This window comes from Corynebacterium sp. AOP36-E1-14, assembly GCF_052377495.1.
Classification (GTDB): Bacteria; Actinomycetota; Actinomycetes; order Mycobacteriales; family Mycobacteriaceae; genus Corynebacterium.
Window position 1 is genome coordinate 1 of the sequence record NZ_JBQSWV010000001.1, and the last position, 57,671, is coordinate 57,671.

Here is a 57,671-nt window from a genome sequence, read left to right on the forward strand (position 1 = left end):
TACCGACCATCGCCCGGTAGTTGGAGTCCTTGAACCTACCGGCGGAGAACAGTCCCTTGACCCCCGACTGGTTCACCGCGTACGTCAGCTCACGGGCACGGTACGTGGGGTTGATGCAGACCAGGATCGCACCGATCTCCGCGGTGGCGAACTGCAGGATGACCCACTCCCACCGGTTCGGTGACCACACCCCGATGCGGTCGCCCCTCCGGTATCCGGCGTTGTGCAGTCCTGACGCCAGCTTGAGCACCTTGCGGTGCAGTTCCTGGTAGCTGAGGTGGATGTCGCCGTAGAGGTCGATGAGTGCGTCTTTGTCCGGGAAGGCGGCGACCGTCCGGGCCAGGTTCTGGCCGATGGTCTCGTCGAGCAGGTGTGTGTCCGTCGGCCCCAGCGCGTGGGACAACGACGGGTCGATGTCGCCGGGGGAGGAAAGGAAAACGGGTGCCATGGGTTTCAGCTCCTGTGCTCGTGTGGTGGCTCGTGTGGTGGTTGTGTTGTGGTGGACGTACGGTTCAGGATCTCCTCTGCCTGGCGGAGCAGCGGTGCGTCGATCATCCTGCCGTCGACGGCGAAGGCACCGGAGTTGGCGGCGGCCCCGGCGACCACCCGGCGGGCCCACTCCTGTTGCTCCCGGGTGGGCCGGTACGCCTCCCGGATGACGGGGACGAGACCGGGGTGGATGGCGACGGTCGCCGAGAAACCGCTGGCCGCCGCGTCGACGGCCTCGGCCCCCGCACCGGTGGTGTCCGAGGTGTCGGCGTGGATCGAGTCGAGGGCGACGATGTTCGCCGCCGCTGCGTGCAGCAGGACCATCGAGCGGACGAGCCGCGGTACCTCCCGGTACCCTCCGGGACTTCCGGAGACGCCTCCACCAGTGGTGGGCAGTTCGTCCGCACCGTACCGTGAGGCGGTGCCGCCGAGGGCCGCCGTCAGGTCCTCGGCACCCCACATCAGGGCGTCCACCTGCGGATGGTCGGCGACGGAGGCCAGGGACAAGGCGCCTCTCGGCGTCTCGACGAGGGCGATGACCCGCCAAGCCTCCGCCTCGGGGAGGACGTCACGCAATGCCTCCACCGAGTCGGCGCCCTCGGTCTTCGGCAGCATCACCGTCCGGAAACCGGACGCGGCGACCGCGCGCACGTCCTCCCCGAAGTCGCCGGTGCCCGGCGGGTTGACCCGCACGACCGTGCGTGCCGGATCCAGTGTGCCCTCACGTCCGGCGGAGACGACGTTCCGTCGGGCGGTGGCACGGTTCTCCCTCCTGCACCCGTCCTCCAGGTCGAGGATGACGGCGTCCGACCGCTCGGCCGCGGTGGTGAAACGCTCCGGGCGGTCGGCCGGGGCGAAGAGCAGGGCCGGGCCGGGCGGGGCCCAGCGATCTACCGATTGCGTCATGACCCGGCCCCCTGCTCCCCTGGCTGTTCCGGCCGACGTCGCACCAGCGTGGATCGCACTGCGGTACACACGACGTCGCCGTGCTGGTTGCGCCCCACGTGCCGGAGTTCCACCACACCCTGGCCAGGTCGTGACTCCGAGACCCTGGTGGACATGCACGTGGTCTCGGCGTACAGGGTGTCTCCGTGGAACATGGGGGCCGGGAACGCCACGTCGGAGAAACCGAGGTTGGCCACGATCGTGCCGAGCGTCAGCTGGTTCACCGACAGGCCCACCACCGTGGACAGGGTGAACATCGAGTTCACCAGGCGCTCACCGCGGAAACCGTGCTGGGTCGACGCCCACGCCGCGTCGAGGTGGAGTGGCTGGGTGTTCATCGTCTGCGTGGTGAAGAAGGTGTTGTCCGCCTCCGTCACCGTCCGCCCCGGACGGTGCAGGTAGGTCGTGCCCTCACTGAACTCCTCCAGCCACAGGCCACGTTGTTCGACCGCGTTCATGACCTCCCCTTCCCGCTCTCCGGGCCCTCCAGGCCGAGCGACCGGGCGATGAGCATGAGCTGGACCTCCGTGGTGCCCTCACCGATCTCGAGGATCTTGGAGTCACGGTAGTGACGGGCCACGCGGGTCTCGTTCATGTAGCCGGCACCGCCGAACACCTGTGTCGCGTCGCGTGCATTGTCCATCGCCGCCTCAGCGGAGAGCATCTTCGCGATGGACGCCTCCCTGCTGAAGTCGGCACCGGTGAGCATCTTCCTCGCCGCAGACCTCCACGCCTGCCTCGCGGACCAGGCGCGTGCCTCCATCCGGGCGATCTTGAAGGAAATCCCCTGGTACTCCGCGATCGGCCGGCCGAAGGACGTCCGCTGCCTCGCATAGGACACGGCCTCGTCCACGCATCCCTGGGCCACGCCGGTCGCCAGTGCCGCGATCGCCACCCGCCCCTCGGCGAGGATGGAGAGGAACTGCGCGAATCCCCTGCCCCGGGTGCCGAGAAGATTGGCTTCCGGGACCCGGACGTCGTCGTAGCTCAGCGGGTGGGTGTCCGAACTGTTCCAACCAACCTTGTCGTAGGCGGGTTCCGCGGTGAACCCGGGTGTATCCGTGGGCACGATGATCGCCGAGAGTTCCTTCCTCCCGTCCTCGCGGGTGCCGGTCACCGCGGTCGTGGTGACCAGCGAGGTGATGTCAGTCCCGGAATTGGTGATGAACTGTTTCGACCCGTTGACCACCCAGTGACCGTCGTCGAGTTTCGCGGTGGTCGCCGTCCCGCCGGCATCCGATCCGGCACCCGGTTCGGTGAGACCGAATCCGGCGAGTGCCCGGCCCGCGACGAGGTCGGGAAGCCACCTCTCCTTCTGCGCCTCATCACCGAAGCGGTAGATCGGCATGGCTCCGAGAGAGCATCCGCCTTCAAGGGTGATGGCCACGGACTGGTCGACGCGGGCCAGCTCCTCGAGGGCGACTCCGAGCGCGAAGTAGTCGCCGCCCATGCCGCCGTACTCCTCGGAGAACGGCAGGCCGAAGAGTCCGAGGTCCCCCATCTGGGCGACGATGTCGTAGTCGAAGGTGTGGTTCCGGTAGTTGTCGGCGGACTTCGGGTCGACGACCTCGTTGGCGAACTCCTCGACCGTGCGACGCAGGTCAGCGAGTTCCGTGGAGAGTCCATCATCGGCGATGGAGGAACGTGTGGAAGATACAGACTGAGGAGACATGGTGCGTCCTTTCACGAGTGGTGTGGTTGTTCTGGTTCGGTGTCGGCGACGGCGGCCACAGTCGCCAGGACCGTGCCGGCGCCGACCTTGTCGCCCACGGCGCAACCGAGGCTCACGGTTCCGTCATGCGCTGCGGTCAGGCAGTGCTCCATCTTCATGGCCTCGAGCACGATCAGCGGTTGGCCCCCGGTCACCGTCGCGCCGTCCTGCACGGGCACGGCGACGACGGTGCCGGGCATGGGGCTGAGGACGTCGTCCTCCCCGCCTTGGAGGTCCACGGCGGAACTGGACAGGCCGAGGGGTTCGAAAACCCAGGTCCCCTCACTGCCGGAGACGGCGACCGACCGCCCACCCGCCGCGTCCAGCGGGACAGCCAGGTTCCTGCTCAACCAGCGACGGCCCGGCGCGATCTCCCCTCGCGGGGTCAGCACACGGTTCGTCTCGTCCTTCCCGGAACCCGGGTAGGTGGTGAGTGTGGCCTGCACCGGCCCATCTGCGGTCTGCTCCGGATCCACCGGGGTCTGCGTACAGGTCACCCGGTCGCCGTCCACGTCCAGGCGGACGTCGACGGGACCGGTACCGGGCACGGCGAGTCTGGTCCGGAAGGGTGCCGGTACCCCACCCAGCCTCCAGCCGTCGGCTTGTGCCCAGGCACGGTGCCGGCCAGACCTACCCTCCTCCTGCCTCGCCGAGTCCCGCAGCGCGAGCGCGGCGACCAGAACGGCCTCCCCGGGTGCCTGGCGTTCCGCAAAGTCGTCTGCGATGCGGTCGAGCAGTCCGGTGTCGAGCTCCCCGGTGCGAACCTTCGGATCCTCGAGGAGGTACCGGTTGAACTCGATGTTGGTGCCGGGCCCCACGATGAGAGTCCGTGCGAGAGCCTCGTCGAGGCGCTGCACCGCCTGGTCCCGGTCGGCACCGTGGGAGATGACCTTGGCGAGCATCGGGTCGTAGTCCGGGCTGACCTCCTGGCCTTCGACGACTCCTGCGTCGACGCGTACGCCGGGGCCGGTGGGCCAACGCAGGGAGGTGATCAGCCCGCCGGTGGGCAGGAAGCCGTTGGCGGGGTCCTCGGCGTACACCCTGGCCTCCACGGCATGTCCGGTCATCGTCACCTGTTCCTGAGTTATGGGCAGGTGCTCGCCCTGGGAAACCTTGATCTGCAGGTCCACCAGGTCGATGCCCGTCACCAGCTCCGTGACCGGGTGTTCCACCTGCAGCCGGGTGTTCATCTCCATGAAGAAGAAGGTGTCCGGCCTCGAGGCGGAGACGATGAACTCCACGGTTCCGGCACCCCGGTAGCCGCACGCCCGGGCGGCGTCGCAGGCCGCCTCGCCGATACGTGTCCGTGTCTGTGCGTCGAGCAACGTCGACGGCGCTTCCTCGATGACCTTCTGGTGGCGCCGTTGCAGCGAACACTCCCTCTCGCCGAGGTGGATCACGTTGCCGTGTGCGTCCGCCATGACCTGCACCTCGATGTGCCGTGGAGTCTCCACGTAGTGCTCGATGAACAGGGTGTCGTCGCCGAAAGTGGACGCCGCCTCCCGACGTGCCGTGGCGATGGCCCCCGGTAGTCCGTCCGGCTCCTCCACGACGTGCATGCCCTTGCCCCCGCCCCCGGCCGAGGGCTTGATGAGTACGGGGAACTCCACCCCGTCGCCTCCGTCGGCGCCGGTCACCCCGTCGACGAGCTGCTCGTCGGTGAGGCCGGGGCGCGAGATGCCGGGCACGGTCGGCACTCCCCTGGACTCGACGGTGGCCCTGGCGGTGATCTTGTCACCCATTTCCTCGATGGCCTCGGCGGACGGCCCGATGAAGACGATGCCGGCGTCCTCGCAGGCACGTGCGAAGTCCGCGTTCTCGGACAGGAACCCGTAACCGGGGTGGACGGCACCGGCGCCGGAGGCGGCGACGGCGGCGAGAACCCGGTCGATGTTGAGGTAAGACTCGGCGGCCGCGGCCGGGCCGAGCCGCACGGCCAGGTCCGCGGCACCCACGTGCGGGGCGGCCGCGTCGGCGTCGGAGTAGACGGCGACGGCGCGTAGCCCCGCGTCCTGGACCGAGCGTATGACCCGGCAGGCGATCTCGCCCCGGTTGGCGACAAGGACGGTGTCGAACATGTTCATTCTGCTTCCTCACATCCGGAATACGCCGAAGCCGGAACCGGCCTGGTCATCACGTGGGACCCGTGCACAGACGTCCAGGGCCATGGACAGGATGCGCCGGGTGTCGGCGGGGTCGATGACGCCGTCGTCCCAGAGGCGGGCGGTGCCGTACCAGCAGCTGGACTTCTCGTCGAACAGGTCCCGGATCGGTTGCTCAAACTCCGCACGGTCCGATTCAGACCATGTGTGTCCCTCGCGCTCCTGTTTCGCGGCACGCACGGTGGACAACGTCATGGCGGCCTGGGCCCCGCCCATCACCGAGACCTTGGCGTTCGGCCACGTCCAGAGGAACCTGGGTGAGTAGGCGCGACCGCACATGGCGTAGTTCCCGGCTCCGAATCCTCCGCCCGTGATCACGGTCAGCTTCGGTACGCTCGCCGTCGCCACGGCGGTGACCATCTTGGCGCCGTTCTTGGCGATGCCTCCCTGTTCATAGTCTTTGCCGACCATGAACCCGGTGGTGTTCTGGAGGAACAGCAGCGGTGTGCCCCGTTGTTCACACAGCTCGATGAAGTGGGCCGCCTTCACCGCCCCGTCTCCGAAGATGACGCCGTTGTTGGCGATGATCCCGACCCTGTGCCCCTCGATCCTGGCGAAGCAGGTGATCACGGAGTCGTCGTACTCTGCCTTGAACTCGTGGACGGAACCCGTGTCCGTCAGGATTTCAATGACCTGACGTGCGTCGTAGGGGGTCTTGAGGTCCGGCGGCACAATGTCGTAGAGGTCGGTCTGTGGCCGGCAGGACGTTGCGGTGCCGCGTTCGTCCGACGTTCCGGCGGGAGCGTCCGGCGGAAGGGTTGCGACGATGTCGCGGATTCGTTGGATGGCGTCCGCGTCGTCCGCGGCGAGATGGTCGGTGACTCCGGAGATCCTGGAGTGCATGGCACCGCCGCCGAGGTCCTCGGCACTCACGTCCTCCCCTGTCGCCGCCTTGACCAGCGGTGGGCCCGCGAGGAAGATCGTCCCCTGACCGTCGACGATGACCGCTTCATCGGAAATCGCCGGAACGTAGGCACCACCTGCAGTGCACGACCCCATCACAGCGGACAGCTGGGGGATCCCGTCAGCGGACATCCGGGCCTGGTTGTAGAAGATGCGTCCGAAGTGGTCCCGGTCCGGAAAGACCTCGTCCTGCTGGAGCAGCATCGCCCCGCCCGAGTCGACCAGGTAGATGCAGGGAAGCCGGTTCGCCTCCGCGATCTCCTGGGCACGTAGGTGCTTCTTGACCGTCACCGGGTAGTAGGTACCCCCTGACACGGTCGCGTCGTTCGCTGCGATGAGGCATAGCCGGCCTTCCACGAGTCCGACCCCGGCGACGATTCCGGCACCCGGCACCTTCCCGTCATACATGTCCTCCGCTGCCAGCGGTGCGATCTCCAGGAAAGGACTGCCGGGGTCCAGCAGGGAGTCGACACGGTCGCGGGGAAGCATCTTTCCCCGGTCCACGTGTCGTTGCCTCGCCCTCTCTCCCCCACCACGCCGAACCCGGGCAAGACGTTCTTCAAGATCGGTGACCATCGAACGGAGGTCAACGGTGTGCTCGGCGCGGTCGGGTGCTCCGGTTGGTGCCGTCATCATGTGGTCCTCTCCTCGCACCACGGAACTACTTCCGTTTTGCAATGCTCAGCATGTGGTTCTGAAGCACGACAGTATGTGATGCAGCACACAAAGTAAAGAGATCACCGACGATTCATTTCAAGGACCACGCCCCCACCGGCTATGTATCCCCAGGTAGAGCCAGGGATAGCGAATCATCAATGATGTGTTTCTGCGTTCCTCCGCACTTGTCCACCACGCCACACTGCTACCCTGTCCAGCAACACCCCAGACGTGGATGGACCAACGGAGGCGACATGTCGCACACCCCACAACAGGCCCGGAGCCGGGAGACACGCCGAAAACTCCTCGACTCCGCAATCTCGACGCTGTCCCACCACGGGGCCGCCGACACGACTGTCAGTGCGGTGGCTGTCGGGGCCGGCGTCTCCCGCGGCGCCGCCCAGCGACACTTCCCGACCCGCGACGTGCTGATCGAGGAAACGGTGGCGGAGTTCTACTCCAGGCTCACCCATCAACTTCGCCGGGCCGTCGCCGATCTCGGGACGCCCCCTGGCGGTTCACCGACCGTCGAGGTGATGGAACTCGTTTTCGACTCCTTCACCAGCGATTCGTTCCGCGCCGCCCTGCACGTGTGGTCCGCAGCAGCCGGATCAGAGGGTGACCTGCGCGAACTGATCGTGTCGGTCGATAGCCGGTATGCACGTGAGGTCCAGCAACTCATGGCCATCGCACTGGACGCCGACCTTCTCGACCCCCCGACCCGCGAGCTCCTGCGCATGACGGTCGACCTGGCGCGCGGCCTCGGCCTGGGCGCGGTCCTGGTCCACAACTCGGATCAGCGGCGCCGGACCGTCGACAGGTGGTCGTCAATCCTCGACGCCGGGCTGGCGCGAAACAACTGACCTGAGCGCTCGTGTCAGTCACCCTGTCGCAGCCCGTAGGTCAACACGGCGTTGCCCACGGAAGTCTTCGTGGCGTCCAGCAGACGTAGCCGGGTGACGGGCATCTCCGCGTCGAAGAGATGGCGACCCGTCCCCGCGAGGACGGGGTGGGTCGTGAGCGTGAGTTCGTCGATGACGCCAGCGAGGAACAACGTGCGTACCGTGGTGATCCCGCCGAGCACTGCGATGCCGCCGCCTTCGGAGTCCCGGAGGTCCTGGAGGTAGTCGACGGGGTCGCCGGTGATCAACGTGCTGTTCCACGGGAGCCCGTCGGGGTGCTCGTCCCCCAACGTCGAGGAGACGACGTGCTTGCGCACCGGGTTCACCCAGGCACCGAAGCCGTCCGTCTCGTCGCCGGCAACCTCCCCGGGCCAGTACTCGGACCACTGCCGCCACAACGTCGCCCCGATCACCACATCGGTGACCGGGGCGAGCAGGCCGTCCATGGCCTCCCCCTCCTCCGGGCCGAAGGCGTCGAACTGCCAGAGGTGGGGGTCCTCGACGACACCGTCGAGGGAATGGAAGAGGTGGGCGGTGGTCCTGCGGCTCATGGTGGGGTCCTCTCGAGGATGGACCCTCATCGTAGCCCCGTAACCGCGGAACCGCCCTGCACTCACTCAGTGCGCGAAGTGGCGCTCCCCGGTGAGGTACATCGTCACGCCTGCGGCGACCGCGGCGTCGATGACCTCCTGGTCACGCACCGACCCACCGGGCTGGACCACGGCACGCACCCCGGCCTCGGCCAGAGTCTCGAAACCGTCGGCGAAGGGGAAGAACGCGTCGGACGCGGCGACAGAGCCCTCGGAGCGACGCTCGTCGCCCGCCAGGGTGTTCGCCCGGTCCACGGCGATCTTCGCCGAATCCACGCGGTTGACCTGGCCCATGCCCACTCCCACGGTGGCACCGTCCTTGGCCAGCAGGATCGCGTTGGACTTCACCGCGCGCACCGCACGCCAGGCGAACTCCAGCTCGGCGAGGGTCGCGGCGTCCGCGGCCCCACCGGCGGCCAGCGTCCAGTTCGCCGGGTCGTCGCCGCGGGCGTCGACGAGGTCGCGCTCCTGCACCAGCACACCGCCGGAGATCTCGCGGTGCTCCACCGCACCCTCACGCACCGGCGGGGTGGTCTGCAGGATACGGATGTTCTTCTTGCGGCTCAGCACGTCCACGGCGCCGTCCTCGTAGCCGGGGGCCACGATGACCTCGGTGAAGATCCCGGCGACCTGCTTGGCCATCTCCACGGAGACCGGGCGGTTCACCGCGATGACTCCGCCGTAGGCCGAGACCGGGTCGCAGGCGTGGGCCGTGCGGTGGGCGGTGGCCACGTCGTCTGCCACGGCGATGCCGCACGGGTTCGCGTGCTTGATGATCGCCACGCAGGGACGCTCGTGGTCCCAGGCCGAACGCCAGGCGGCGTCGGCGTCGGTGTAGTTGTTGTAGCTCATGGCCTTGCCGTGGAACTGCTCGGCGTTGGCGAGCCCACCCTCCTGGCCCGGTGCGGTGTACACCGCGGCGGCCTGGTGCGGGTTCTCCCCGTAACGCAGCGAGTGCACACGCTCGTTGACCTGACCGATCCACTCCGGGAAGCGGGCGTCCTGCTCGTCCTCGGCGTCCTTCTCGACCTGCTCCGTCATCCAGGACGCCACGGCCACGTCGTAGGACGCGGTGTGCCGGAACGCCTCGGTGGCCAGCCGGGTACGGGCCTGGCGGGTGAACCCGCCGGCCTCCACGGCCGACAGCACGTCGCCGTAGGCGGCCGGGTCGACGACCACGGCCACGGACGGGTGGTTCTTCGCCGCGGCACGCACCATCGACGGGCCCCCGATGTCGATCTGCTCCACGCACGCGTCGAAGTCCGCGCCCGAGGCCACCGTGTCGGTGAACGGGTACAGGTTCACCACGACCAGGTCGAAGGGCTCCACACCCAGGTCCTTGAGCTGGGCCAGGTGGTCATCCTTACGGGTGTCGGCGAGGATGCCGGCGTGCACGCGCGGGTGCAGCGTCTTGACCCTGCCCTCGAGACACTCCGGGAACCCGGTGAGCTCCTCGACCCGCACCACGGGCACCCCGGCGTCCGCGATCTTCGCGGCGGTGGACCCGGTCGACACGATCTCCACCCCGGCACGGTGCAGACCCGTGGCGAGGTCCTCCAGCCCGGACTTGTCGTACACGCTGATCAGCGCGCGGCGGATGGGGCGGGTCGTTCCAGTCGTGGTTTCAGTCATTGATGCAGACCTTTCGTCCTTCGATGGTGTAACCGCTCTGCGCGGTCTGGTGGAGCACGTCGACGATCAGCGCCCGTTCGACGGTCTTGATCCGCTCGTGGAGCAACTCCACTGAATCGGCCCGGAGCACCGGCACAGCACGCTGGGCGATGATCGGTCCGGTGTCCACCCCGTCGTCGACGACGTGGACGGTCGATCCGGTGAGTGCGACGCCGTAGGCCAGGGCGTCCTCCACGGCATGGGCGCCGGGGAAGGACGGCAGCAGCGCCGGGTGCGTGTTGATGATCCGCCCCCGGAACCGCTCGACCACCGGCGCGCCGAGGATGCGCATGAACCCCGCGCTGACGACGACGTCCGGCGTGTAGGCGGCGATCTCGGACGCCAGGCGTTCATTCCACCCCGCACGGTCGTAGCCGCTGACCCGCTCCGGGTTGTAGTCCACCCGGAAGGAGGGGACGCCGGCCTGCGCGGCACGCTCCTCGGCGGCGCACGGCCGATCGACCCCCACCGCCACGACCTCGACGCCTTCGCCGAGGTCGTCGAGCATCGACTGCAGCAGTGTCCCGGTTCCCGAGGCCAGGACAACGACGCGCAGGACGTCCCCCGCGCGCTGCACCGTGCGGCGGACCGCTGCCGGGTCTGCCGGGACTGCTGACTCACTCACGATGTGCCAGCTTACTGTGTCCTACCGTCTTCCTCGACGTCGGTGTCCCCGGGGTCCTCCCCTGGGTCCTCTTCAGTGTCCCCTTCGGGCTCTGCTTCGGGCTCGGCTTCCGGCTCGGCTTCCGGCTCGTCGGCGGGCTCATCCGCCTGCTCAGACTCCTCGGCGTCGGCGTCGTCCTCGACGTCTTCAGGCTCGTCGGCGACCCCGTCGGCGACCCCGTCGGCGTCCTCGTCGGCGTCCTCGTCGTCCTGCTCGTCGGCGTCCTCGGGCTCGGACTCGTCGGCCGCTTCCTCAGCCTCGGGCTCCTCCGTCTCGGCCTCTGGCTCGAACTCGGGCTCGTCGTCCTCGCCGGCGGTCTCCATGACCCGCGCGCCCTTCCGCGACACCCAGCCCAGCACCAGCAGTGCCGGAACCAGCAGCCAGCAGGCGAAGACCAGCGGGGTGAGCCACAGCAACGGTCCGGCCGACCCGTAGACACCCAGCGTGCCCCCGGCCGCCAGACTCACCAGCAGACCCAGGACCCCGGCGCAGACACCCGCCCCCACGGCGGTGAACACCGGGGACTCCACGAAGGAGCGCACCGTGAAGAAGCGATAGACGATCACCAGCGCGATCGCCGCGGGCACCACGAGCAGCGCCTCGCCGAACGGCAGGTCGGAGTGGGGCATGGCGGCGAGCACCGGCAGCGGCGGCAGGTTCGCGTTCGTCACCGCGAACAACGACGCCGAGGCGTCGCCGACATGCATCTCGCTGCCCGTCAGCACCGCCGCCCCGCCGACCGCCAGGTTCGGGAGGTAGAGGACGGAGAGCACCGTCAGGCCGATCTTGCCCCAGGCGTCCGGCGCGATCGAGTAGGCGTCGGAGAGCATCGACAGGTTGAACAGGAGCTGGACCAGCGTGGCCACCAGTCCGGCGACCAGGACCCACCGCACGAAACTGCCGGCCAGACGCACCGACTCCACCGGCCACGTCGGCAGACCGCGACGCAGCAGCAGCGCCCGCCAGATCTTCGGCCCCAGCCCCAGGACGAAGATGAAGCCGTTGAGCAGGCCCGTCGACAGCAACGCGACGAAGATATTCGGCGGCGAGATGGCGAACACGTGCGAGGCGTCCCACAGCACCAGCCACGCGAGGCAGGTCAGCACCATCGGCACGACCACCGCGAGGGAGGCGAAGACCCTGATGTTGCGCACCGTGATCTGCGTCCCGCAGGTCGCCCGGATCCGACGGGAGTGCACCAGCACGATCAACGCCGCGGGCAGCAACGGCACGATGCCGAGCTGCGCGCCGGTGAACCCCACCGGCGCCAGGTTGGCGACCATCCAGAACGAACCGACCATCGCGGGCACCGCGGTGAAGGTCTCGCCCACCCCGACCACCACGGCCAGGGCGATGGCGATCGCCAGCGTCACCGCATGGCTTACCAGTACCGTCGGGGCGAAGCGGCGGATGTGCGGGCCCCACAGGGCCCACCACCGTGCCAGCCGGCCGCCGGAGGTGCCCTCCGCGCCGGTCGGCGCCGGGCGTGCGGCGTCCTCACCCGGGCGTTCGGTCGCAGGACGCTGCGAGGCGCCGGTCGAGCGCGACGCGACGCGCCCGTTCTCGCCCGCGACGAACCGCTCCGTCCCCGTTCCGCTCGCGCCACGGGCCGTACCGCGGCGTCGAGCGTCCGGGCCACGTCGTGTGCCACGACGGGGCCCCTGTCGTCTCGACGTCGGTCGCTGGGATTCACTACTCACCCGTCCCATTGTGCACAACGTCGGCGCCCTCCCCCGGGAAGGCACGCCCACCTGCGAGCGTTACATCACACCTACCCCCGTCACACCCGTCACACGGTGGCCGTGACCTGACCGTTACCAAATAACGCCCCGATCAACCCCCCTCAACCCACCTACCCACCGATATAGATTCGTGACCTTTTTGGCGAAGTGGCTTGCCCGAGGAGGTCCATGCCGATAGAGTTGCGACTCGTTGATAACGATCCGGTCACGATTTGGGACCGATCAGATGACGGCAAGGCTATGAAGCCGTAAAGCCCTGAGGCTGCACGACTGCAAGACTACGGAGAGGTACACAGACTGATGACTGACGCACGGCGAGGCGGAGCCCACCGCAAGCTGGACACCGCTGCAAAGCGCCGCATGGCGTTCGTTGCGATCGCCGCCACCGGCGTCGCCGCTGCAGGAGCCACCGGAGCAGGCGCCGCCACCGTGCACCAGTCCGCAGACCAGGACGGCCAGGGTAACGGCGACATCTCGCTCGCCGCCAACACCGAGGTCCTCGCGCAGGGTGCCGACGGAAGCTCCGCCGGTGCCGACGTCGAGACCGCCGCCGCCCAGATCCTCGCACTGCCGCAGAACACGCAGATCGAGAACCTCTCGGCCCAGCTCTCCAGCGCCCTGGAGTTCGACGCCGAGCGCGCCGCCGAGGACCTCCTCTCCCGCGCACCCGAGGTCGTCAAGCCCGCCGAGGGCAGCTACACCTCCCCCTTCGCCATGCGCTGGGGCACCATGCACAAGGGCATCGACATCGCCAACGCCATCGGCACCCCGATCGTCGCCGCCATGGCCGGCACCGTGATCGACGCCGGCCCGGCCTCCGGCTTCGGCAACTGGGTCCGCGTGAAGCACGAGGACGGCACCATCACCGTCTACGGCCACATGTCCACCATCGACGTCACCGTGGGCCAGCAGGTCCAGGCCGGCCAGAAGATCGCCGGCGTCGGCAACGAGGGCTTCTCCACCGGCCCGCACGTGCACTTCGAGGTCTACCCCACCGAGGGCAACGCCGTGGACCCCGTGCCGTGGCTGCGTGAGCGCGGCGTCGAGATCTAGGACCCGCCCACACTTTCACCGGGACACGAAAAACCCGCTGCAGGACCACCCTCTCCGGTCCGGCAGCGGGTTTTCCCGTGCGCTGTCCCCTACAGCTTCTCCATCGGCACCCCGCCGATGAGCATGAGCCGCACCGTGCCGTTGGTGCCGAAGTCGATCGTCACCGTGGCCTTCACACCCTTGCCGTCGACGCTCTTGACCGTGCCGAGACCGTACTTGTCGTGGTTGACCCGGTCACCGACCTCCAGCTCCAGCGGCTTGCCCGCCGGACGCAGCAGCCCGCCGCCACGCGACGGCGACGACGAGGCACCCGACGAACGCTGGGACGACTTCTGGAACGACTTCTGGGAACCGCCCCGGGAACCGGACCAGCCGCCACCGCCGAAGCTCGTGCCGTCGGCGTAGCCACCGGAGGAACCCCAGCCGTCCGACCAGGCCGGTGCGGGCTCCTCACGGATCCAGTCGACGAGTTCGCCGGGGATCTCGGCGAGGAACCGCGACGGCGGATTGTTCTGCGGGGTGCCCCAGCTCGACCGCGTCATCGCACGCGTCAGGTACAGGCGCTGACGGGCACGGGTGATACCGACGTAGGCCAACCGCCGCTCCTCCGACAGTTCCGTCGGGTCACCGAGGGCGCGCATGTGCGGGAACTGGCCGTCCTCCCAGCCGATGAGGAAGACCACCGGGAACTCCAGGCCCTTGGCGGTGTGCAGGGTCATCAGGGTGACCATGTCCTGGTCCTCGGCGGGGATCTGGTCGGCGTCGGCGACCAGGCTGACCCGCTCCAGGAAGGCCTGCAGGCTCCCCGGCTCCGGCTCGCCCTCGGCGAGCACGGCGTCCTCCGCTGCGTTCTCCGCAGCGCCGTCAGCAGCACCCTCCGCCTGCGCGGAAGAAGCCTCCGACGGCATCGCCTCGTAGGCGGCGAGGTTCGCCGCCTCCTGGGAGAACTCGTGGCCCACGGACACCAGCTCGTTGATGTTGTCCAGGCGGGTGCCGTCCTGCGGGTCATTGGAGGACTCCAGCTCGGAGGCGTAGGAGGTGAAGTCCAGCACCGCGCGCACGACTGCGCCGACGTCCGGGATGCCCAACGACTCCCCGTCGGAGGTGCGCATCACCGCCGACTCCGTCTCGGTGCGCAGCCCGTCCATCATCTCCAGGAAGCCGGCGATGGCGTTGCGCCCGCGCGCGCTGAGACCCGGCACCTCGCCACGTCCGGCGGCGGCGAGCCCGGCGGCGAAGCTCAGCCCCATGTTCTCGGCGTGCACCCGGACCTGGGACAGCGCCCGGTCACCGATACCCCGGCGCGGGGTGTTGATGATGCGGCGCAGGCCCATCGTGTCGTCCGGGTTGTCGAGCACCTTGAGGTAGGCGACGATGTCGCGGATCTCCTTGCGCTCGTAGAACCGGGTGCCGCCGACGACCTTGTACGGCAACCCCGAGCGCACGAGCACGTCCTCCACCACACGCGAGGAGTTGTTCGTCCGGTACATCACGGCGATGTCGCCGTAGGTCGCGTCGCCCCGGTCGACGAGCTCGTCGACGGTCTGGGCGATGAACCTGGCCTCGTCGTGCTCGTTGTCGGCGACGTACCCGCCGATCAACGCGCCGTCGCCGGAGTCCGTCCACAGGTTCTTGTCACGACGGCCCTGGTTCCTGGCGATCACCGAGTTCGCCGCCGACAGGATGTTCTGCGTGGAGCGGTAGTTCTGCTCCAGCAGGATCGTGCGCGCGTGCGGGTAGTCGCGCTCGAACTCCTCGATGTTGCGCACCGTGGCCCCGCGGAAGGCGTAGATCGACTGGTCCGCGTCGCCGACCACGCACAGCTCGGCGGGCTCGGCACCGGGTGCCGCGCCGTCCCCGTCCCCGCCGACGAGGGTGGACACCAGCACGTACTGCGCGTGGTTGGTGTCCTGGTACTCATCGACGAGGATGTGGCGGAAGCGCCGCCGGTAGTGGTCGGCGATACCGCCGTTGTTGCGCAGCAGGCCCACGACCTCACCGATGAGGTCGTCGAAGTCCACGGCGTTGGCCTGCCGCAGACGCACCTGGTAATCCCGGTACACCTGGGCGATGGTCTCCCGGTGCCGGTTGCCGTCCTCCTGCGCCTCGGTGAGTGCGTCCTGCGGGTCCTGCAGTTCGTTCTTCCAGTTGGAGATCACGCTGAGCACCGCACGCGGGGCGAACTCCTTGGCGTCCAGGCTGCGGTCGCGCAGGATCATGGTGACCAGACGCTTCATGTCGTCGGAGTCGTAGATCGTGAAGTTCGAGTTCAACCCCTCGACCAGCTGGGCGTTGGCGCGCAGGATGCGCACGCACACCGAGTGGAAGGTCGACACCCACATACGTTCGGCCGTCGGGCCGACGAGTCCGCCGATGCGCTCGCGCATCTCCGCGGCCGCCTTGTTGGTGAAGGTGATCGCCAGGACCTGCCACGGGGCTACCCCACCGGCCAGCAGCCAGGCGATACGCCGGGTGAGCACACTGGTCTTTCCGGAACCGGCGCCGGCGACGATGAGCAACGGCGAGCCGGTGTGCGTGACCGCCTCACGCTGCGCGGGGTTCAACCCGTCCAGCAGCTGGTCGCGGGTCTGGGTGCTCATCACCCGCCCCGGTGCCGCCCCGTCGACCGACGGATCACGCGGTGCTGCGGCGACCTGCGGCAGGGGCGCGAGGTGGGAAGCGTTCTCCGACATCTCGGCGAGCAACGCGGCGGCGTCCTCCGGCGGGCCGTCCTCCTCGTCCGGCGGCGGCTCCCACAGGCCGTCCTGACCGTCCCACGGCCCGGGCGGCGGCTCCGTGGGCAGCGGGATCTGATCGAAGGGGTCGGACTGGCCCGGATTCACTGTCGCGTTCTCCTGTCGGTTGGGGTCACGTTCACCCTACAACCCCGCACGGACGTAGAATCGCCACCATGACAAACGACATGGAGTTCTCCAGCGGGACCGATGATCCGTTGTCCGACGCCCAGATCCAGGACTACCGCAAGGAGATCAACGAACTGGACCGGACGATCATCGAGGCGGTCAAGCGCCGCTCGGAGATCTCGAAGATCATCGGCCGCACCCGCACCGCCTCCGGCGGGACGAAGCTCGTCTACTCCCGTGAGACGGCGATCCTCAACCAGTTCCGTGCCGAGCTCGGACCTGAGGGCATCGCCATCGCGAACTCCCTGCTCCAGCTCGGCCGAGGCCGGCTCGGCGCCTGATCAAACCAGCCTGATCAGCCCAGACGCAGCCCGGCGCCGACCCCGCCGGCGGCGTCCATCTCGGCGGCGACGGCGTCCCAGCTGCTCGCCACGACCGGTGAGTGCATGGGGCCCTGCAGCGGGGTGGTGCAGGACGGCAGTCCGGCGAACCCGCCGCTGAGCAGGCCGACCAGCCGGCCACCGGCGTACACCGGTGCGCCGGAGTCTCCGTGGGAGGCGCAGACGTGCATCACGAAACCGGTGTCCGAGGTCGCGAACTGCGGCCCGCAGGACGTGCCGGTGGCGATGCCCGTCTTGCACACCTGCGCGCCCGCCGCCGGCTGGCCGCCGCCGAGGGCGCTGATGGACGCGGCGTTGTAGCTGCTCGTCACCTGCGCACTGTCGTTGAGCAGGATGACGCCGTTGTCCATGGCCCCGTTGCGCTGGAAGGTGCCGACGACGGTGCCCTCCGGGTCGTCGGCGGAGCGCACCTCGTCCCCGGGCGTCCCGCAGTGCCCGGCGGTGACCGCGACGGCGTTGCCCGCGGCATCGTGGCCGGCGACGGTGGCCGTGCACAGCGACGGGCCGACGATCAGCGGGGTGGACGGGCCGACGAGGACGGCCGGGCGGGCGTCCTGCGCGGCGGCGGGCACCCCCGGGGAGGTGAAGTACTGGCCCTGCACCCGGTGCGGGGCGGGCTCACCGGTGGCGGTGAGGACGTCGTCGACGACCTCACCCACCGAGGGGAGTGCAGGTAGCGCCGGTAGAGCCGGCGCGGCAGAGGCGGCCGGGGCCACGAGGCTGCCGATCAGGACGGTGGCTGCGGTGGTCGCCGCGGCGACCGCCAGCCGGCGGAGGATCGAGAGGGTCATGTCGGTCACTTCTTCCCAGCCGAGCGGCGCGGCCATGGTCACTCGTGGCCGGACACGTGAGGATACTTTCTCCCGCCACCCTATCCTCCCGGGTGAGCACCCGGCCCGGTGACGCAGCACACCGCGCCCCTACCTCACCCCCGCGACCACCCCGGCGTGCCTGTTTGTGACCGGGCGGGACAGAAAACGGTATTCACATGACCATATAACCACCTATTCCCCACCATATCGCCATTGACTTCCCACACGTTCCCACAGATACTGGGGACATGTACGCGCCACAGCGCCAGGACGTCATCGCCGGTCAGATCCAGGACCTCGGCGGTGCCTCCGTGTCCGAGCTCGCCGAACGCTACGGCGTCTCGGCCGAGACGGTCCGCCGGGACCTCGACACGCTCGAACGCCAGCAGCGGGTCACCCGCGTCCACGGCGGTGCCGTCCCGTTCCGCGTCCACAGCGGCAACGAGCACACCGTCGCCACCCGCGCCACGTCCTCGAAGGACGCCAAGGTGCGCATCGCCGCCGCGGCCGCCGGGCACTTCCCGCCGTCCGGCGGCTCCGTCCTCGTCGACTCGGGGACGACGACCGCCCTGCTGTGCCAGCACCTCGCCGAGCGCACCGACCTCACCGTGGTCACCAACTCCGTCCTGCTGTCCTACGAGCTCTCGCTGCAGGGCCCGACCACCGACGGCCGTCGGCTGCACCTCGTCGGCGGGCGGGTGCGTGGCATCACCCAGTCCGTCGTGGGGGCGGAGTCGGTGTCCGGGCTGCGTGGCCTGCGCGCCGACGTCGCCTTCCTCGGCGCCAACGGCGTCACCACCGACTTCGGCTTCTCCACCCCGGACCCGTCCGAGGCGCAGACCAAGGCGGCGATGACCGGTGCCGCGCGAAGACGCATCGCCCTGGTCGACCGGTCGAAACTCGGAGAGGAACTGCTCTGTGCCTTCGCCACCGTCGACGACGTCGACCTCCTCATCACCGACGCACCCCCGGACGACCCCGTCGTCAGGGGACTCCGACAACAAGGAATGGACGTGATTCACACGTGATCATCACCGTCACACCCAACCCCAGCATCGACCGCACCCAGCGGCTCCCCGGCCCGCTGGACGTCGGCGGGGTCAACCGGGTCGTCTCCGGGACCGACCAGGCCGGCGGTAAGGGCGTCAACGTGGCCACCGTCGTCCACCACGCCGGTGAGGACGTGGTGGCCGTGGTCCCCGCCGAGCACCACGGCGACTTCGCCGACCTGGTGCGTGCCGGCGACGTCCCGGTGCGTTTCGTCGGCGGCGGCGCGGTGCGGGTGAACCTCACCCTCACCGACGGTGAGGGGGTCACCACCAAGATCAACTCCCCCGGCGACGCGTCCGCCGACGGCCGTTCCCTCACCGACGCCGTGGACCAGACCATGTCGGAGGTCACCGGGCGCGGGGTCAGCGGGCCGCACTGGCTCGTGCTCGCCGGCTCCCTGCCGCCCGGATTCCCCGACGACTGGTACGCGCGCATGACCGCCACCGCCCACGAGCAGGGTTTCCGTGTGGCCGTCGACACCTCCGACGCCGCCCTGGCCGCGCTGGTCGACCTGTCGGACCGCAACCCGGCCGCCGCGCCCGACCTGATCAAGCCGAACTCCCACGAGCTCGCGCAGATCGTCGGCGGCGACGGTGACGCCATGGAAGACGCCGCGGCCGGCGGCGACCTCACCGCCGTCACCGCCGCAGCGTCCTCCCTGCTCGACCGCGGTTTCGGCGCCGCGCTGATCTCCCTGGGCGCCGCCGGCGCACTGCTGGTCACCCGCGACGGCGACAGCGGCGCCTGGTTCTGCCCCAGCCCGAAGGTGTCCGCGGTCTCGACCGTCGGCGCCGGGGACTCCACCCTCGCCGGCTACGTCATCGGCGCCGCCCGTGAGCAGGACGCCCCGGCCAGGCTCGCCCTCGCCGTCGCGCACGGCTCCACCGCCGTCACCCTGCCGGGCACCACCCTGCCCACGCCCGACGACCTCCCGTCCGACCTTCCCGAATCAAGGAGAGTATGACAATGACCACGTCACCACCCACCACGCCGGGCGGTCCCGACGACCGACCGGTCATCATCCCCGAACTCGTCTCCCTCGACGCGGACATCCCGGCCGAGAAGGAGGCCGTACTCACCGCCCTGGCCGACCTGCAGGTCAAGGCCGGTCGCGCCTCGGAGACCACGCAGCTGCTGGCGGACATCCACGCCCGTGAGGAGAAGGCCGCCACCGGACTGCCCGGCGGCATCGCCATCCCCCACTGCCGCACCACCGCGGTGGAGGAACCCTCGCTCGGTTTCGCCCGGCTGAAGACCCCCACCGACTTCGGGGCGGACGAGAAGGACGCCGACGGCAACCCGCGCGGCACCGACCTGGTGTTCATGATCCTCGCCCCCGAGGGCGCCGGCAGTGCACACATGAAGGTGCTCAGCACCCTGGCCCGCGCGCTGGTGAAGAAGGACTTCGTCGCCGCACTGCGCGCCGCGGAGTCCGAGGAGGAGGTCGTCACCCTGGTCACCGACGTCCTCAACAAGAAGAAGGCGCCGAAGAAGTCGGCTGAACCCGCCGCGGCGCCTGCGGAGTCGGCGGCACCGGCGGCAGGCGCGTCCCGGGTGGTCAAGCTCGTCGGCGTCACGTCCTGCCCCACCGGCATCGCCCACACCTACATGGCCGCCGACGCCCTCACCCAGGCCGCCGACGCCCGTGACGACGTGGAACTCGTCATCGAGACCCAGGGCTCCTCCGGCGGCGACAAGCTGACCAAGGCCCAGATCGACGAGGCCGACGCCGTCATCTTCGCCCACGGCGTGGGTGTGCGCGACATCGAACGCTTCGCCGGCAAGCCCGTCGTCGACGTGCCCGTGAAGAAGGGCATCTCCGACCCGGACGAACTGATCGACCGGGCGGTCACCGCCTCCACCGCCGACAACCCGCACCGGGTCTCCGCCTCCGGCGGCAGCTCCGGTGACGGTGACGACGAGGACGGCGACGTCGGCTGGGGACGCCGCATCCAGCAGTCCATCATGACCGGTGTGTCCTACATGGTGCCCTTCGTCGCCGCCGGTGGTCTGCTCATGGCCCTCGGCTTCGTGATCGGCGGCTACAACGTGGCCAACGTGTGGCAGGACGTGGTCCAGGACTACTCGCTGTGGGACCTTCCCGAGCGCCTGCCCTACACCCTCGACGGCGTAGAGATGCTGCTGACCGATGAGTCGGGGCTGCGGCTCTACCTCGGTGCGGTGTTCTTCGGTGGCGGTGACGTGGCCATGAGCTTCCTGGTCGCCGCGCTGTCCGGCTACACCGCCTACGCGCTGGCCGGACGGCCCGGCATCGTGCCCGGTTTCGTCGGCGGCGCCATCTCCGTGCTCGTCGGCGCCGGCTTCATCGGCGGCCTGATCACCGGTGTCATCGCCGGCCTGGTCGCGATGTGGATCCAGTCCTGGAAGGTGCCGCGCTGGCTCGGCTCCATGATGCCCGTGGTCATCATCCCGCTGCTGGCCACACTGGTCACCGCCGCGTCGATGTTCCTCCTGCTCGGCCGACCGCTGGCCGCCCTGATGGATGCACTGCAGAGCTGGCTGGCCGAGATGTCCGGCTCCTCGGCGGTCATCCTGGGCCTGATCATCGGCCTGATGATGTGCTTCGACCTCGGCGGACCGGTCAACAAGTCCGCCTACCTGTTCGCCACCGCCGGGCTGTCCACCGGTGACACCGCCTCGCTGCAGATCATGGCGGCGGTCATCGCCTCCGGTATGGTGCCGCCGCTGGCGCTGGCACTGGCCACGACCGTGCGCCCGAAGCTCTTCAGCAAGGACGAGCGGGAGAACGGCAAGTCCTCCTGGCTGCTCGGTGCGTCCTTCATCACCGAGGGTGCGATCCCCTTCGCCGCAGCCGACCCGCTGCGCGTGATCCCCTCCATGATGGTCGGTGGCGCCGTCACCGGTGCACTGTCCATGGCCTTCGAGGTCGGGAGCCGTGCCCCGCACGGTGGTATCTGGGTGATGCCGCTGATGGACAACTGGTGGGGCTTCCTCATCGCCGTCATCGCCGGCACCGTGGTCTCCGTGATCGCCGTCGTGGTGGTCAAGCAGGTCACCGGCACCTCGGCACCCGGCGGCGACAAGAAGGCTGCCGACGCGTCCGACGCCGAACAGCCGGCGACCGTGTAACCGCGACGGTTGAGCGGCTACGCCGCGGCGCCGTTGACGCTCATCCCGCCGTCGGCGTCCACCCGGACGTCGGCGGCGAAGGCGGCGGCGAGGTTGATCCGCTGCCAACTGCCCACCTCACGCCCGTTGGCGGACTGGTCGTCCAGCGGGAAACCCGCCGGCAGGGCCGTGGCCGCCAGCACCCGGGCACGCTGGCCCCAGGACAAGTCCGGGAACGCGTTCACCAGCAACTCCGGCGCTCCCTGCGGGACGGTGAGAGCGGCGTCCTGCTCCCCCACACGGCCCATACCCTGGGTCATACGCTCGGTGAACTCCGCGACCGCGTCATCCGTCGTCCGGTAGGCCGTGTCCTGCGCGACCGCCTCGGCCAGGGGCCGTCCGGTCCGCCACTCCAGCTCCGCACGGAGTTCCTCACCGGCCCCGGTCAGCACCTCCCGCATGCGCGGGTCATTCCACCGGTCACCCGCGGCAGCCTGGCCGGTCATCCGCCCGCCGATGACGTCCAGCGGGTAGTGCACCCCCATCACCATGCGGTTGTAGCCCGCCTCCGCACCGCGCGCGAGCAGCTGCGGGGCGAGCTCCGGGAGCAGCACCGCCAGCAACGTCGTCGTCCAGCTCGCCTGGTTCGTGTGCCCCGAGGGGAACGCCTTCGATCCGCCGAGCGCGTAGAGGTCCTCGTTTCCACCGCCGGTGTGCTTCGTGATCCTCTCCGGCGCCACCTCGAAGGGGCGGTCGTAGCCGAAGATCTCCTTCTCGATCAGCGTGGAGCTGGCCAGACCACCAGCCCTCGAGAGGTACCCGGAGTCCATCAGCGCCCGCGTCTTCGGCAGCCGGTTCTCCGCCAGCGCGGTGCGTAGGGCAGAGCCGAGCTCCTCGCCGAACCCGTCCGACAGGGCCGTGAGCAGGTCGCCGTCGTCCGCGGCGGCGTCCACCTGGGCGCGCGCCACCGTCGCGGCGTCCGCGGAGTTGTTGACCCCGACCACGGTGTCCAGGCTCTCCGCCATGACCTCCGGGTGGTTGGCCCGCAGATCCTCGAAACTGCTGACCACCGAGTAGTAGGTGCCGTTGCCGTAGGAGCTGATGTCGGAGACGTACCAGCCGTAGTCCGACGGCGCCAACGGCTGCGGCACCGGGGCGCCGGCGTGCTGCACCGGCGGCACCGTCGCCGGGAGGTACTCCCCCACCTGCCCCGCGACGTCCGGAACCTGCGCCTGGGCGGGGACGACGGTCACCGCCGCGCCGGTGGCGAGCACCGTGAGCGCGGTGAGCACGGTGAGCGCTGTGAGCGGGCGGGACGCAGCGGGGCGTCCTGCATTTCTGCGGGACTTGTTCCGTGGGGCGGGCGTTCGGGTACTGGACGGCGTCACCGGGTTCTCCTCTGTCATAACCGTTACCGTGGATCGACCGGACGGGCTGCCGGACAGACCGACGGTACGGGCCCCTGATGACGGGCGTATGAACACCAGGTGGCCCACTGGCGAAACTCGCGCGCCGAGGTCGATACGCGTTCCCCTTCAAAACCGAGGGTGATCTGTGTCACAATAGTAGGGGTACGCGGGCCGCAGACGAACGGCCCACCGCAGTGACAAGGAGGTTGTCATGGCAAACCGCAGGAACCAGGAGTACGTCCGCCACGACGAGGGCGTGTACGGCCCCGGCTCAGTCGCATGGAAGGTCTGGACGTTCCCGGCGTCCGCCCTGCACGGCTTCGCCCGCGCCGTCACCATCGAGCACCTCGACCCCGACCTCGTGGCGGCCGTCGACGACTCCGGACAGGTCGTGCAGCGCACGCCCATCCGCTACGACCGCACCATGGAGTACTTCGCCGCCGTCCTGTTCGCCGACGCACGGACCGTGACCCGGATGTCCGACATCCTCATGAAGGTCCACTCCCGGGCGTACGGGACCAACAAGGTCACCGGCAACGGCTACGACTCGAACAACCCCGACTCACAGTTGTGGATCCTGGTCACCGCATGGCACTCGATCCTTTACGTGTACGAGAAGTTCGGCCCCGGGAAGCTCTCCCGCGACGAGGAGAACGAGTACTGGCAGGCCTGCGCCACCGCAGCGAAGTTCCAGCCCATCGACCCCGCGGACGTCCCCCGCACCCGCGGGGAGGTCCAGAAGTACTTCGACGACTGGCGTGAGCGACTGTCCGCCTCCGAGGCCGCGGTGTTCAACATCAACCACATCCTCAACGGGTTCGAGACCGCGTTCGTGGACCTTCCCAAACCGCTCCGTGCCGTGGTCCGCCCGTTCTTCCGCCGCGGCGTGATAGCCACCTACCCCCGCTGGATGCGCGGCATGATGGGACTAAAGCAGTCCAAGCTGACCGACACACTGATGGTCGCGTTGTGGAAGCCGGTCTTCGCCGCCTTCAAGCACCTGCCCGACCTGGAGATCCTGTTCCTGGAGAACACCTGCCCCCGGGCGGTGCGCTACATCGAGCCGGCGATCCGCGGCATCCCCGCCGAGTCGCCGAAGGTGTACACCCCGGAGGTCGCCCGACGGGAGTGGGGCGACCCGCGCACCCCGCTGGAACAGCAGCAGGACCTCCTGGCCAAGCGCAACGAGGGCGAGGGGGTGAAGACCTACGAGCACAACCACCACGACGAGATCCTCGAGTTCAAGCAGGCCGAGCGGGAGGCTGAGGAGCAGACCGACGGTTCCGGCCTCTCCGCCGCCTCGTAGGGAAAGCCGGCCGCTCTTTTGCTACGGCAGGTCGACTGCGGCGACCGAGCCGTCACGCCGGTGGTCCGCGGCACCGCTGACCCGCGGGTCCTGAACGCGGATCACGCTGAGACCGGAGTCGAAGCGTCCGGACTCCAGGTCGTGACCCCAGTCCTCCAGCAGACCGCGCATCTTCTTCTGCTCGGCGTCGCCGCGCGCGGAGTACACGCTGTTGCGGTTCGTGGCGCCGAAGTTCGGCATACGCACCGCCTCGTCCGGGCTAAGGTCCCAGTCCACCATCGCCACCAGGGCCTTGACCACGTAGGACGGGATCTTGCGCCCGCCGGGCGAACCGAGGGCCATGAGCGGGTCGTCGCCGGAACCGAAGACGAGCACCGGTGACATCATCGTGCGCGGCCGCGCGCCGGGTTCGCGGTGGTTCGGTTCGCCGGGCTCCGCACGGCGGCTGAAGTTGTCCAGAGAGTTGTTCAGGAAGTAGCCGTTCTCCTGCTTCCCGCTGCCGAAGCTACGCTGCAGCGTGGTCGTCAGGCTCGCCATGCTGCCGGCCGAGTCACGAACGGTGACCTGGGAGGTCCCCTGGTCGTCGCTGTCCTCGTACTCGCCGTCCATCCCGCCGAGCTCCTCCGGATCCAGGCCGCTGAGCGTCTTCTTCTGCCGGATGGAGTCCGCGGCGTCGTCCAGGTGGTCCTCGTCGGTGACGATGTCCTCGACGTAGTCCCCGAGGTAGTCCTCGGTAGCCTCGGTCTCCTCGCCCATCCAGGTGTTGGCGTTGGTGAACGCGATGCGTTCGGCCTCCATCACCAGGTGCTGCGCGGTCGCCCGCGGCACCCCGTCCTTCGGGGTCAGCCGGGCCAGGTCCAGCCGGTCCAGGATGCCGAGCGCCTCGGCGACGACCATCATGCCGGTCTGCGTGGAGTCCGGGCCGCACACGGAGTGCCCCTGGTAGTCCACGCACAGCGGGTCGGACGGCTCGATCGGGTCGTCGGTGCCCTTCAGGCCCGCCAGATATTCGGCGTACTGCTCGTTGGTGAGCGTGTCGCCGGCCTCCGGCAGGTCGTCGAAGAGTTCGCTGCGCGCCGACATGGCCTTGGCGAGCCGCTCGGTGACCTCGAATCCCTCCGACGCCAGCGTCCTCGCCGGGGCCGTCAGGTCCTCCAGTGACTTCGTCCCGAATCGGGCGCGCAACGAGTCCATCAGACGGTCGGTCTGCGGTACGCCCACCGACTCGTCGTCGTAGGACGTGTCGTCCTGCGGCGCGTAGACGGTGCCGTCGAAGCTCTCCGTGGTGCCCGACTGGGCGTCGTGGTAGACCACCAGGCCACCACCGCCCGGGCCGGAGTACTGCGGTTCCGTGAGGCCCAGGACGTACTGGGCGGCGACGACGGCGTCGGCCGCCGTGCCACCGTCGGCGAGCACGCCGCAGGCCGCCTCCGTGGCGGCGGGGTCCGGGGTGGACACCATGCCACCGTCCACGGACCCGGTGGCCTCAACGCCACCGTCACCACCGTCACGGCAGGTGTCGTCCGGCGCCGTCGGCAGCGGGTCCGGGGCCGGGGGTTCGTCCCTGCCTGACCCGCCGATCGTGCACGAGCTGACCATCACGACGACCAACAGTACGCCCGCGAGCTGCCGGAGCTTCAGGCCCACGCCATCACCGGGACCGCGACTGCGGCGCAGCCGGCCAGCGACAGGCCCATGCCCAGCGAGGTTCGTTTCGCCCCGTACTGCACGAGGTCGTTGGCGATGATGGCCGGCAGCACGCAGAACACCACGTTCTGCGGCCCGCCGAAGCGCAGCCCCCACACGGTGGCCGCCACCAGCTCAAGCGCGGTGACCAGGGTGAACGCCAGGGCGCACAGGAGCACGAAGCGGTCCTTGCCGAACAGCGGGACCGTGCGCGAGTACGGCAGGTACACGGCGAGCAGCAGCAGCGTCGCCACCGCAAGCACCACCAGGTACGTCCAGCTCGTCAGCGCGGCGACCATGACGCCCGCGGTGACGTAGCCGCCGGTACGCAGCTTGTGGGAGCGCACCGTGCCCTCCTGCACCAGCACGGCGAAGAGCACCGACAGGGCGCTCATGAGGAAGAGCATCGGCAACGGTTCGACGTCCGCGTGGGTGATGCTGTCGGCCAGGGACAACGGCAGGACCGTGGAGGTCAGCAGCGTGATCGCCAGGCCGAGGACGCCGGTGAGCGGAACCATCCACGCCAACGGGACCATCGAACGCACCACACCCTGTTTGATCAGCGAGTTGCAGATCATGCCGGGCACGATCACGCCGACCAGGGCGAGTCCGTCGCCGGGCACCCCGCCGAGCACCCAGGAGGTGACCGCGAGCCACAGGCCGCCGCAGGCCACGCCCACGCCCAGGCCGATGGCGAAGATCTGGCGGGGACGGGGCAGGAAGATCTTCAGGATGACGTACCTGATCAGCAGGTATCCGACGAGTGCGGAGCCGAGCGTGGCGAGCACGTTGAGCGGCATGTACAGCGAGGACGCCAGGTAACCGACGGCCAGCGAGCCACCGACGGAGATCTGCCGGCGCCGGAAGTAGAGGTAGCTCACCAGCAGGCCGGTGAGGAACGTGACGTGGACGAGGTCGGTGAGGAACCCGTAGGAACCGATGTACTGGTAGGTCACGCCGCGACCGCCTCGATGTGCTCCTCGGCCAGGGCGCCGACATAGCGCTCCATGGCCGTGACGTGCTCGGTGTGGATGTTGACCATGCCGAAGATGGCCACGTCCTCACCCTCGAAACCGGCGCGGGCGCGGGCCACGAGGTCGCGGCCGTCCGCACCCTGCTCGCCGTCGAGGTCGCTGGTGGTGACGATCTTCTCGTCGGGGACGCCGGCGTTGAGCAGCTTCTGGCGGACCACGTCCTGGATCTCGCCGTAGAGCACGACGCGGTCGACGTCGCCGGCCAGGTCGGTGGCGACGAGGTCGACGAACATGGCGGCGCGGTCGGTGCGGTCGGCGCGGTTGTTCAGCGCCACGACCCTGCGGCATGGCGGCAGGTCCTCGTCCAGGACGTCGTGGAAGACCCGCGTGGTGGACTCCCAGTCGTTCACGGCGAACATCGGCACCCAGTAGAACGGGCCGGTCGAGACGTCGCGGACGTGGGCGATGCGGGTGGTTCCCGGGTCGGGCTCGGCGGAGATCATGCCGCGGGCGGCGACGTCGGCGTCGATGCCGAGCGCCTCGGCCACGGCGAGTGCCACCGCCACGTTCTCCTCGAACTGGCGGTAGTCGAATCGGCTGCACAGGCTGCGGGAGAGTTCACTCTCCTGGGCCACGATGAGACGTGAACCGCGGTCCTCGCAGTGCCGGCGGATGAGCCGGACGAGCTTCGGGTCGCGCTCACCGGTGATCACCAGGCCACCCTGGGGCACCGTGGAGCACAGGGACGCCGCGATCTCCTCGAGTGTGTCGCCCATGTCCTCCTGGTGGTCCAGCCGGACGTTGGTCAGCACCGTGATCGGGGAGCGCAGGATCACGTCCTGGCACAGGGACTGGTACTTCGGCTTGACCGCCATGCACTCCACGACCAGGGCCTCGACCGGGTCGTCGGCGCCGTCGATCCACTCGGCGAGGAAGCGGTACTGCTCGTTGATGTTGGCCGGGCCGGTGCGCTTGATGGGGTGCTCGCCGGCCTGGCTGTCGATGACGCACGCGTAGGTGCCGGTGGTCTTCGAGATCGTGGTCTTCCCGGCCTCCCGGAGCACGCCGCCGATCATGCGGGTGACCGTGGACTTACCGCGGATGCCGTTCACGTGGACGTTGATGTCCAGGCTGTCCATCCGCCGACGGTGACGGACTTCCTTACGATGGAAAGCCGCTATCCCGGTTGTCGCAGTCAATGCGGACAGGGACAGAAAAGCGAGCATGAATGAAACTCCTTGGAGAGGATACGTGAGGGGGTATGGCAACGTAACAGGTCCGAAACATTGCCCGAGTTAATGTTTTAGGCTGGTAAAGCTCCAGGTAGGAGCTCCGCACTGTGGGCACACTAACTTGCCTACCCCACCCTTGCAACCCCGGGAGGTACTTTATTCGCGTTAAATGGAACCGGGTTAGCGAGTTTTTCCGCAAGCGCCGAATATAGGCACGGTATTGGATTCTGGCTCAATTAAGTTTTCGATACGTATTAAATAACGCTATTGCGCGGACAGCGCCGAACCACCCGCCCGTGCGTCTGCCTCGGCAAACACCGTCCCGTCCGCCACGGAGACCACGCTCAGACCACTGTCGGTCCCCACGATCTGGCCCGCGACCGTCCCCTCGACGTAGGTCGCGTCACGTCCGGTCGCCCCGTAGTTGTCGGCGTCCACGGCGTCCCGCGCCGTCATCCCCCGGTCCAGGATCCCTACCGTGGTCTTGATCACATAGGACGGGATGGCCCCGCCGCCGGGACTCCCCAGCGCGAGGAACGGCGTCCCGTCGCGGAACACGATCACCGGGCTCATTGCCGTCTTCGGGCGCACCCCGGCCGCCCGCTGGTTCGTCGCCTTCGTCGAGGTACTGAAGTTCGCCATCGAGTTGTTCATGAAGTAGCCGTTGCGCAGCTCGCCGGACCCGAAGTGCTGGTGCAGCGTGGTCGTCACGCTGGCCATGCTCCCGTCTCCGTCACGCACGGTGATCTGCGAGGTCCCCTCCTCCCGGTTGGGCAGGTACGTCCCCGCATCGCCCTTGAGCGGGTCCGGCTCGATCCGCCCCAGCGTGGAATCCGGGTCGATCCGCGCGGCCTGCTTCTTCAGGTGCTCCGGATCGGTGACCAGGGAGTCCACGTAGTTACGGGAGAGCTCCGGGTCCACCGTGGGGTCCTGCATCCAGGTGTTGCCGTTGGCCAGGGCGAGACGTTCCGCCTCGGTGACCACGTGCTGCGGGTCGTCCCCGAGCTCCAGCTGGTCGAGGATCCCGAGGGCCTCCCCCACGACCATCATGCCGGTACCGGTGGAACCCGGGCCGCAGACCTCGGTGTCGCGGTAGTCGGCGCACAGGGCGTCCTCGGAGGCGATCCGGCCGGAGACCTTCAGTCCGCGCAGGTAGGACGCGTAGGACGGATTGGTCAGCTCGTCCCCCGGCACCGGGAGGTTCGCCGAGGACACCCCCGGCCACGGCATACCCGTCATCACGTCGTGCCGGCGCTTCACCGCCCCCACGAAGCGCTTGCTGGCCTGGAATCCCCCGTCCGCGAGCTCGGCGACGGGCGCCAGGACGTCACTGAACTTCTTCGCCCCGTACGTACCCTGGATCGTGCGCATGAGCTGAGGCGTCTGCGGGACGCCGGAGACACCGGTGCCGTCGTCACCCTGCGGCGCGGGCACCGAGGCGTTCCACGTGCGCGTCTCGCCGGACGCAGCGTCGTGGTAGACCGCGACGGCCCCGCCGCCGGGCCCCGAGGACTGCGGCTCGGTGAGGCCGAGGGTGAACTGTGCGGCGGCGACGGCGTCCGCCGCCGTCCCGCCGTCCGCCAGCGTCCGGCACGCGATGTCGGACGCGTAGGGGTCCGGGGTGACCACCACCGCATCGTCCTTCGCCCCCGTCGCCGACAGCGAGCGTGACACCTGCGTGGAGTCCTCGCACGACTGCCCTGCCTTGAACGACGCCTCCTGGATGGCCGGGCTCGTGGCCTCGACCCCCGGCCCCCCGTCGGTCCCGGTGCAGGCCGCCAGCAGCCCGACCGTCGTCAACACGGTCACCGTGGTTCGGATGCGCTTCACCGGGCACTCTCTTTCGGGTGTGAGGGTCCTGAAAAATCATATCGGGCTCCCTGCACCCTAACCCATCGCCGAGGCCCGCAGGAGAAAGCCCCGCATCACACCATGGTGCCTGACCTCGCCAGATACCCCGGAGGGTACCCGGGCGCACGGGGGCGGAAATCGAGCGTGGGATGTCTGAATCACCGGATTCAGACATCCCACGCTCGATCTTCGCCCCTCCCCTCCCCGTGCGTCAGGGTTCGGTGAGGTAGTTGGTGAGCAGCTCGTTGGCCATGAAGTCGACGTCGTAGGCGTGCTCCGGGGAGAAGAGGGGTCCCCAGGCCGTGGCGTCGTAGCTTTTCACCAGGTCCCGCCCCATGCCGACGACATGAAACTCGATCACCGAATCGTCCACGATACGCACCGAGGCGAGATGGAGATCGTCGCCGAGGGACTCTGTCGTGGCATGCCAGTTCTCCAGGACCTTCCCGGCCAGCCGGTAGAGGTAGTCGGCTCCGTACCCGACGTCGACCATGTGAATCCCACTCCCTTTCATCTGTTTACACCTGGGACGAAAAAAGACCCCCGGCTTCCGATCAGTGATCGGAGGCCGGGGGCCTATCTAGTAGCGGGGGCAGGATTCGAACCTACGACCTCTGGGTTATGAGCCCAGCGAGCTACCGAGCTGCTCCACCCCGCGACGGGTTACTGTCCCGGAGAAGTTGTTCTCCGTGTCAGCGACTCCCATAGCGTAACGCACTGCCGGACGAATGTGAAATCGCAACCACACTCCGGACAAAAGAGCAGCGCACCGGGGGTTTCCCGGTGCGCTTCCCGTCTCTGGTGTCTCAGCCTGGCTGACCCGAGGAACTACTGGGCGTCAGCGACTGCGGCGTCCAGCTCGTCCAGGGCCCGGCCGAACTCCTCGAAGGTGCCGTTCTCGCGGGCGTCGTTGACCTTGTCCATGGCCTCACGGATCGCCGAGAGCTCGGACTCCGACGGCTCGTTGCCGCTGGCGGAACCGCTGTCCGGGGTCTCCGCCGCCGAGGACGACGGCGAGGAACTCGTGGACGAGGTGCTGTCCGAGTCGGAGTCGGCGTCCGAATCGTCCCCACCGGCGGCCGCGGCGTTCTCGTCGGCGGCGTCACCGCCGGACTCGGCGATCTCGGTGACCGCGTCCGGATCGATGCCGACCTGCTCGAGGGCCTCGGCGACCGTCGGGGCGTAACCGACGGAACCGTTGTAGCTCACCAGCACGCGCAGCAGCTTCGGGAAGGCGGACTCCTGGTCGGCACGCTGCGAGTACACCGGCTCGACGTAGAGGATCTGCCCGTCACCGACCGGCAGCGTCAGCAGGTTGCCGTTGGTCAGGGTGTTCGTGCCCTCCAGCAGGGTGCGCTCGCGGGCGATCTCGTCGGACGACATCATCGTGTCCTGCGCCTGCTTCGGACCCTGTGTCTGGGTGTTCGTCGGCAGCTGGCGGACGTAGATGCGACCGTAGGTCTCCGGGTCGGAGCTGACGGTCATGTGCGCGGCGAGGAACTCACGGCGCAGACCACGGAACGGCGTGATCAGCTGGAAGCTGGGCCGGTTCGTCTCGGGGTCGGTCGCCACCACGTGGTACGGCGGCTGGTTGAGCTCCTGGCCGCCCTCGGGCGCCGTCGGGTCACCGGGAACGGACCAGAAGGCGTCGTTGGTGAAGAAGGTTCCCGGGTCGTCCACGTGGTACTTCGCGATCAGTTCACGCTGGACCTTGAACAGGTCCTCCGGGTAACGCAGGTGCTCCATCAGCTCGTCGCTGATCTCGTCCTTGTCCTTCACGACGTCCGGGAAGACACCCTCCCACGCCTTGAGGACCGGGTCCTCCTCGTCGAACTCGTAGAGGTCCACGGAACCGTCGTAGCCGTCGACGACTGCCTTGACGGAGTTACGGATGTAACTGACCTCGTTGGTGACCGCGCGCTGCTGCGAGGCGGGGTCCTCGGTCAGCGTGTCCTCCGTGGCGGAGTCCAGCTCGGTGCGCTGAGAGTAGGGCAGGTTCTCCAGCGTGGTGTAACCGTCCACGATCCACTTGATCCGACCGTCGATGACCACCGGGTAGGTCTTGGAGTCGGTGGTCAGCCACGGGGCGACCTTGTGCACGCGCTCGCGCGGGTCACGGTCGTAGAGGATCTTCGAGTCGTCGCCGATGACGTCCGACAGGAGGATATTCATCTCCTGGAACTTCGCGGCGTACATCGCACGGGAGAAGATGTTGGACACGCCCACTCCGCCGTCACCGGTGTAGGTGTACTCGGTGTTGTCGGTGTCGTACTCGCGCGGGGTGCCGGAGCCGTCGTCGCCGACGATGGCGTAGTCAGCGTTCGCCTGATTCGTGCCGGCAATGACCGGACCGTAGTAGATGCGCGGCTGCTCCATATTGAGTTCGAGCTCGCCACCCTGGCTGTCTGCCTCCAGGTTCTGCAGGTCAGAGACCGTGTAGATCGGGTAACCACCACGTGCGGACGCGGCGTCCTGCGCGACCTCGTCGACGGTGTTCGCCGGCGCGGCGATGAAGCCGTTGCCGTGGGTGTAGACGGTGTGCTGGTTGATCCAGTCCGTCTGGTTGCCGGACAGGGCGTTCGGGTCGATCTCGCGGGCGGCGACGACGAAGTCGCGCATGTCTCCGTCCACCTCGTAGCGGTCGACGGAGAGCTCGTCGGGGAAGCCGTAGAAGTTACGCAGCTGCTGCTGCTGGGTGAACGTCGGGGAGAGCACGTCCGGGTCCAGCAGGCGGATGTTGGACAGCGTGGCGTCGTCGTCGGCAATGGAGCGGCGCTCGCTGGCGTCGCCGGAGGTCTGGCCACCCCAGTTGCGCTCGTAGGTCACCTGGCCGTCCGGATTCTCGTAGCCTTCGCGGGCGCTGTCGGTGGCGGTCTCGATGCCGTACGCCTGACGCGTCGACTCGATGTTGCGGGCGATGTACTCCCGCTCCTTCTCGGCACGGTTCGGGTTCACGGAGAACTGCTCCATGACCGCCGGCCAACCCACGCCGATCGCCAGGTTGGCGACGACCATCAGGGCCACGGCCAGCGCCGGGATGCGCAGGTCCTTCAGCACGATCGAGCTGAAGAACATCGCGGCGACGAACAGGGACACGACCAGCAGCAGGATCTTCGCCGGCAGGATCGCGTTGATGTCCGTGTAGGAACCACCGGTGAAGGTGTCGTGCTGGTTGTTCAGCAGGGCGTAGCGCTGGAACCAGTAGTCCACTGCCTTGAGCAGCATCCAGATGCCGGCGATGATCGCCAGCTGGCGGCGGGCCGGAGCACCGATGCGCGCCTTCTCCCCCACCCGCGGGTTGCCGGTGCTGATGGTGCCGAGGAGATAGTGCGCCAGCAGGTTCACCAGGAACGCCACGATGACGAGCACCGAGAGCGTGCCGAGCACGAAGGTCAGCAGCGGCAGGGTGAACGCGTAGAAGCCGAGGTCCATCTGGAACTGCGGGTCCTGGACACCGAAGTCACCTCCGGAGAGGAACAGTCGCACGGTTCGCCAGTTGCCCTGGGCGATCATGCCGGTCACCACGCCCGCGATCAGCGGGACGATGATGAGGAACGGCCGGATCGCCCGGCGGATCTCGGCCCGGTTGATCGTCAGCGGGGAGTCGTCACCGCCGAGGCCGATCTGGGACACGTCGGGGAAGTCGGATTCCTTCGGCGCCGCCCGGAAGGCGGCGAAGCACGCACCCCAGACGATGGCGGCGGCCACGAGCCCGAACACGATGAACAAGATCACCCGGGTGACGAGGACGCTGAGGAATATGGCCTGGAAGTCGATCGACCGGAACCACTGCAATTCGGTGTAGTTCGAGACGAGGACCGGGACTAGGAAAAAGAGCAGAGCGATCACCACGGCGACCACGCCGAGGATCTTGGATCTGCGTCCTGGTTTTGGAATCTCCGGGATGCTCAAGGGTTCAGTTCTCTCCTGCTGTCGGTCATGAGAGTCGGACCGACCCCCTGGGTCCGGCGGTTGACGTACCGGCGGCTCGGGCTGTCGGATTCCGACGACAAAACTGTCTGGGTCTAGACTACTGTCCGCACCCGTCCGACGTCACCGTGAGGTCCACCTAGATGAACGCCAGTAACCACACGAGCGACATCCGTCCGCTCAACGCCGCCCTCCGCGAGGCCGTCGACTTCGTCCACGCCGAGGGCTGGGACCGTCCGGCGACGCTGTTCGCCCTGGTCCCCACCGAACTCGTCCAGGACGTCATCGCCGCCGGCGACGACTCCGGGGAGGATGGCGCAGACGGCACCGGCGCCGCCACGTCCCCCCTCTCCCTGATCGTGCAGGACGACCTGCCGGACCACATCCAGCCCGGCTCCGACGAGCTCGGCGAGTACGTGGCGACGGTGCGGTGGCCCGAGGTCGTGGTCGGTGCCGTGCTGGCCCAGGAGATCATGTTCCGCAACTCCGCGGACCCGGAGGCCGTCCCGCGTCAGGCGCGGATCTTCACCGGCGTCGTCGACGGCGGCCCGGACCGCACGCTGCTGCAGCTGCGCCCGGACGAGACCGACCTCGCCGACGACCCCTTCGCCGAGGACAAGGTCGAGCTGCTCGGCGGCATGGACGGCGCCGAGATCGCCCCCGGCGTGACCGCGATGCTGCGGTTCACCTTCGAGGACTGATCTGCATCATTCGCAGGTGGGGGCGTCCCCACCGTTGTTGTAGGCCTCCAGGGCGTCCACCGCCCCGTCGAGGGAGTCGACCGACAGCAGGTCGATGTCCCCGTCGTAGGAGCGCCCCGCCGCCTCACTGCAGTTGTCGGACGGCACGAGGAAGACCTCGGCCCCGGCGTGCTGGGCGGCGGCGATCTTGTGCGTGATGCCGCCGATCGGCCCCACCGTGCCGTCGGCGGAGATCGTGCCGGTGCCGGCGACGAACTTCCCGCCGCTGATCTCGCCGGGCGAGAGCTTGTCGACGACGGCGAGGGAGAACATCAGGCCCGCGCTCGGCCCGCCGATGTCCTTCAGGTTGTAGCGGACCTTCAGATCCCCCGCGGGCTGGGCGACCATGGTGACCCCCAGGTACGCCCGGTCGGACTCGCCGGCGTCCTCCGCCGCGGACGCCGAGGCGTCCGACGACAACTCCTCGGGAACCTCCCCGAGGGTGACGGACTCGGTGACCTCCGACTGCCCGCGCTGCACGGTCAGCTCGACCTCGTCGCCGGGTGCGTGCTCGGCGACGGCCGCGGCGACGTCCGCCGGCAGCGTGACCTCGGTGTCGCCGACGGCGGTGATCACGTCGTTCTCCCGCAGCGCGCCGGCGGCGGGCGCGTCGTCGGCGATCTCGTAGACGGTGGTCTCCAGCGGACGGTCCAGGTAGCCCATCGCCGCGACCGTCGCATTGGACTCGGAGGCGGCGAAGGCGGCGGCGTTGCGGCGCGCGACCTCCTCCGGCGTGGAGTCCGAGGGGATGACCTGCTCGACCGGCACGATGGTGTCGTCGCTGGCCAGCCAGCGCTTCATCGTCTCGGCGAGGCTGAGCTTCGTGCGCACCGCCACGGTCGTCATGTTGAGCTGCCCGTCGGAGTCCGCCAGGTCCTCGTCCACCTCGGCGTCCGTGCCGGTGATGTCGACGACAGGGGTGCCGTTGACGTCCCCCAGCGTGTCGTAGGTCGGCCCCTCACCCTCGGCGGCGAAGGGGACCGTGAGGTTGACGTCGGTGCCGGGGATCGTCGGCACGGCGAGCAGCGCCACCAGGGCGACGACGGGGACCAGCCCGACGACGACCGTGCGCACGCGCCGCCGACCGGCGGTGGTGCCGGACGTGCCGGACGTCTTGCCGTCGGTACGGGCGCTGGAGTCGTTGTAAGGGGGGATACTGGAACTCACCCACGACACATTACAGGCCCGGACGGACATGGACGGTGTTCGCTGTCAGCGCACGCGGGGCGGTGCGTCCCGCCGCAGGGCGCGGGTACTCTCGTGGCATGAGCAATTTCGGATTCGGATTCAACGGCCCTGACGACGAGTCGGACGACGAGCGTCGGCGGCGGGAGAACGAGAACGGGGGCCCGAACAACTCCGGCAACTCGGGTAGTTCAGGCGGCGACCCGTTCGGCTTCGGTGCCAATCCCTTCGGCATGTTCTTCGGCAACCAGGGCGGCCAGGGGGGTCAGGGCGGCCAGCCGGGGCTGGGCGACATCCTCGGCCAGTTCGGTTCGATGCTGAGCGGCTTCGGCAAGGACATGAACTCGCCGGACGCGCAGGGTCCGGTCAACTACGCCCTCGCCGAGCGCATCGCCCGCCAGCAGCTCTCCGGCACGGCGGCGAAGAGCAAGCCGTCCGCGAAGGACAGCCAGGCCGTCGCCGAGTCCGTCCGTCTGGTCGAGCTGTGGCTGGACGAGTCCACCACCCTGCCCGCCGGTGCGACCGGGTCGGTCTCCTTCACCGGTTCGCAGTGGCTGGACGAGACGCTGCCGCGCTGGAAGCGGGTCATCAACCCGCTCGCCGAGAAGCTGGGCGACGCCACCATGCAGGGCATGCCCGAGGAGATCCGGGCGCAGATGGGCCCGATGGCCGGTATCTTCAACCAGGTCAACGGGATGAACTTCGGCATGCAGCTGGGCCGCGCGCTCGGCGAGCTCGCCGGCAGCGTCGCGATGTCCACCCAGTGGGGCATCCCGCTGGCCGAGGGGTCCGTCGCCGCCATCGCCACCGACCGGCTCGACGACCTGTCGAAGAAGCTCGGTGCGGAGCGTCGGGAGACGTTGATCTACCTCGCCGCCCGCGAGGCGGCGCACCTGCGTCTCTTCCAGCACGTGCCGTGGCTGGTGGAGCGGGTGATCCTCGACGTCGAGGAGTTCGCCACCGGCCTGAGCCTCGACAACTCCGCCCTGGAGGAGGCCAGCCAGGAGTTCAACCCGGAGATGCTGGGCGACCCTGAGAAGCTGCAGGAGATGATGTCGCAGCTGCAGAACTCCGACCTCTCCCCCACCATCGTGTCCTCCACCGACCACGCGCGGGTCCGTCTGGAGACCAGCCTGTCGCTCATCGAGGGGTGGGTCGACGTGGTCGTCGGCGAGGCACTGGGCGAGCGCCTGCCCGTGGCCTCGAGCATCGGCGCGGCGTGGTCGGTCTACCGCGACAACGACCAGCCCGGCATGGAGGCCCTGGTGAAGACGGTGGGCATCAGCCTGTCGGCGCCGAAGGCGTCCGAGGCCGCCGAGCTGTGGCGTCGCCTGACCGTGGCCGTGGGCACCGAGCGTCGTGACGACGTGTGGAACCACCCGGACTTCCTCCCGGTCGACAGCGACCTGGACTCCCCCGCCGGCTTCATCGACTCCATCCTGGCCTCCCAGGAGGACATCGAGGGCTTCGATCCCATCGGCGAGATCGAGAAGCTCGAGCGCGAGCTCAACGAGGGCTTCGACGGCCCCGGCGAGACCGACGACTCGGACGACTCCGGCAAGTAGGTCAGTCCACGTCCCCGGACTCGTCGGTGTTCCCCACGCCCCAGCGCCCGTAGGCCTCCAGATATCCGGCGGCCCGCTCGGCCTGGGGCGCTTTCGCCGCCCACTCGTGGAACTCGGGGCCGTGGTCCGGGATCCAGGTGTGCACCAGTTCGTGGATGATCACCGAGTCCAGGACGTAGCCGGGTACCTCCTTGAGGCGGTCGGACACCCGGATCCTGCCTGAGTCCACCGAACAGCTCGCCCACCGGCGCGACATGTTGCCCACCCAGCGCACGCTGCGGAACTCCGCCCTGCCCTCCAGGTACTTGTCGTTGAGTTCGGCGGCGCGCAGCAGCAGATCGTCGTCGGACGCCTGCCCGGCGGCGGCGCTGTTGCGGCGGCGCACCCGGTCGACGAGGTCGCTGGTGCTGCGCCGCAGGTTCGCCGCGTCCATCGACATGGGGGCCAGGACGATCACCCGGCCGCGCTCCATGCGTCCGGCGATGGTGCGTTCCCGGCGTGCCGACAGCCGGATCTCGACGTCCGGGGCGAAGTCGTCGACGACCTCGAGCTGTGCCCTGGTCGGGGTCCGTCGCCGTCCTGCCATGGTCCACCTTCCGCGGTGTCGTCGACCCGCTGCACAGTGCGGGAACGCGGGCTACACTGTGCATGTCGGGAGCTTGTGTGCTAGTCAGGGGGATTTTACATGACGTCGACCGTGCTCGGGGGTGCCAGCGTGGTGATGCTGCGTGAGGCGACCTCGTTGATCCTGCGTTCGCCCCGCCACCTCCAGTTCGGGACGGTGCCGTCGCACTCCCTCGTCCTGGCCGTGCCGGACGGGGTCTCGGCGAACCAGGTGATGCTGGTGCTGCGTGAGGCCAGGCGGCCCGTGGAGTCCGCCGACCTGGCCACGCGGCTGGGGCACTGCGGATTCAGCCCGGAGCACGCCGACGGCATCCTCGACGACCTGCGGACCGCCGAGCTGTTGCGTCCGGTTCCACCGACCGGTGCCGCCACCGTGCACGTCACCGGGACGACCGGGATGAGCGGTGCCCTGCTGCAGGAGCTGATGCGCTGCGGTGTCACGGCTGCTCCCGTCACCCCGGGCGCACCCGCGTTCGGGCGCCTGTCGGGCAGGTCACTGGTGGTGCTGGCAGGGCAGCTCTTCCCACCGCAGGACGTGACCCACCGTCTGATGGAGCAGGGTGTGCCGCACCTGCCCTGCGGAGTATTGGACGGGCAGGTGGTGATCGGACCACTGGTGCAACCCGGAACAACCCCCTGTCTGACCTGTATCGACACCCAGATGCTCGCGGAGGATCCGGAGTGGCGGCTCGTCCGCGCCCAGGCGCCCGTCGGCGAGGGCCGGACGGCGTCGTCGATGACCGGACTCGCCGCCACGGTGTTCGCCGGGATCGTGCGCGACATCCTGGGGGCACGCACGACCGGCGGTCCCGCCGCCGTGCCCGCCGTCCGGCGTTTCCTCGACCCGGTGAGCTTGGACGTCACCGAGATGCGTCCGGTGCAGGTGCCGGGGTGCCCGTCCTGTCAGGCCGCGCTCAGCGGAAGTTCCGGATGATCCCGAGGACGTCCTCGCCGAACTGTTCGACCTTCATCGGGCCGATGCCCGGCACCTGCACGAGCTCCTGGGGTGTCGTCGGTGCGCGGTGGCACACCGCGCGCAGCGTCGCGTCACTCATCACCACGTAGGCCGGGACGTCCCGCGCACGAGCGGTGGCGCTGCGCCACGAGCGCAGTTCGGCGACGAGCACCTGGTCGACGTCACCGGCGTGCGCCTCGCACAACCCCAGGATTCGCTGCTCCGGGGTGGTCAACCGGGTGCCGCAGGTGGTGCAGGAGTCGCTCGGCTTGGACTTCTGACCCGACTTCTTCTGCCCCGCCGACTGGGCGGCCTGTGCCGCGGCGCGTTCCTTCTCCCAGGGCACCATGCCGTCGAGGAACCGGGTGCGCCGCCGGGTGGCCTTGCCACCGGGCTGGCGGGCCTGCGACCAGGACAGGTGCAGGTGTTCACGGGCACGGGTGACACCGACGTACAGCAGCCGGCGTTCCTCCTCCACCGCGTCCTCGGCGTGCGCGCCCTTGAGCGCGTGCCGGATCGGCAGGGTGCCGTCGACCAGGCCGACGAGGAACACCGCGTCCCACTCCAGACCCTTCGCTGCGTGGATGCTGGCCAGGGTGACGCCCTGCAACCGGGGCGGGTTCTTCGCCTGCGCCCGCTCCTTGAGCAGCCCCATCAGCGCCGGCAGGTCCAGCCCCGGGGAGGTGGCGGACAGTTCGGCGGCGAGGTCGGCCAGGGCGTTCAGGGACTGCCAGCGCTGACGTTCCTGGGCGCCGTCGGGTTCGGACGGAGTCAGACCGACGGGCAGCAGCACCGCGCGCACCTGGTCGACGAGGTTGCCCTGCGGCTCGTCGACGCGGGGCGCCGCGTCCTCTCCTGCCGACCCTGCCGAACGTGCACGCGCCTGCACCTGCCGGGCCGCCTGGCCCAGGGCCTGCACCGCCTGACGGATCTCGGCGCGCTGGAAGAAGCCGTCGCCGCCCTTGACCTGGTAGGCGATGCCCGCCTGGTCCAGGGCGTACTCGAAGGCCGCGGACTGGGCGTTGATGCGGTAGAGCACCGCGATCTCGGCGGCCGGCACACCGTGTGCCAGCAGGTCGCCGATGCGCCGGGCCACCTCCGCGGCCTCCACGGTCTCGTCGGGGAACTCGGAGAACTCCGGGTCCGGACCATCCGGACGCTGGCCCTCCAGGGTCAGCCGTGTGCCTGCGGCCCGCCCCTTCGCCTGCCCGATGACCCGGTTGGCCAGGTCCACGACCTGCGGGGTCGACCGGTAGTCGCGGTGCAGGCGCACGGTGGTGGACGAGGGGAACCTCGTGGAGAACCGCAGCAGGTGGTCCGGGGTCGCACCGTTGAAGGAGTAGATCGTCTGGTTGGCGTCGCCGACCACGGTGAGGTCGTCCCGGTCGCCGAGCCAGGCGTCCAGCAGCCGCTGCTGCAGCGGCGTCACGTCCTGGTACTCGTCGACGACGAAGGTGCGGTAACGCTCCCGGAACTCGTCGGCGATGCCCACCTCGGACTCCAGCAGGCCGGCCATCGACTGCAGCAGGTCGTCGAAGTCGAGCAGCACCCGGTCCGGGGAGGCCTTGGCCTGCTCGTAGCCCTCGAAGATCTTCACGAACTTCTCCGGGTCCACCGGGCAGTCCCGCCTGTCCGGCCCGATGTGCGCCGGGTAGGCCGTCGGCGCGATGAGGGAGGCCTTCGCCCACTCGATCTCGCCGAGCAGGTCGGCCAGCAGGGTGCGGTCGGGTTCCAGCCCCACCGCGCGGGTCACGCGGGCGACCAGCGGGAACTTGGAGTCCAGCAGCTCCCAGGGGGTGTCGCCCATGACCTTCGGCCAGAAGTAGCGCAGCTGCTGCATCGCCGCGGCGTGGAACGTGCGGGCCTGCACCCGGGCCACGCCCATCATGGTGAGGCGCTCGCGCAGCTCCGCCGCGGCGCGGTTGGTGAAGGTCACCGCCAGCACGTGGTCGGGATTCACGAACCCGCCGGACACCAGGTGGGCGATGCGGTGGGTGATCGTCCTGGTCTTACCGGTGCCGGCACCGGCGATGATGCTCACCGGGCCTCGCGGCGCGGTGGCCGCCCGGAGCTGCTCGGGGTCGAGTGCGTCCAGGTTCAGCTGGTCGAGTCGTCCTGACACGGGTCTAGGTTCGCCTCCGTCGGGGATGGGTGTTCACGTCAGTTGTCGTCCGCCCCGCCGGTGATCCGACGGATGTAGAGCAGCCGGTCGCCGGGTTCCACGGTCTCCGCCTCGGAGGAGTCCACGCGGTAGAGCACGCCGGAGCGCACCACCCCGAGCACGATGTCCTCGAGGTTACGTGGGTTGCCGCCGACCTCGTCCTCCCCCACCGCACGTTCGGCCACGGAGAAGCCCTCGTCCGGGCTGAGCAGGTCCTCCATCATGCCGGTCACCGAGGGGCTCACCGTGGCCAGCCCGAGCATCCGCCCGGCGGTCTCCGAGGAGACCACGACCGAGTCCGCGCCGGACTGGCGCAGCAGGTGGGAGTTCTCCGACTCGCGGACGGACGCCACGATCGTCGCCGAGGCGGCGATCTCACGCACCGACAGGGTGATCAGGACCGCGGTGTCGTCCTGGTTCGGGGCGACGACGACCGCGCGGGCGCGGGTGACCCCGGCGAGTTTCAGGACGTCCGACCTGGTCGCCTGCCCGCGTACGGTGACCAGCCCGCGCGAGGACGCGTGGGTGAGCGCCTCGGGGTCGGAGTCGACGACCACGATCTGGGAGGACGGGACGCCGTCGGCGAGCAGGGCGGTCGTCGCCGCGCGCCCCTTGGTGCCGTAGCCGATGACGACGGTGTGGTTGCGCATGTGCCTTCTCCATCGACGGATCTGCAGGGTCTTGCGGGACTCCTCGGTGAGCACCGAGAGCGTGGTGCCGACCAGCAGGATCAGGAAGATCACCCGCATGGGGGTGATGACCAGGATGTTGACCAGCCGGGCGGACTGGGTGACCGGGGTGATGTCACCGTAACCGGTGGTGGACAGCGACACGGCCGAATAGTAGACCGCGTCGAGGAACGTGACCACACCGGTGTAGCCGTCGCGGTCGACGTAGACCACCGCCGAGGAGAAGAAGATCAACGCCAGGGCGTAGAGCATCCGCCTGCTGATCAGCCACCACGGGCTCACCGGCGCACTCGCCGGGATGTTGACGATCTTGATCAACGAGCGGGGCGGGAGCGCGTCGATGTCCGAGTCGGTGCGGAAGCGGTCCCTGAGTCGGTCCCTCACTGCCCGTCCCCTTCCCTTTCACGGCCGATCAGCGCAGCCAGTTCAGCTGATGTCGGCAGTGTACCCGGTTCATAGGTCTCGTTGGACAGCACGTAGTGGAATGCCGCGCGCACCGACTCCGGGCCGACGTGTCGTCCCAGCCGCGCGGTCTGCACCTTCGCCCAGGCCAGACGGTACACCGCGAGCTGCAGCTCGGCGGAGGCGAGTTCGGCACCGCCGGGTTTGCGCCCGGTCTTCCAGTCGACGACCACCCAGCCGTCTGTGTCTTTCGGGCCGTCCCTGAAGACCGCGTCGATGCGTCCCTCGAAGACGTGCCCGGCCAGCGTGACCGAGTACGCCCCCTCCACGCTCTCAGGCATCCGGTCGGCCCACCGGCTGTCGAGGAAGCGCTGCTTGAGGTGCTCCAGCGCCGGGTCGGTCAGCGTCGCGTCCGCGGCACCGGGCAGTTCGTCCTCGTCGATGAGACTGGCGGAGCCGTAGTGGCGCTCCACCCAGTTGTGGAAGGCCGTGCCGCGTTTGGTGTAGGGGCGCGGTTCCATCGGCACCGGACGCCGCCGGCGTCGGGCGAACTCGGCGCGGTCGCGCGACAGCGACACCGCCTCGGTGGCGGTGAGCCGCGCACCCAACGGCACGACGACCTCCGGGACGGCCGCGGCGAGGTACTCGTCGATCAGCACGCCGGTCTCCTGGTCCCACTGGTCGGCGAGCGTGCCCTTGTCGGCGGACGGCCCCGCCCCAGCCGCTGCTTCCGCGGCGCGCACGCGACGGATGCCGTCGACCACCGCCGCCGCACCGTCCTGCGAGGGGTCGGTGAGGGTGGGGCGCGGCCACACCGCCGTCGGCGCCTCGGGCAGGACGCGCTGGTAGTCGGCGACCAGGTCGTTGCGCGCCGCCGGGTTCTCCGGCACCATCACCTGGTCCTCGCGGTGGTGCGGGCCCTTCTCCAGGCGCGCGAGCTCGGTCTTGGAGTACTCCATGCCCAGCGTCGACCAGGTGACGATCGACGCGGGGTCCGCCGCGCCGTCGGCGCTGACACGGTCGCGCAGCAGGGTCAGCGCCACGGACGGGTCCACGGGTTTCTTGTCGGCGTTGTTGAACGCCGCGCCGCTGACGAGCAGCACCTGCTCGCTGCGGGTGACGGCGACGTAAAACAGCCGGTCGTCCTCCCGGGCCCCGTGTTCGCCGAGTTCGACCTTGAACCGGTCCTGCGCCTCGACCACGCCCTTGCGGTCCTCGACGTCGCTGAGGTCCAGGACCGGGGCGCCGGACGTGTCGGCGGCGCCTCCCTGCCGGACGGAGGCCGGTTCGGCGGCGTCGCCGCGCAGGCCGGACGGCAGTAGGCGCGCGTTGGTCGTCCAGGACGACACTCCGGGGCGTTTCACCGCGTCGGCGTAGGTCTTGCGCGTGGCGTGGGGCACCGCCACGATCTCCCACTCCAGGCCCTTGGCCTTGTGCACGGTGAGCAGCTGCACGCAGTCGGTGCGCACGTCGACCTCACCGGGGTCCAGGCCCTTCTCCCTGGCAGAGGCCGAACGCAGGTAGTCCACCAGGGCGCCGGGGCTGGACGCGCTGAGTTCGGAGAAGGAGCGTACGACCTCGGCGAACTTGTCCAGGTGGCTGGTGCCGATCGAGCGGTCGGGGTTGCGGTGGTAGCGGGTGAGGACCTCGGTGCGCACCCCGGTCATGTTCTCGATGTCGGCGACGAGGTCGGTCAGCGGCTTCGACATGGAGTGCCGACGCAGGAAGCGCAGTTCGCGGCCGAGTTCCCCGAGACGGCGCACACCGTCGGCGGACATGCCGTAGTTCTCCATGCCGCGCAGGTCGGCCAGTGCCTCGGCCAGGCCGACGGACACCCGGTTGGCGTCGACGTCGATCTCGGCGAGCCGTCGGCGCACCGTGGCCAGCGCCGCCGGGTCGCCCTCACGGTCGGCGACCAGGGCGGTGAGCCCGGCCGGACCGTCAGTCTCGTCCATACCGTCGGACGCCTCTGCCTTCCCGTCGCGGCGCGAGAGCTGGTCCACGCGGTGTGCCAGGGCGAGCAGGTCGGCGGCGCCGATGTTCCAGCGCACCCCGGTGACCAGGCGGAGCAGGGCGATGTCGTCGGCGGGGTCGACGAGCACGCGCAGGGTGGCGAAGACGTCGGCGACCTCGGGCACGTCGAGCAGCCCGGGCCCGGCGGTCATGTCGACGGGCACGCCGCGGGCGCGCAGCAGGTCGTGGATCGGGCGGGCGTCGGCGTTCTTGCGCAGCAGCACCGCCGCGGAGAACGGGCGGGGACGCCGCGGGGGCCGTCCTGCTTGTGCCCCCGCCTGAGCCGCGACGTGGGAGTGGTAGCGCCCGGCGAGGTCGTCGGCGAGCCACTCGAGTTCCTGTTCGCGGGTGTCGAACCAACCGAGGTGCACCTCACCGCTTCCCGCCCCGGGGCGGGCCGTCAGCGGGGAGACCATGGGCTTGTCGGTGTTCATCGACCAGCGCGACACCGTGTTCGCCAGGTCCAGCACGCGGGCGGGGTTGCGCCAGGAGGTCGTCAGCTCCAGTTTCGGTGCCGGGCCATCTGCGCCCGGGAAGTCGGAGCGGAAGTGGGCGAGGTTGGCCGCGGTGGCGCCACGGAAACCGTAGATCGACTGCATCGGGTCACCGACGGCGGTGACGGTGAGGCCGGGGTCGGTGCCGTCGCCGAAGAGGTTGCGTAGCAGGATGCGCTGGGCGTGGCCGGTGTCCTGGTACTCGTCGAGCATCACCACGCGGAAGCGGCGACGCTGTGACTCACCGACGCGGGCGTGGGAGTCCACCAGCTGGGCGGCCTTCGACATCTGCTGGCCGAAGGTCATCAGGTTCAGCTGGCCCAGGGTGTCGCGGTAGGCGGTGACCAGGTGCAGCAGTTCGCGCCGGTAGGTCAGGGCGTCGCTGAAGGCGTCCATCGCCGTGTCGACGCCCTTGAGCTGTTTTCCGTCCCGGTCGGGCAGCCCGTCGATCTCCGCGGCGGTGACGCGGCACTCCTCGTCGACCCGGTCGACGTCGACGAGGTGGTTGTCCATCTCGTCGGACAACTCGAGCATGTCGTCGATGATCGACGGCAGCGAGCGCGAGGTGGTGAATCCGCTCGGCCAGTCGCTGACCACGTCACGGGCGATCATCCAGCGCTCGGTGTCGGAGATGATCCGCCCGGCCGGTTCCATCGGCAGCAGCAGCCCGTACTCGCGCACCACCGAGCCGGCGTAGGCGTCGTAGGTGGAGACCGTGGGGATGATGTTGTGCAGTGCCTCGTGCCGCGGGTCGTCGGCGGGCAGGGTGTCGAGGAACCCGGAGTCGGCGAGGGTCTGCAGCCTGGCGCGGATGCGCTGGCCGAGTTCACGGGCGGCCTTGCGGGTGAAGGTCAGCCCCAGGACCTGCTCGGGGGCCACGTACCCGTTGGCCACGAGCCACACGACCCGGGCGGCCATCGTCTCGGTCTTGCCCGCGCCGGCCCCGGCGACGACGAGGGTGGGCCCGGGTTCGGCGCCGATGACGGCTGCCTGCTGCGGGGTCGGGCCGAACTGCTGGCCCAGCATCTCCGAGAGCTCGTTCGGTGGGATCACCGTTTCCTCCATCTAGGTCACCTGCTCCCCGGCCCGGCACGCCGGACACAGACACGCGTAGTCGGATGTCTCGCAGTCCTGCGAGGTGGCCTCGAACAGCGGCCCGGTCACCCGGGCGGCGGCGTCGAGCGCCAGGGCGCGGAACTCCTCAAGCTCAGCCGCACCCATCGCCGCCTGCTGCAGGACGGTGACCGTGGCGGTCTCCCGCCGCGGGTAGACCAGCATCGCGCCGTCCGGCGTGAGCCCCGGCTGCCCGTCGACCAGCAGCTGGTAGGCGGCGAGCTGGCGGCTCTCGGCGGCCTCCTTCTTCGTCTTCGCCGTCCGGCCGGTCTTGAAGTCGACCACGGTGGTGCGCCCGTCGGCGTCGGTCTCGATGCGGTCGGTGCGTCCGGCCAGGACCACCGGCACACCGGCGGCGGTGTCGCCGAGGGGACGCTCGAGCTTGCGCTCCACGGACACGGTGCGTCCCAGGCCCTCGCGCTCCTGGATCCAGGCGTGCAGCCGGTCCACGGCGTTGAGGCAACTCTCCAGCAACGGTGCCGCGGTCCACTCCGGCCCGTCCACCAGGTGGGGAACGGCGTCGGTGACGATGTCGCGGGCGTCGGCGTGGTCCAGGCCGTTGGCTAACCCCTCGGCGACGGCGTGGATGAGCACGCCGACCTTCATCGGCTCGGTGGACGCTCCCCCGGTGAGCCCGCGCAGGAAGGCCACGGTGTCGCAGCCCTCGTCGAGGGTGTCCAGGGTCGTGGGGCTGATGCGCACCGTCGGCGCCGCCTCGCCCCGGGCGACCACCGCCGGGCCTGTGGTGGACGGCTCGGCCACGCCCCACCACTGGTCCGGGTCCGCCCCGTGCACGCCGGCCTCGGCGAGGCGGGCGAGGTTGTGTGCCGCGGCGTCGCGCTCGTGCCCGGCGCGACGGGCGTCGCACACGGCGTCGCGCAGCTCGGCGACCAGCGGTTCCAGGGCCAGCACGCGCGGCAGCGCGGCGACCGGCGCGTCCTGTTGTGCGTTCTGCGGAGCGTCGGGGACGTCAGACACCTCAGCGTCATCGGAGACTGTGGTCCCTTCGCTCCCCGCGATCTCTGCGACTTCGTCGAGGAAGCGGGACGCCACGGCCGTGTCGTCGCCCGCGGAGTCCACGGCGGTGACCAGGGTGCGCCGGCTGGCACGCGACACCGCCAGCAGGAACAGCCGGCGTTCCTCCGCCAGGGCCGCGGCAGCCCGCGACACCGGCACGTCCGGCGCGATCCCACGGTCCACCAGGTCCACGAGTTCCTGCTGGCCGAACAGGCCACCCACCGTGGGCCCGGCCGGCCAACTGTCCTCCTGCACCCCGGCGACCACGACCACCGACCACTGGCGACCCGCCGCGGCGTGCGCCGGCAGGATCTCCACGGCGTCCGGACGCACCCCGCGCCGGTCACGCCCACCGGTCGGCAGCTCCTGGGAACGCACGTCGTCGAGGAAGGTCTCCAGCGTGGCCGCCGGGTTACGCTCCACCACGTCGCCCGCGAGGTCGAACAGGCTCATCGCCGCGTCGAGGTCACGGTCCGCCTGGGAGCCCAGGGTGCCGCCACGCAGCGCCTGGACCTGCAGCGAGTTCGACAGGTCGGCGGCCTGCCACACCGCCCACAGCACCTGCTCCACCGGCGAGGTCGTGGCACGCACCTCCAGGGCGGCACGCCCGGCGGCGACGACGGCGGCGACCCGGTCGACGACCTGGTGCTCACGGGGACCGAAACGGCTCGTCCAGTGCTCACGCTGCTCCGCATTGGCCTGCCCGGAGACCATCGCGGTGACCGCGTCCATCGCCCGCAGGCCCGTGCCGGCCAGCAGCGGGGCGACCGCACGCTCCACCCGGCGCAGCATCACCGGGTCCGCCCCACCGATGGGGCTCTCCACGAGCTGCTGCATCTCCACACCGGTCAGCGGACGCACCAGGGCGTCCAACGCCAGCAGGAGCACCCGCACCAGCGGCTGGTCGGCCAGCACCACGCTGGTGGGGTCGACCTTCACCGGCACACCGTGCGACAGCATCGCCCGACGCAGCACCGGGATGTCCGCCGTCGAGCGCACGATCACGGCGATGTCGTCCCACGCGACCTCGTCGAGGACGTGGGCACGACGGACCTCGTCGGTCACCGTGAGCGTGTCCGCCGTCCGCGACGGGGAGCGCCGCACCGCCAGGGCGGACGGTGCGTCCGACTGCTCCCTGCCCTGTCCCCTGCCCTGCCGCAGCGCCACCCGCGTCGGCTGCGCCGGAAGCCTGTTCTCCAACCGGTTCACCGCCGCGACCAGCTCGCCGGGAAGACGGTGCGAGCGCGACAGCACCACCCGGTGGTCCTCGTCGGCGGCGACCCCGGTGAGGAAGCTCTCGTCGGCCCCGCGGAAGTGGAACACGCACTGGTCCGGGTCGCCGGCGACGAGGCACCGGGTGCCCGGGGTCATGAACCGGGAGATGAACTGCCCGGACGCCGGGTCGAGGTTGTGCGCGTCGTCGACGAGCACCAGCCGTACCCGGTCACGGTGACGCTCGAGCACCGCCGGGTGGGCGTCGAGCTGCGCGAGCGTGGTGTGCAGCAGCTCGGAGGCGTTGAGGTTGTTCGTCGCCGACAGGGCCTGGATCTGCCCGTACTCGTGCAGGAAGTCACCGGCCGCCGTCCACATCGGCTCACGGTGGGTCTCGCCGAGTTCGCGCAGGGCGCGGGCGTCCACCCCACGCTCGGCGGCGCGCAGCAGCAGGTCGCGCAGCTGCCGGGCGAAACCGACCAGCGGCAGCGCCGGGCGCACGTCCGCCGGCCAGCTGCCCGCACCGTCCTCGGCGTGGCCACGCAGCAACGTCCTGATCTGCAGGTCGTGCTCCGCACCGGTCATCAGGCGCGGCTGCGCGGTCGTGCCGTCACCGCCACCGCTCTCCTGGGCCACCGCGCGCAGGTAGGCGAAGGCCCAGGAGTGCACCGAGCGCACCATCGTGCCGGTCGTGGCGTAGGAGTCGCGGGTGCGCAGCGCCTCGGTGACCTGGTCGCGCAGCGCCCCTGCCGCCTCCTTCGACGGGGTCAGCACCATCACGTCCTCGGCGCTGCCACCGGCGTCCAGGAAGCTGACCACCGTGTCCACCAGCAGGGAGCTCTTGCCCGTGCCGGGACCACCCAGCACCGCGTACGGCAGGGTCGTGTCCAACCGCTCGTCACCGGCGACGAGCGCGGCTGCCAGGCCGTCCCACTCCCGGGACGCACCGGTGTCCGTACCAGTGTCAGTACCGGCACCTGTCTCGAGCCGGACGTCGACGGTCCCGGCCGAGCCGATGCGACGCCGCAGCTCGGCGTCCTCCCTGGCCTCCGAGCGCGAGCGCGTGCCGGTGGCGTCCCCCATCGCTCAGCGTCCCCCCGGATCCTGCTCGCCGGAGCCGCCGGAGCCACCGGCAGCCACCGGGTCGGCGTCCGGGACCCCCGCCTGCCCGGCACGACGCACCCCGCCGACACGGGCGGAGACCACGTCACTGACCCGGGAGAGCCCCGGCCACGCCTGCGGCTGGGCCCCGGGCACCGCCGCATGGGCGAACAGGCGGAACATCACCGCGCGCAGCAGCAGCTGGTCGAAGTCCTGCAGGTGCGACCACCGCTCCAGCAGCCCGTCCTCGGCGTTCGCCCAGGCGATCGCGTCGACCACCAGCAAGGCCACCGACCAGCCCGTGGGTCGCCAGGCCGGCACGAAGTCCACGATCGCCGGGTCGGCGTAGCCGTCGTAGACGGTGCAGCCCAGGGCGTCGCCGTGGACGAGCTGGTCCGGGGCCGAGACCTCCTCGCGCAGCAGCATCAGCCCGGTGGCCTTCTCCATCGCCGCGGCCACGTCGTCACGCGGGACCACCGACAGGTCCATCACCGGCATCAGCAGGTCGGTGGGGTCGTCCGCCCAGGCGGCGGACTCCGCCACGGCGAACAGGTCCGTCTCACTCAGGTCCGACGCCGGGGCCCCGTCGCCTGACACCCGCGAGGCCATGTCCAGGAACGCCGGACGGCCCTCCCCCGCCAACGCCTCGCGCAGCGCCTCGTTGAACCGCAGGACGCTCGCCGCCGTCTCGTCGAACCGCGGTGCGCGGTGCCCCGACAGGAACGCCCGCGCCGTCCACCCGCCGACGGCGTACCGCCCGTCGGTGGAGCGCAACGGGCGGGCGACGGACACCCCGGCGGGGCGCACACGGTCCATGACCTGTGCGGTCCACGTCGCCCGGGCACGGTCCTCGGAGGGCACGAGCACCGCGCGGTCGCAGCGCCACCCGTCGCCCCACGCACCGCCGAGCTCCACCGGCGTCGCCTGGGAGACCTGGAAACCCGCCCTGATCGCCGCCGGGGGTTCGGCGGCGGGGGCGGGTGCGTTCGGAGGGTAGTTCTCGGTCATGGCTACACACTCTAACCCGCGACCCGGACAGTTCCCTGTCACCGCCCTGTCACCAGTCGAACAGCCAGGTCAGAGCCGACTTCCAAGGCAACTTCCTCAGTCGCGGACGTCCACGGCGTCGCCCTCGCTGCGCCCGTGCGGGAAGGGCCACGGGTTCGGCCGGCACGTGGAGTCACGCCCGGCCTCGCCGTACTCCGCGCCGGCGTCCAGGTCCTCCAGCTCCCCGTTGTTCAGGCTGATGGTCTGCTGCATCATCACCGGGGCCAGCACCCCGTCCTCGGGGCAGACCTGGTGGCGCGCGAAGCCCAGGCCGTGGCCGACCTCGTGGTTCACCAGGTACTGACGGTACGAGCCGAGGTCTCCCTCGAAGGTCGTGGCGCCACGCACCCAGCGCGCCGCATTCACGATCACGCGCCCGGCACCGGCGGCGGCGGCACCGGTGCGGGCGTCCGCCTCGTCGACCCCGTCGTCGGTGCCCTGGATGAAGCAGCTGGTCTCCAGGTCGATCTGACCACCGCAGATCTCGCGGGTGGTCTCCGGGGTCGCCAGCCGGATGCGCAGGTCGGGGGCCTCGCTTCCGGTCACGCTGATGTGCCGGAAGGCGAAACTGCCGTTCGAGATCCACGACCGCGGGTCCGACAGCGTGGCGTCGACGGAGGAGGCGAAGGCGTCGCCACCGCCGAACGAGGACGTGTCGAGCCCGTTCTCCACCTCCACGACGAAGCTGTAGGTGTCCGCGTCGTCACGGTCCGGGTCGCCGGCGGTCATGCCCGCCGAGCCGACACCGTGGTAGTCGCCGTCGCCGCTGCGCGTCACGTCGCCGCCCGGCGGCAGCTCGCCGACCTCGTCGGACGCCGGGGCGTCGCCCGGCACCGGGCCGTCCGGCGCGTCCTGCGTATCGGTCATCTCCCCGGTCTCCGCGGAGGCCGAGACCCCGGCGGCGGGATCGTCCCCGCCACCACCGGCGTTGTCGTCACCGCCGACACCGGCGATGACGAGTTCACACACGACCGCCACGGTGACCAGGAAGACCAGGGCGCCGACGGCACCGAGCCACCGGCGACGCCGGAGCTGCATCTGGCGGAACTCCTCGGCCTCGCGGTGCCGGTCAACCACCGATCCCCCACCCCCGTGACGGGAGTGGGGGTGGCGGGACGGTTCGGGAGGCATGGGCTCTGCTCAACCGTCCCGGATCAGATGAAACCGACGGGACGCTGGGCGGAGGAACCGACCTCCACGTAGGCGACCTGACCGCGCACGATCACGAACACCGAGCCCTTGTTGTCCTTGAGGGTCATGGTGGCTGCAGCGCCGTCCTGCCCCTCGGCGAGGAACTTCTCGACCTCTGCGACGACCTTGTCCTGCTCATCCGCGCTGGTGATGACGAGATCGCGGGGGTTGTCGACGAATCCGACCTTGATGTCCATAGGGTGCCTTCAGGCCTTTCTTTCTCTAACGCATTGCCATGACTGTAACGTGGTCCATCATAGCGACGAACCAGACGAAGACGATGGAGGGGATGAAGCCCGTGGTGCGACCTACGTTCCGGGAACTCGGAGTGGCCGCCGAGATCGCCGACGCTCTCGAGGAGGACGGGATCTCCGGGGCGTTCGCCATCCAGGAACGCACGCTCCCGCTGGCCCTGGTGGGCAAGGACCTCATCGGCCAGGCCAGGACCGGCATGGGCAAGACCCTGGGCTTCGGCATCCCGCTGATCGACCGGCTCTTCGACGACGCCGGCGTGAGCGAACTCGACGGCACCGTGCGCGGCCTCGTGGTCGTACCCACCCGCGAGCTCGGCATCCAGGTCGCCTCCGACCTCACCGCCGCCTCCCGCAACGTGCGCGTCGGTACCGACCGTCCGTTCGCGGTGACCACGATCTACGGCGGCGTTCCCTTCGAGCGCCAGATCGCCGCGCTGGACGCCGGCACCGACGTCGTCGTCGGCACGCCCGGCCGCCTGCTCGACCTCTCGCGTCAGGGCCACCTGGACCTGTCCCACGTGGAGGTCCTCGTGCTCGACGAGGCCGACGAGATGCTCGACCAGGGCTTCCTCGACGACGTGCGCGACATCATGTCGCAGACCGCCGAGCCGCGGCAGACGATGCTGTTCTCCGCGACGATGCCCGGCCCGATCGTGGCTCTGACCCGCGAGTTCATGAACCGTCCCGTGCTCATCCGCGCGGACCTCGAGGACGCGCGCGCGACCCACGTGACCACGACGCAGACGGTCTTCCAGTCCCACAAGCTCGACCGGATGAGCGTGCTGGCGCGCCTCCTGCAGGCCCCGGGGCGTGGCCGCACGATCGTCTTCGCCCGCACGAAGCGCCAGGCGGCGATCGTCGCCGGTGACCTCGCCGAGCTCGGCTTCGACGTCGGCGCTGTCCACGGTGACATGCGCCAGAAGGACCGCGAGGACTCGCTCAACGCCTTCCGCGAGGGGCGGGTGAGCGTGATGGTCGCCACCGACGTCGCCGCCCGCGGCATCGACGTCGACGACGTCACCCACGTCATCAACTACCAGGTGCCCGACGACGACAAGACCTACGTGCACCGCATCGGACGCACCGGCCGCGCAGGACGCTCCGGCGTCGCCGTCACGCTGGTCGGCTGGGACGAGGTCACCCGCTGGCGGGCGATCGACGAGACCCTCGACCTGGGACGCAACGACCCGCCGCAGTGGTTCTCCGGCTCCCCGGAGTTCCTCGCCGAGTTCTCGCTGCCCGAGGACGTCCGCGACCGCGTCGGGCCGCCGCGCAAGGTGCAGGGCGCGGCGTCCTCCACCGCACCGGCGAAGCGCCAGTCGCCGCGCAACTCCCGGGAGCGGGGCAGGGACCGGAGAGCCCGGCTGTGAGCCGAGCCCGGCCCGGTGCGCCCGCTGAACGGCGCACCCGCACCGACCTCGCGGTCACCGCACTGATCACCGTGGCGGTGCTGCTGCTGGTGGTGGGGACGTGGTTCTTCTCCGACTCCCGCGGCACCACCCACACCGACTCAGGTGCCGGGGAGGCCATCGCGCCGGCCCCTGCCGCCCAGGGCACGCCGGACCGGCTGGAGGAGATCTGGCGGACCGACTCGCTGCCCTCCGACACCGGTGAGCCGGTACTGGTGGACGGCACGGCGGTGGCACGGGGCAGCGACACCGTGCGCGGCATCTCGGTCGACGACGGCGCCGAAGGCTGGTCCTACGGCCGCGACCACGAACTGTGCGGTGTGACCGGCAACTGGGGGCGCGTGGTCGCGGTGTTCCGCGGGCCGAAGGGGTGTTCGGACGTGACCTCGCTGACCGCCTCCACCGGCCGCTACCAGGACACCCGTTCCTCACTGGGCGGACAGTCCCCGGTGTTCTTCCGCTCCCTCGACCATGTCGGCGTGCTCGACGACGAGCGGGCGGAGCTGTGGCGCTCCGACCTGGTGCGCACCGTGGAGGTCGGGCACGTGGAGACCCCCGTCGACAACGAGGCGCAGCCCCTCGACGGCTGCCGGTTCACCTCCGCGCAGACCCGCAAGGACCTGCTGGCGGTGCTGACCGACTGCGACCGGGAGGACGGCAAGGGCACGGTGAGCCTGGAGGTCGCCGACCCGGAGGAGGCGAACACCCCGGAGACCACCCACGAGTTCACCGTCCCCCCGGACGCCGAACTCGTCGGCGTGGCCCAGGAGGCCGCGGTGATCTACGTGCACGGCGACGGGACGCGCGCGTCCGACGCCGACGACTACACGGGCAGCCGCTTCCAGGTGCTGCACACCGACGGTTCCTTCGAGCAGCACCCGGCCGACCCCTCCCCCACGCTGGCGCACCTCGCCGACGGTCGGGGCGACGAACCCTTCGTCGCCGCCACCGGCGACCTGCCCCACCACATGACCTGGTTCGACGGGGAACGCCTGGTGGGCTTCGGGCCGACGAACCTGGAACCCCGCTTCACCGTGCCCGCGTTGGGCACCGGGGCGGCGATGGACGGCTCGCTGCTGGTGCCGGTGGACGACGGCGTGGCCGTGGTCGACTGGGAGGACGGTTCGGTGCAGCGCACGGTGCCGGTGGACCGCGGTCCCTACGACGGCCCGGTCAGCCTGCGCGTGCAGGGCGACGTCGTCGTCGAACAGCGCGGCGACGAGATGGTCGCGCTGCGGGCCCTGTCCTGATTCCCGGTCAGCGCCCGTAGCGCCGTGCCGCCCACTCCACCGCGGAGGGGTTGAACAGCAACACCAGACCCACGATGCCCAGGGCCGCCGTCGGCAGTCCGAGTTCGGGGCGCCCCGAGGAGAACATGTAGACCGAGATCAGCACGAGGAGGAGCTGCAGCATCGCCACCGGGCCACGGCCCCAGCGGCGGCCGGTCGACAGGCACCAGCCGGCGGCCAGGACCACGCCGCCGAAGAAGCCGAACCACAGGGCCGTCCCCCAGCCGTAGCCGATCGACTCCGCACCCGCCCCGGCGAATTCGGCGGTCGTGTCCTCCTCACCGCTGACCGCGAGGGTCACGAGGTAGACGGCGAAGGCCAGACCCGCGGCGCCCTCCAGGATCCCCAGCCACCCGGCCCAGCGGACACTCGACGGCAGGACGAGTGCCCTACCTGCACCATCCGAACGTCCGACTCCACGATCATCTGCATTCCTGGGGCTCATAGGGGCAGATTCTACCGGGGACCTGCGATGGGGCGGCAACCGGCACACCACCGGAAACGGACCGAGCTGTCCGTTAACCCACCCTTACCTAAATAGGCAAATCGATCCGATGTGAGCTTAACCACAAATACCGCCGACCCCCTAGCGGACTCCGTTATGACGTGCCAATATTGCACATGTAACAGAGAGAGGGACACGAGGTTACGGACAGGTAAAGCACCGAACCCGGCCCGACCTCTCTGACCGACACAGCCTCTTCGTGGTCTCACTCTACCGTGACCCGGGGCACGTCACCGAATCCCACCGACGAACTCGACCCGTCCCACCGACGGCCGCGGGCACGACTGCCCACGTCCGGCCCTCGGAACGAACGGTCAGCCAAACTGCAGCAACACTGTTGAAGGAGAAGATCACCATGGACTGGCGCCACGAAGCCATCTGCCGTTCCGAAGACCCCGAGCTGTTCTTCCCGGTGGGCAACTCCGGCCCCGCCCTCGCCCAGATCGCCAAGGCGAAGCTGGTCTGCAACAAGTGCCCCGTCACCAACGCCTGCCTCGCGTGGGCCATCGAGTCCGGCCAGGACGCCGGCGTGTGGGGCGGCATGAGCGAGGACGAGCGCCGCGCCCTGAAGCGTCGCAACAACCGCGGCCGCGCCCGCACCCGCGTCGCGACCGCGTAGCACGCCGTCCCTGCGCACAGCTTCGGTAACCATGGGGGGGATTTCCCACCCGACGTGCTCCCCGGTATCCTGAAACGGTTATCAGTACTTTTCCACCGTCAACGAGGAGCCGACATGAGCAAGCGTGGCCGTAAGCGCAAGGATCGCCGCAAGAAGAAGGCGAACCACGGTAAGCGTCCGAACGCCTGACGTTCGCACCTACCGACGAGGCCCGACCCCGGGACAGAGATCCCGGGGCCGGGCCTTTTTGTGTGCCAGCCGATGGCGATGCACGACCGGAGAGGTACCAAGTTGGACCTGGGAGCGTTGAGTTGGCCGACTCAATGCTCCCAGGCCCAACCTGGTACCCGTCGCCGCCGGAGACAGGGGCAGAAATCGAGCGTGGGATGGTTGAACCCGGAGGTTCAAACATCCCACGCTCGATCTTTGCCCCTCGCAGCACCCCCCGGCGTCCCCCACCACCGCGGGCACCGCCCCTTAGTCGCGGTAGTGGATACGCACCGAGGTGGTCACCGACGACTGCAGCGAGGTCACGATCCTGCCCCGCAGTTCGCTCGGGGCCGGCTGCCCGCACCGCGAGCGCAGCAGCTCACGGACCTGCTGCTCGATGCCGAGGGCCTCGAGGCACGAGGGACAGTCGTCGACGTGCCGCTCCAGGCGCGCACGCGCATGCCGGTAGTGCTCGCCCTCGCAGTCACCGTTCTTCACGTCGATGTACTCGTAGAGCACCTCGATGAGCTCGTCGCATTCGCTTCTCCCGGAGGCACCGCACGGGTTGCCGCTCATGTTCCCAGGGTTGTCGGACATTCTTCGTCACACTCCTCAGTTCTTGCCCGCCGGATGCTTCGCCGCACCGATACCGTGCTCGTCGGCGACGTCCTTGAGTTTCGCGCGCAGCTGCCGTCGACCCCGGTGCAGCCGGCTCATGACCGTGCCGATCGGGGTGTCCATGATCTCGGCGATCTCCTTGTACGGCAGTTGTTCGACGTCCGCGTAGTACACGACCATGCGGTAGTCGTCCGACAGGGACATCAGGGCGTCCTGGATCCTCTTGTCGGGGATGCGGCGCAGGGCCTCGATCTCGGCGGACTGCAGGCCCGTCGAGTCGTGGGACGCCGAATCCGCCAGCTGCCAGTCGGTGACCTCCTCGTCGGAGGTCTCCTTGGGGCGCCGCTGCGTCTTGCGGTACTGGTTGATGTAGGTGTTGGTGAGGATGCGGTACATCCACGCCTTCAGGTTGGTGCCGGGCCGGTAGGAACCGAACGCCTGGAACGCCTTCATGTAGGCGTCCTGGACCAGGTCCTGGGCATCCGCGGGGTTACGGGTCATCCGCAACGCCGCACCGTAGAGCTGGTCCAGCAGTGGCAGCGCATCCTCCTCGAAGCGGGCGAGCAGTTGCTCGTCGCTGTCTCCGGTGCGCTTGACTGGGTTGTTCATGGGCTCCTTCCCGTTCACCCTGTCGGACACAACGCCGTCGGCGTCCGTCTTGTTCCCCTCCACTCTAGTGCTGCGCGATGAGTTCCGGCCCGTTCGCCGCCACGTTGCCGACGGCGCGGTCGGCCGCGCCTGTGCGCAGGACGCCCCGGACGTCGTCGGACGCCACGGTGGCGGCCAGTGCCCGCCGCTCGTCGTCGCCCCCGTCGCCCCCGTCGAGCCAGGCTGCGGTCTCGTCGGCGCCGAGCACGCGGGGCATCCGCTCGTGCAGCCAGGCGACCGGCTCGGCGGAGGCCGTGGTCACCATCGTGGCCTCCAGCGTCCCGTCCCCGCCCGGACGGCACAGCCCGGCGACGAGCAGCGGCGCGTCGCCACTCACGTAGTGGGGCTGCCGGTCCTTCCACTCGTACCAGCCGTCCATCACGAACAGGCACGGCTCGGAGCCGCGGAAGCTGGACTTGTCGAAGACGCTCTCCCCGCGGGCGTTGAACAGCACCAGCCCCTTCTTCCACGGTGCCCGGTAGCCCCAGGTCGCCGGCCCGAGTGTGGCGGCACCGG

Annotated in this window: 46 protein-coding genes and 1 tRNA gene (1 of these 47 running past the window's edge); 14 read left to right on the forward strand and 33 right to left on the reverse strand. The window is 69.6% G+C overall.

The genetic code is table 11. The annotated features are described in order from the left end of the window. From ACT3TD_RS00005 to ACT3TD_RS00030, 6 genes are all read right to left on the reverse strand, one after another. Positions 1 to 448 (reverse strand): AMP-binding protein (locus tag ACT3TD_RS00005; RefSeq protein ID WP_444637929.1); only part of this gene is annotated, 448 nt, incomplete at its 3' end. Between the two features lie 5 nt (positions 449 to 453). Next, entirely contained in the window at positions 454 to 1,395 is a 942-nt protein-coding gene (locus ACT3TD_RS00010; protein ID WP_441579358.1) for an HpcH/HpaI aldolase/citrate lyase family protein, read from the reverse strand. Beyond that, positions 1,392 to 1,892: a MaoC family dehydratase gene (locus tag ACT3TD_RS00015; RefSeq protein ID WP_444614715.1), complete on the reverse strand. Its 501-nt coding sequence runs from the start codon at positions 1,890 to 1,892 to the stop codon at positions 1,392 to 1,394. The genes ACT3TD_RS00010 and ACT3TD_RS00015 overlap by 4 nt, the downstream gene beginning before the upstream one ends. Continuing rightward, the gene (locus tag ACT3TD_RS00020) at positions 1,889 to 3,106 is read right to left on the reverse strand and encodes an acyl-CoA dehydrogenase family protein (protein ID WP_441579357.1); all 1,218 of its coding nucleotides are present in this window, start codon (positions 3,104 to 3,106) and stop codon (positions 1,889 to 1,891) included. The genes ACT3TD_RS00015 and ACT3TD_RS00020 overlap by 4 nt, the downstream gene beginning before the upstream one ends. 11 nt (positions 3,107 to 3,117) lie before the next feature. After that, positions 3,118 to 5,223 (reverse strand): acetyl/propionyl/methylcrotonyl-CoA carboxylase subunit alpha, encoded by a 2,106-nt coding sequence (locus tag ACT3TD_RS00025; protein ID WP_444614746.1) that lies wholly within the window; start codon positions 5,221 to 5,223, stop codon positions 3,118 to 3,120. Between the two features lie 15 nt (positions 5,224 to 5,238). After that, positions 5,239 to 6,843 (reverse strand): carboxyl transferase domain-containing protein, encoded by a 1,605-nt coding sequence (locus ACT3TD_RS00030; protein ID WP_441579356.1) that lies wholly within the window; start codon positions 6,841 to 6,843, stop codon positions 5,239 to 5,241. A gap of 278 nt (positions 6,844 to 7,121) precedes the next feature. On the opposite strand from ACT3TD_RS00030, the gene ACT3TD_RS00035 reads away from it, so the two are divergent. Then, positions 7,122 to 7,730, forward strand: coding sequence for a TetR/AcrR family transcriptional regulator (locus tag ACT3TD_RS00035; RefSeq protein WP_444614716.1), 609 nt, complete (start codon positions 7,122 to 7,124; stop codon positions 7,728 to 7,730). Positions 7,731 to 7,744: 14 nt separating this feature from the next. On the opposite strand, the gene ACT3TD_RS00040 is transcribed toward ACT3TD_RS00035, so the two are convergent. The 4 genes from ACT3TD_RS00040 to ACT3TD_RS00055 form a co-directional block, all read right to left on the reverse strand. Then, positions 7,745 to 8,320, reverse strand: coding sequence for a dihydrofolate reductase family protein (locus ACT3TD_RS00040; RefSeq protein ID WP_441579355.1), 576 nt, complete (start codon positions 8,318 to 8,320; stop codon positions 7,745 to 7,747). 66 nt (positions 8,321 to 8,386) lie between these two features. Continuing rightward, positions 8,387 to 9,991, reverse strand: a complete 1,605-nt coding sequence (gene purH, locus ACT3TD_RS00045) for a bifunctional phosphoribosylaminoimidazolecarboxamide formyltransferase/IMP cyclohydrolase (RefSeq protein WP_444614717.1) — start codon at positions 9,989 to 9,991, stop codon at positions 8,387 to 8,389. Continuing rightward, positions 9,984 to 10,586: a phosphoribosylglycinamide formyltransferase gene (gene purN / locus ACT3TD_RS00050; RefSeq protein WP_301442785.1), complete on the reverse strand. Its 603-nt coding sequence runs from the start codon at positions 10,584 to 10,586 to the stop codon at positions 9,984 to 9,986. The genes purH and purN overlap by 8 nt, the downstream gene beginning before the upstream one ends. 80 nt (positions 10,587 to 10,666) lie before the next feature. Further along, on the reverse strand, positions 10,667 to 12,403 hold the full coding sequence (locus ACT3TD_RS00055) for a cell division protein PerM (protein WP_444614718.1): 1,737 nt from the start codon (positions 12,401 to 12,403) through the stop codon (positions 10,667 to 10,669). A gap of 333 nt (positions 12,404 to 12,736) precedes the next feature. On the opposite strand from ACT3TD_RS00055, the gene ACT3TD_RS00060 reads away from it, so the two are divergent. Then, positions 12,737 to 13,489, forward strand: a complete 753-nt coding sequence (locus tag ACT3TD_RS00060; protein WP_301443702.1) for a M23 family metallopeptidase — start codon at positions 12,737 to 12,739, stop codon at positions 13,487 to 13,489. A gap of 89 nt (positions 13,490 to 13,578) precedes the next feature. Here the strand turns inward: ACT3TD_RS00060 and ACT3TD_RS00065 are convergent, their stop codons facing one another. Then, positions 13,579 to 16,089 carry a UvrD-helicase domain-containing protein gene (locus ACT3TD_RS00065; protein WP_444614747.1) on the reverse strand — a complete coding sequence of 837 codons (2,511 nt, stop codon included), beginning with the start codon at positions 16,087 to 16,089 and terminating at the stop codon, positions 13,579 to 13,581. 311 nt (positions 16,090 to 16,400) lie between these two features. On the opposite strand from ACT3TD_RS00065, the gene ACT3TD_RS00070 reads away from it, so the two are divergent. Continuing rightward, on the forward strand, positions 16,401 to 16,694 hold the full coding sequence (locus tag ACT3TD_RS00070) for a chorismate mutase (protein WP_441579352.1): 294 nt from the start codon (positions 16,401 to 16,403) through the stop codon (positions 16,692 to 16,694). Positions 16,695 to 16,708: 14 nt separating this feature from the next. Here ACT3TD_RS00070 and ACT3TD_RS00075 read toward each other — a convergent pair whose 3' ends face one another. Then, entirely contained in the window at positions 16,709 to 17,545 is an 837-nt protein-coding gene (locus tag ACT3TD_RS00075; RefSeq protein ID WP_444614719.1) for a S1 family peptidase, read from the reverse strand. 269 nt (positions 17,546 to 17,814) lie between these two features. On the opposite strand from ACT3TD_RS00075, the gene ACT3TD_RS00080 reads away from it, so the two are divergent. From ACT3TD_RS00080 to ACT3TD_RS00090, 3 genes are read left to right on the forward strand one after another with little or no spacing between them, the layout of a single operon-like run. After that, complete coding sequence (locus ACT3TD_RS00080) at positions 17,815 to 18,594, forward strand: DeoR/GlpR family DNA-binding transcription regulator (RefSeq protein WP_301443928.1); 780 nt, start codon at positions 17,815 to 17,817, stop codon at positions 18,592 to 18,594. Then, positions 18,591 to 19,580 (forward strand): 1-phosphofructokinase family hexose kinase, encoded by a 990-nt coding sequence (locus ACT3TD_RS00085; protein WP_301443929.1) that lies wholly within the window; start codon positions 18,591 to 18,593, stop codon positions 19,578 to 19,580. Before ACT3TD_RS00080 ends, ACT3TD_RS00085 begins: the two co-directional genes overlap by 4 nt. A 2-nt stretch (positions 19,581 to 19,582) precedes the next feature. Then, positions 19,583 to 21,727 (forward strand): PTS fructose transporter subunit IIABC, encoded by a 2,145-nt coding sequence (locus ACT3TD_RS00090; RefSeq protein WP_444614720.1) that lies wholly within the window; start codon positions 19,583 to 19,585, stop codon positions 21,725 to 21,727. A 17-nt stretch (positions 21,728 to 21,744) separates the two neighbouring features. Here ACT3TD_RS00090 and ACT3TD_RS00095 read toward each other — a convergent pair whose 3' ends face one another. Next, positions 21,745 to 23,112 carry a phosphatase PAP2 family protein gene (locus ACT3TD_RS00095; protein WP_441579744.1) on the reverse strand — a complete coding sequence of 456 codons (1,368 nt, stop codon included), beginning with the start codon at positions 23,110 to 23,112 and terminating at the stop codon, positions 21,745 to 21,747. 214 nt (positions 23,113 to 23,326) lie between these two features. Here ACT3TD_RS00095 and ACT3TD_RS00100 point away from each other — a divergent pair, with 214 nt between their 5' ends. Then, positions 23,327 to 24,421 (forward strand): oxygenase MpaB family protein, encoded by a 1,095-nt coding sequence (locus ACT3TD_RS00100; protein WP_301443945.1) that lies wholly within the window; start codon positions 23,327 to 23,329, stop codon positions 24,419 to 24,421. 21 nt (positions 24,422 to 24,442) lie between these two features. Here the strand turns inward: ACT3TD_RS00100 and ACT3TD_RS00105 are convergent, their stop codons facing one another. From ACT3TD_RS00105 to ACT3TD_RS00135, 7 genes are all read right to left on the reverse strand, one after another. After that, a complete protein-coding gene (locus ACT3TD_RS00105; RefSeq protein WP_441579743.1) occupies positions 24,443 to 26,068 on the reverse strand; it encodes a gamma-glutamyltransferase in 1,626 nt (541 codons plus the stop codon). After that, a complete protein-coding gene (locus ACT3TD_RS00110; RefSeq protein WP_301443693.1) occupies positions 26,059 to 27,063 on the reverse strand; it encodes a poly-gamma-glutamate biosynthesis protein PgsC/CapC in 1,005 nt (334 codons plus the stop codon). The genes ACT3TD_RS00105 and ACT3TD_RS00110 overlap by 10 nt, the downstream gene beginning before the upstream one ends. Continuing rightward, positions 27,060 to 28,220, reverse strand: a complete 1,161-nt coding sequence (gene pgsB, locus ACT3TD_RS00115) for a poly-gamma-glutamate synthase PgsB (RefSeq protein WP_441579741.1) — start codon at positions 28,218 to 28,220, stop codon at positions 27,060 to 27,062. Before pgsB ends, ACT3TD_RS00110 begins: the two co-directional genes overlap by 4 nt. 357 nt (positions 28,221 to 28,577) lie before the next feature. Then, on the reverse strand, positions 28,578 to 30,143 hold the full coding sequence (locus ACT3TD_RS00120) for a gamma-glutamyltransferase (RefSeq protein ID WP_301443695.1): 1,566 nt from the start codon (positions 30,141 to 30,143) through the stop codon (positions 28,578 to 28,580). Positions 30,144 to 30,375: 232 nt separating this feature from the next. Continuing rightward, on the reverse strand, positions 30,376 to 30,657 hold the full coding sequence (locus tag ACT3TD_RS00125; RefSeq protein WP_441583022.1) for a hypothetical protein: 282 nt from the start codon (positions 30,655 to 30,657) through the stop codon (positions 30,376 to 30,378). Between the two features lie 91 nt (positions 30,658 to 30,748). After that, positions 30,749 to 30,822: transfer RNA gene (locus tag ACT3TD_RS00130), tRNA-Met, on the reverse strand. A 170-nt stretch (positions 30,823 to 30,992) separates the two neighbouring features. Continuing rightward, complete coding sequence (locus ACT3TD_RS00135; RefSeq protein ID WP_444614721.1) at positions 30,993 to 34,076, reverse strand: UPF0182 family protein; 3,084 nt, start codon at positions 34,074 to 34,076, stop codon at positions 30,993 to 30,995. 161 nt (positions 34,077 to 34,237) lie between these two features. Between ACT3TD_RS00135 and ACT3TD_RS00140 the strand changes: the two genes are divergently transcribed. After that, on the forward strand, positions 34,238 to 34,795 hold the full coding sequence (locus tag ACT3TD_RS00140; protein WP_301442287.1) for a PPA1309 family protein: 558 nt from the start codon (positions 34,238 to 34,240) through the stop codon (positions 34,793 to 34,795). A 6-nt stretch (positions 34,796 to 34,801) separates the two neighbouring features. On the opposite strand, the gene ACT3TD_RS00145 is transcribed toward ACT3TD_RS00140, so the two are convergent. Next, a complete protein-coding gene (locus tag ACT3TD_RS00145) occupies positions 34,802 to 35,908 on the reverse strand; it encodes a YlbL family protein (protein WP_441579765.1) in 1,107 nt (368 codons plus the stop codon). Between the two features lie 191 nt (positions 35,909 to 36,099). Between ACT3TD_RS00145 and ACT3TD_RS00150 the strand changes: the two genes are divergently transcribed. Further along, positions 36,100 to 37,584 (forward strand): zinc-dependent metalloprotease, encoded by a 1,485-nt coding sequence (locus ACT3TD_RS00150; protein ID WP_301442288.1) that lies wholly within the window; start codon positions 36,100 to 36,102, stop codon positions 37,582 to 37,584. A gap of 1 nt (position 37,585) precedes the next feature. Here the strand turns inward: ACT3TD_RS00150 and ACT3TD_RS00155 are convergent, their stop codons facing one another. Continuing rightward, entirely contained in the window at positions 37,586 to 38,170 is a 585-nt protein-coding gene (locus ACT3TD_RS00155; RefSeq protein WP_301442289.1) for a M48 metallopeptidase family protein, read from the reverse strand. 99 nt (positions 38,171 to 38,269) lie between these two features. Here ACT3TD_RS00155 and ACT3TD_RS00160 point away from each other — a divergent pair, with 99 nt between their 5' ends. Next, positions 38,270 to 39,142 carry a TOMM precursor leader peptide-binding protein gene (locus ACT3TD_RS00160; RefSeq protein ID WP_441579763.1) on the forward strand — a complete coding sequence of 291 codons (873 nt, stop codon included), beginning with the start codon at positions 38,270 to 38,272 and terminating at the stop codon, positions 39,140 to 39,142. Here the strand turns inward: ACT3TD_RS00160 and ACT3TD_RS00165 are convergent. From ACT3TD_RS00165 to ACT3TD_RS00195, 7 genes are all read right to left on the reverse strand, one after another. Further along, the gene (locus ACT3TD_RS00165; protein WP_301442291.1) at positions 39,123 to 41,285 is read right to left on the reverse strand and encodes an ATP-dependent DNA helicase UvrD2; all 2,163 of its coding nucleotides are present in this window, start codon (positions 41,283 to 41,285) and stop codon (positions 39,123 to 39,125) included. The two genes, ACT3TD_RS00160 and ACT3TD_RS00165, sit on opposite strands and share 20 nt — an antisense overlap. A gap of 38 nt (positions 41,286 to 41,323) precedes the next feature. Continuing rightward, positions 41,324 to 42,397 (reverse strand): potassium channel family protein, encoded by a 1,074-nt coding sequence (locus ACT3TD_RS00170; protein WP_301442292.1) that lies wholly within the window; start codon positions 42,395 to 42,397, stop codon positions 41,324 to 41,326. Continuing rightward, entirely contained in the window at positions 42,394 to 45,975 is a 3,582-nt protein-coding gene (locus tag ACT3TD_RS00175) for a UvrD-helicase domain-containing protein (RefSeq protein WP_444637930.1), read from the reverse strand. Before ACT3TD_RS00175 ends, ACT3TD_RS00170 begins: the two co-directional genes overlap by 4 nt. 12 nt (positions 45,976 to 45,987) lie before the next feature. After that, entirely contained in the window at positions 45,988 to 49,347 is a 3,360-nt protein-coding gene (locus ACT3TD_RS00180; protein ID WP_444614723.1) for a UvrD-helicase domain-containing protein, read from the reverse strand. Positions 49,348 to 49,350: 3 nt separating this feature from the next. Then, positions 49,351 to 50,373 carry a TIGR02569 family protein gene (locus ACT3TD_RS00185; protein WP_441579232.1) on the reverse strand — a complete coding sequence of 341 codons (1,023 nt, stop codon included), beginning with the start codon at positions 50,371 to 50,373 and terminating at the stop codon, positions 49,351 to 49,353. A gap of 96 nt (positions 50,374 to 50,469) precedes the next feature. After that, positions 50,470 to 51,489, reverse strand: a complete 1,020-nt coding sequence (locus ACT3TD_RS00190; protein ID WP_301443887.1) for a DUF3152 domain-containing protein — start codon at positions 51,487 to 51,489, stop codon at positions 50,470 to 50,472. Between the two features lie 77 nt (positions 51,490 to 51,566). Continuing rightward, positions 51,567 to 51,800 (reverse strand): DUF3107 domain-containing protein, encoded by a 234-nt coding sequence (locus ACT3TD_RS00195; RefSeq protein WP_301443886.1) that lies wholly within the window; start codon positions 51,798 to 51,800, stop codon positions 51,567 to 51,569. 92 nt (positions 51,801 to 51,892) lie between these two features. Here ACT3TD_RS00195 and ACT3TD_RS00200 point away from each other — a divergent pair, with 92 nt between their 5' ends. Both ACT3TD_RS00200 and ACT3TD_RS00205 read left to right on the forward strand, forming a co-directional pair. Further along, positions 51,893 to 53,227 carry a DEAD/DEAH box helicase gene (locus ACT3TD_RS00200; RefSeq protein ID WP_441579241.1) on the forward strand — a complete coding sequence of 445 codons (1,335 nt, stop codon included), beginning with the start codon at positions 51,893 to 51,895 and terminating at the stop codon, positions 53,225 to 53,227. Continuing rightward, the gene (locus ACT3TD_RS00205) at positions 53,224 to 54,516 is read left to right on the forward strand and encodes an Rv3212 family protein (RefSeq protein ID WP_444614724.1); all 1,293 of its coding nucleotides are present in this window, start codon (positions 53,224 to 53,226) and stop codon (positions 54,514 to 54,516) included. Before ACT3TD_RS00200 ends, ACT3TD_RS00205 begins: the two co-directional genes overlap by 4 nt. Before the next feature lie 7 nt (positions 54,517 to 54,523). Here the strand turns inward: ACT3TD_RS00205 and ACT3TD_RS00210 are convergent, their stop codons facing one another. After that, a complete protein-coding gene (locus ACT3TD_RS00210) occupies positions 54,524 to 55,000 on the reverse strand; it encodes a hypothetical protein (RefSeq protein ID WP_301444285.1) in 477 nt (158 codons plus the stop codon). Positions 55,001 to 55,415: 415 nt separating this feature from the next. Here ACT3TD_RS00210 and ACT3TD_RS00215 point away from each other — a divergent pair, with 415 nt between their 5' ends. After that, complete coding sequence (locus ACT3TD_RS00215; RefSeq protein WP_038546744.1) at positions 55,416 to 55,679, forward strand: WhiB family transcriptional regulator; 264 nt, start codon at positions 55,416 to 55,418, stop codon at positions 55,677 to 55,679. 114 nt (positions 55,680 to 55,793) lie between these two features. Beyond that, entirely contained in the window at positions 55,794 to 55,868 is a 75-nt protein-coding gene (locus ACT3TD_RS00220) for a 50S ribosomal protein bL37 (RefSeq protein WP_431832944.1), read from the forward strand. Positions 55,869 to 56,156: 288 nt separating this feature from the next. On the opposite strand, the gene rsrA is transcribed toward ACT3TD_RS00220, so the two are convergent. The 3 genes from rsrA to ACT3TD_RS00235 all read right to left on the reverse strand — a co-directional run. Continuing rightward, positions 56,157 to 56,486, reverse strand: coding sequence for a mycothiol system anti-sigma-R factor (gene rsrA, locus ACT3TD_RS00225; protein ID WP_441579234.1), 330 nt, complete (start codon positions 56,484 to 56,486; stop codon positions 56,157 to 56,159). A 15-nt stretch (positions 56,487 to 56,501) separates the two neighbouring features. Further along, positions 56,502 to 57,116, reverse strand: a complete 615-nt coding sequence (locus ACT3TD_RS00230) for a sigma-70 family RNA polymerase sigma factor (RefSeq protein WP_441579235.1) — start codon at positions 57,114 to 57,116, stop codon at positions 56,502 to 56,504. 64 nt (positions 57,117 to 57,180) lie between these two features. Beyond that, positions 57,181 to 57,671, reverse strand: partial view of an SOS response-associated peptidase gene (locus tag ACT3TD_RS00235; protein ID WP_444614725.1) — the 3' portion only. 160 nt of this gene lie beyond the right edge of the window; only the last 491 of its 651 coding nucleotides appear in the window; the start codon falls outside the window, past its right edge; its stop codon occupies positions 57,181 to 57,183.

Coding starts and splice junctions, on each gene's coding strand:
- ACT3TD_RS00010 (WP_441579358.1), bottom strand. CDS start 1,395: ATGACGCAATCGGTAGATCGCTGGGCCCCGCCCGGCCCGGCCCTGCTC.
- ACT3TD_RS00015 (WP_444614715.1), bottom strand. CDS start 1,892: ATGAACGCGGTCGAACAACGTGGCCTGTGGCTGGAGGAGTTCAGTGAG.
- ACT3TD_RS00020 (WP_441579357.1), bottom strand. CDS start 3,106: ATGTCTCCTCAGTCTGTATCTTCCACACGTTCCTCCATCGCCGATGAT.
- ACT3TD_RS00025 (WP_444614746.1), bottom strand. CDS start 5,223: ATGTTCGACACCGTCCTTGTCGCCAACCGGGGCGAGATCGCCTGCCGG.
- ACT3TD_RS00030 (WP_441579356.1), bottom strand. CDS start 6,843: ATGACGGCACCAACCGGAGCACCCGACCGCGCCGAGCACACCGTTGAC.
- ACT3TD_RS00035 (WP_444614716.1), top strand. CDS start 7,122: ATGTCGCACACCCCACAACAGGCCCGGAGCCGGGAGACACGCCGAAAA.
- ACT3TD_RS00040 (WP_441579355.1), bottom strand. CDS start 8,320: ATGAGCCGCAGGACCACCGCCCACCTCTTCCATTCCCTCGACGGTGTC.
- purH (WP_444614717.1), bottom strand. CDS start 9,991: ATGACTGAAACCACGACTGGAACGACCCGCCCCATCCGCCGCGCGCTG.
- ACT3TD_RS00055 (WP_444614718.1), bottom strand. CDS start 12,403: ATGGGACGGGTGAGTAGTGAATCCCAGCGACCGACGTCGAGACGACAG.
- ACT3TD_RS00060 (WP_301443702.1), top strand. CDS start 12,737: ATGACTGACGCACGGCGAGGCGGAGCCCACCGCAAGCTGGACACCGCT.
- ACT3TD_RS00065 (WP_444614747.1), bottom strand. CDS start 16,089: ATGAGCACCCAGACCCGCGACCAGCTGCTGGACGGGTTGAACCCCGCG.
- ACT3TD_RS00070 (WP_441579352.1), top strand. CDS start 16,401: ATGACAAACGACATGGAGTTCTCCAGCGGGACCGATGATCCGTTGTCC.
- ACT3TD_RS00075 (WP_444614719.1), bottom strand. CDS start 17,545: ATGACCCTCTCGATCCTCCGCCGGCTGGCGGTCGCCGCGGCGACCACC.
- ACT3TD_RS00080 (WP_301443928.1), top strand. CDS start 17,815: ATGTACGCGCCACAGCGCCAGGACGTCATCGCCGGTCAGATCCAGGAC.
- ACT3TD_RS00090 (WP_444614720.1), top strand. CDS start 19,583: ATGACCACGTCACCACCCACCACGCCGGGCGGTCCCGACGACCGACCG.
- ACT3TD_RS00095 (WP_441579744.1), bottom strand. CDS start 23,112: ATGACAGAGGAGAACCCGGTGACGCCGTCCAGTACCCGAACGCCCGCC.
- ACT3TD_RS00100 (WP_301443945.1), top strand. CDS start 23,327: ATGGCAAACCGCAGGAACCAGGAGTACGTCCGCCACGACGAGGGCGTG.
- pgsB (WP_441579741.1), bottom strand. CDS start 28,220: ATGGACAGCCTGGACATCAACGTCCACGTGAACGGCATCCGCGGTAAG.
- ACT3TD_RS00125 (WP_441583022.1), bottom strand. CDS start 30,657: ATGGTCGACGTCGGGTACGGAGCCGACTACCTCTACCGGCTGGCCGGG.
- ACT3TD_RS00140 (WP_301442287.1), top strand. CDS start 34,238: ATGAACGCCAGTAACCACACGAGCGACATCCGTCCGCTCAACGCCGCC.
- ACT3TD_RS00150 (WP_301442288.1), top strand. CDS start 36,100: ATGAGCAATTTCGGATTCGGATTCAACGGCCCTGACGACGAGTCGGAC.
- ACT3TD_RS00155 (WP_301442289.1), bottom strand. CDS start 38,170: ATGGCAGGACGGCGACGGACCCCGACCAGGGCACAGCTCGAGGTCGTC.
- ACT3TD_RS00160 (WP_441579763.1), top strand. CDS start 38,270: ATGACGTCGACCGTGCTCGGGGGTGCCAGCGTGGTGATGCTGCGTGAG.
- ACT3TD_RS00180 (WP_444614723.1), bottom strand. CDS start 49,347: ATGGGGGACGCCACCGGCACGCGCTCGCGCTCGGAGGCCAGGGAGGAC.
- ACT3TD_RS00185 (WP_441579232.1), bottom strand. CDS start 50,373: ATGACCGAGAACTACCCTCCGAACGCACCCGCCCCCGCCGCCGAACCC.
- ACT3TD_RS00195 (WP_301443886.1), bottom strand. CDS start 51,800: ATGGACATCAAGGTCGGATTCGTCGACAACCCCCGCGATCTCGTCATC.
- ACT3TD_RS00200 (WP_441579241.1), top strand. CDS start 51,893: ATGAAGCCCGTGGTGCGACCTACGTTCCGGGAACTCGGAGTGGCCGCC.
- ACT3TD_RS00210 (WP_301444285.1), bottom strand. CDS start 55,000: ATGAGCCCCAGGAATGCAGATGATCGTGGAGTCGGACGTTCGGATGGT.
- ACT3TD_RS00215 (WP_038546744.1), top strand. CDS start 55,416: ATGGACTGGCGCCACGAAGCCATCTGCCGTTCCGAAGACCCCGAGCTG.
- rsrA (WP_441579234.1), bottom strand. CDS start 56,486: ATGTCCGACAACCCTGGGAACATGAGCGGCAACCCGTGCGGTGCCTCC.
- ACT3TD_RS00230 (WP_441579235.1), bottom strand. CDS start 57,116: ATGAACAACCCAGTCAAGCGCACCGGAGACAGCGACGAGCAACTGCTC.